General features: G+C 61.5%; 49 protein-coding genes (2 of these 49 cut by a window edge). 18 read left to right on the forward strand and 31 right to left on the reverse strand.

The features are described from left to right. The 7 genes in view from pelG to Cth01_RS02605 are tightly spaced (at most 22 nt apart) and all read right to left on the reverse strand, a layout consistent with a single transcriptional unit that may run on beyond the window. Positions 1-358, reverse strand: partial view of an exopolysaccharide Pel transporter PelG gene (pelG, locus tag Cth01_RS02575; RefSeq protein WP_034357448.1) — the 5' end (the start) only. 1,016 nt of this gene lie to the left of the window's left edge; only the first 358 of its 1,374 coding nucleotides appear in the window; the start codon lies at positions 356-358; the stop codon falls past the left edge of the window. Next, entirely contained in the window at positions 358-1,905 is a 1,548-nt protein-coding gene (gene pelF / locus Cth01_RS02580) for a GT4 family glycosyltransferase PelF (protein ID WP_045838453.1), read from the reverse strand. The genes pelG and pelF overlap by 1 nt, the downstream gene beginning before the upstream one ends. Beyond that, on the reverse strand, positions 1,902-2,921 hold the full coding sequence (locus Cth01_RS02585; RefSeq protein ID WP_045838454.1) for a tetratricopeptide repeat protein: 1,020 nt from the start codon (positions 2,919-2,921) through the stop codon (positions 1,902-1,904). The genes pelF and Cth01_RS02585 overlap by 4 nt, the downstream gene beginning before the upstream one ends. Beyond that, positions 2,914-4,281 (reverse strand): PelD GGDEF domain-containing protein, encoded by a 1,368-nt coding sequence (locus Cth01_RS02590; RefSeq protein ID WP_045838455.1) that lies wholly within the window; start codon positions 4,279-4,281, stop codon positions 2,914-2,916. The genes Cth01_RS02585 and Cth01_RS02590 overlap by 8 nt, the downstream gene beginning before the upstream one ends. Positions 4,282-4,303: 22 nt before the next feature. Then, entirely contained in the window at positions 4,304-4,855 is a 552-nt protein-coding gene (locus Cth01_RS02595; RefSeq protein ID WP_034390622.1) for a transporter, read from the reverse strand. 20 nt (positions 4,856-4,875) lie between these two features. Next, on the reverse strand, positions 4,876-8,730 hold the full coding sequence (locus Cth01_RS02600) for a tetratricopeptide repeat protein (RefSeq protein ID WP_045838456.1): 3,855 nt from the start codon (positions 8,728-8,730) through the stop codon (positions 4,876-4,878). Beyond that, positions 8,696-11,506, reverse strand: a complete 2,811-nt coding sequence (locus tag Cth01_RS02605) for a bifunctional glycoside hydrolase/polysaccharide deacetylase family protein (RefSeq protein WP_045838457.1) — start codon at positions 11,504-11,506, stop codon at positions 8,696-8,698. Before Cth01_RS02605 ends, Cth01_RS02600 begins: the two co-directional genes overlap by 35 nt. A 374-nt stretch (positions 11,507-11,880) precedes the next feature. On the opposite strand from Cth01_RS02605, the gene Cth01_RS02610 reads away from it, so the two are divergent. Beyond that, the gene (locus Cth01_RS02610) at positions 11,881-12,021 is read left to right on the forward strand and encodes a hypothetical protein (RefSeq protein WP_156160267.1); all 141 of its coding nucleotides are present in this window, start codon (positions 11,881-11,883) and stop codon (positions 12,019-12,021) included. Positions 12,022-12,032: 11 nt separating this feature from the next. Further along, on the forward strand, positions 12,033-12,464 hold the full coding sequence (locus tag Cth01_RS02615; protein ID WP_045838550.1) for a DUF3293 domain-containing protein: 432 nt from the start codon (positions 12,033-12,035) through the stop codon (positions 12,462-12,464). Between the two features lie 184 nt (positions 12,465-12,648). Here Cth01_RS02615 and Cth01_RS02620 read toward each other — a convergent pair whose 3' ends face one another. The 4 genes from Cth01_RS02620 to Cth01_RS02635 form a co-directional block, all read right to left on the reverse strand. Continuing rightward, the gene (locus Cth01_RS02620; RefSeq protein WP_012837053.1) at positions 12,649-14,124 is read right to left on the reverse strand and encodes a glutamate synthase subunit beta; all 1,476 of its coding nucleotides are present in this window, start codon (positions 14,122-14,124) and stop codon (positions 12,649-12,651) included. 73 nt (positions 14,125-14,197) lie between these two features. Beyond that, entirely contained in the window at positions 14,198-18,934 is a 4,737-nt protein-coding gene (locus Cth01_RS02625) for a glutamate synthase-related protein (protein ID WP_034409100.1), read from the reverse strand. 182 nt (positions 18,935-19,116) lie between these two features. Beyond that, a complete protein-coding gene (locus Cth01_RS02630; protein ID WP_034357436.1) occupies positions 19,117-19,824 on the reverse strand; it encodes a transposase in 708 nt (235 codons plus the stop codon). An 89-nt stretch (positions 19,825-19,913) separates the two neighbouring features. After that, entirely contained in the window at positions 19,914-20,750 is an 837-nt protein-coding gene (locus Cth01_RS02635) for an IclR family transcriptional regulator (RefSeq protein ID WP_034357435.1), read from the reverse strand. A gap of 103 nt (positions 20,751-20,853) precedes the next feature. Here Cth01_RS02635 and Cth01_RS02640 point away from each other — a divergent pair, with 103 nt between their 5' ends. The 5 genes from Cth01_RS02640 to Cth01_RS02660 all read left to right on the forward strand — a co-directional run bounded on the left by Cth01_RS02640 (position 20,854) and on the right by Cth01_RS02660 (position 25,519). Beyond that, positions 20,854-21,555: a 3-oxoacid CoA-transferase subunit A gene (locus tag Cth01_RS02640; protein WP_034357433.1), complete on the forward strand. Its 702-nt coding sequence runs from the start codon at positions 20,854-20,856 to the stop codon at positions 21,553-21,555. 31 nt (positions 21,556-21,586) lie between these two features. Beyond that, the gene (locus Cth01_RS02645) at positions 21,587-22,228 is read left to right on the forward strand and encodes a 3-oxoacid CoA-transferase subunit B (RefSeq protein ID WP_003058693.1); all 642 of its coding nucleotides are present in this window, start codon (positions 21,587-21,589) and stop codon (positions 22,226-22,228) included. Between the two features lie 60 nt (positions 22,229-22,288). Beyond that, positions 22,289-23,500 carry a 3-oxoadipyl-CoA thiolase gene (pcaF, locus tag Cth01_RS02650; RefSeq protein WP_045838458.1) on the forward strand — a complete coding sequence of 404 codons (1,212 nt, stop codon included), beginning with the start codon at positions 22,289-22,291 and terminating at the stop codon, positions 23,498-23,500. Positions 23,501-23,665: 165 nt separating this feature from the next. Continuing rightward, entirely contained in the window at positions 23,666-24,661 is a 996-nt protein-coding gene (locus Cth01_RS02655) for a Bug family tripartite tricarboxylate transporter substrate binding protein (protein ID WP_045838459.1), read from the forward strand. Positions 24,662-24,781: 120 nt separating this feature from the next. Next, entirely contained in the window at positions 24,782-25,519 is a 738-nt protein-coding gene (locus Cth01_RS02660; protein ID WP_045838460.1) for an SDR family oxidoreductase, read from the forward strand. 255 nt (positions 25,520-25,774) lie between these two features. Here Cth01_RS02660 and Cth01_RS02665 read toward each other — a convergent pair whose 3' ends face one another. Further along, positions 25,775-26,620, reverse strand: coding sequence for an SIS domain-containing protein (locus Cth01_RS02665; RefSeq protein WP_003058703.1), 846 nt, complete (start codon positions 26,618-26,620; stop codon positions 25,775-25,777). Positions 26,621-26,864: 244 nt separating this feature from the next. On the opposite strand from Cth01_RS02665, the gene tal reads away from it, so the two are divergent. Both tal and pgi read left to right on the forward strand, forming a co-directional pair. Beyond that, positions 26,865-27,830, forward strand: a complete 966-nt coding sequence (tal, locus tag Cth01_RS02670) for a transaldolase (protein WP_045838551.1) — start codon at positions 26,865-26,867, stop codon at positions 27,828-27,830. A gap of 12 nt (positions 27,831-27,842) precedes the next feature. Further along, positions 27,843-29,447 (forward strand): glucose-6-phosphate isomerase, encoded by a 1,605-nt coding sequence (pgi, locus tag Cth01_RS02675; protein WP_045838461.1) that lies wholly within the window; start codon positions 27,843-27,845, stop codon positions 29,445-29,447. Positions 29,448-29,492: 45 nt separating this feature from the next. On the opposite strand, the gene Cth01_RS02680 is transcribed toward pgi, so the two are convergent. From Cth01_RS02680 to Cth01_RS02725, 10 genes are all read right to left on the reverse strand, one after another. Further along, complete coding sequence (locus Cth01_RS02680; RefSeq protein WP_045838462.1) at positions 29,493-30,398, reverse strand: class I SAM-dependent methyltransferase; 906 nt, start codon at positions 30,396-30,398, stop codon at positions 29,493-29,495. Further along, the gene (locus tag Cth01_RS02685; RefSeq protein WP_003062011.1) at positions 30,398-31,015 is read right to left on the reverse strand and encodes a DUF1415 domain-containing protein; all 618 of its coding nucleotides are present in this window, start codon (positions 31,013-31,015) and stop codon (positions 30,398-30,400) included. The genes Cth01_RS02680 and Cth01_RS02685 overlap by 1 nt, the downstream gene beginning before the upstream one ends. Positions 31,016-31,170: 155 nt before the next feature. After that, entirely contained in the window at positions 31,171-32,349 is a 1,179-nt protein-coding gene (locus Cth01_RS02690; protein WP_034357421.1) for a deoxyguanosinetriphosphate triphosphohydrolase, read from the reverse strand. 84 nt (positions 32,350-32,433) lie between these two features. Next, positions 32,434-33,531, reverse strand: a complete 1,098-nt coding sequence (aroB, locus tag Cth01_RS02695; protein ID WP_034357420.1) for a 3-dehydroquinate synthase — start codon at positions 33,529-33,531, stop codon at positions 32,434-32,436. Positions 33,532-33,595: 64 nt separating this feature from the next. Then, on the reverse strand, positions 33,596-34,132 hold the full coding sequence (locus Cth01_RS02700) for a shikimate kinase (protein WP_034381543.1): 537 nt from the start codon (positions 34,130-34,132) through the stop codon (positions 33,596-33,598). Positions 34,133-34,246: 114 nt separating this feature from the next. After that, on the reverse strand, positions 34,247-36,361 hold the full coding sequence (locus Cth01_RS02705) for a type IV pilus secretin PilQ (RefSeq protein WP_034390605.1): 2,115 nt from the start codon (positions 36,359-36,361) through the stop codon (positions 34,247-34,249). After that, positions 36,358-36,909 carry a pilus assembly protein PilP gene (locus Cth01_RS02710; RefSeq protein ID WP_034357416.1) on the reverse strand — a complete coding sequence of 184 codons (552 nt, stop codon included), beginning with the start codon at positions 36,907-36,909 and terminating at the stop codon, positions 36,358-36,360. The genes Cth01_RS02705 and Cth01_RS02710 overlap by 4 nt, the downstream gene beginning before the upstream one ends. Beyond that, complete coding sequence (locus tag Cth01_RS02715) at positions 36,906-37,580, reverse strand: type IV pilus inner membrane component PilO (RefSeq protein ID WP_034381535.1); 675 nt, start codon at positions 37,578-37,580, stop codon at positions 36,906-36,908. The genes Cth01_RS02710 and Cth01_RS02715 overlap by 4 nt, the downstream gene beginning before the upstream one ends. Beyond that, a complete protein-coding gene (locus Cth01_RS02720) occupies positions 37,580-38,191 on the reverse strand; it encodes a PilN domain-containing protein (RefSeq protein WP_012837038.1) in 612 nt (203 codons plus the stop codon). Before Cth01_RS02720 ends, Cth01_RS02715 begins: the two co-directional genes overlap by 1 nt. Then, positions 38,188-39,270 (reverse strand): pilus assembly protein PilM, encoded by a 1,083-nt coding sequence (locus Cth01_RS02725; RefSeq protein WP_012837037.1) that lies wholly within the window; start codon positions 39,268-39,270, stop codon positions 38,188-38,190. Before Cth01_RS02725 ends, Cth01_RS02720 begins: the two co-directional genes overlap by 4 nt. A gap of 349 nt (positions 39,271-39,619) precedes the next feature. Here Cth01_RS02725 and Cth01_RS02730 point away from each other — a divergent pair, with 349 nt between their 5' ends. Next, positions 39,620-41,950, forward strand: coding sequence for a penicillin-binding protein 1A (locus Cth01_RS02730; protein ID WP_045838463.1), 2,331 nt, complete (start codon positions 39,620-39,622; stop codon positions 41,948-41,950). Positions 41,951-42,016: 66 nt separating this feature from the next. On the opposite strand, the gene cyaY is transcribed toward Cth01_RS02730, so the two are convergent. Beyond that, positions 42,017-42,358, reverse strand: a complete 342-nt coding sequence (cyaY, locus tag Cth01_RS02735) for an iron donor protein CyaY (protein ID WP_003061987.1) — start codon at positions 42,356-42,358, stop codon at positions 42,017-42,019. Between the two features lie 12 nt (positions 42,359-42,370). Here cyaY and lptM point away from each other — a divergent pair, with 12 nt between their 5' ends. Both lptM and Cth01_RS02745 read left to right on the forward strand, forming a co-directional pair. After that, positions 42,371-42,619, forward strand: coding sequence for an LPS translocon maturation chaperone LptM (gene lptM, locus Cth01_RS02740; protein ID WP_034357410.1), 249 nt, complete (start codon positions 42,371-42,373; stop codon positions 42,617-42,619). A 74-nt stretch (positions 42,620-42,693) separates the two neighbouring features. Further along, positions 42,694-43,521: an oxygen-binding di-iron domain-containing protein gene (locus tag Cth01_RS02745; RefSeq protein WP_034390603.1), complete on the forward strand. Its 828-nt coding sequence runs from the start codon at positions 42,694-42,696 to the stop codon at positions 43,519-43,521. Here the strand turns inward: Cth01_RS02745 and msrQ are convergent. The 5 genes from msrQ to Cth01_RS02770 all read right to left on the reverse strand — a co-directional run bounded on the left by msrQ (position 43,485) and on the right by Cth01_RS02770 (position 49,569). After that, positions 43,485-44,117, reverse strand: coding sequence for a protein-methionine-sulfoxide reductase heme-binding subunit MsrQ (msrQ, locus tag Cth01_RS02750; protein WP_034390601.1), 633 nt, complete (start codon positions 44,115-44,117; stop codon positions 43,485-43,487). The genes Cth01_RS02745 and msrQ overlap by 37 nt on opposite strands. Further along, a complete protein-coding gene (gene msrP / locus Cth01_RS02755; RefSeq protein WP_045838464.1) occupies positions 44,117-45,109 on the reverse strand; it encodes a protein-methionine-sulfoxide reductase catalytic subunit MsrP in 993 nt (330 codons plus the stop codon). Before msrP ends, msrQ begins: the two co-directional genes overlap by 1 nt. Before the next feature lie 194 nt (positions 45,110-45,303). After that, positions 45,304-46,638 (reverse strand): c-type cytochrome biogenesis protein CcsB, encoded by a 1,335-nt coding sequence (ccsB, locus tag Cth01_RS02760; protein WP_003058739.1) that lies wholly within the window; start codon positions 46,636-46,638, stop codon positions 45,304-45,306. Continuing rightward, the gene (locus Cth01_RS02765; RefSeq protein ID WP_045838465.1) at positions 46,635-48,815 is read right to left on the reverse strand and encodes a cytochrome c biogenesis protein ResB; all 2,181 of its coding nucleotides are present in this window, start codon (positions 48,813-48,815) and stop codon (positions 46,635-46,637) included. The genes ccsB and Cth01_RS02765 overlap by 4 nt, the downstream gene beginning before the upstream one ends. Before the next feature lie 130 nt (positions 48,816-48,945). Continuing rightward, positions 48,946-49,569, reverse strand: coding sequence for a c-type cytochrome (locus Cth01_RS02770; protein ID WP_034357400.1), 624 nt, complete (start codon positions 49,567-49,569; stop codon positions 48,946-48,948). Positions 49,570-49,646: 77 nt separating this feature from the next. Between Cth01_RS02770 and yihA the strand changes: the two genes are divergently transcribed. Together yihA and Cth01_RS02780 are read left to right on the forward strand one after the other, a co-directional pair. After that, positions 49,647-50,417, forward strand: a complete 771-nt coding sequence (gene yihA / locus Cth01_RS02775) for a ribosome biogenesis GTP-binding protein YihA/YsxC (RefSeq protein WP_045838466.1) — start codon at positions 49,647-49,649, stop codon at positions 50,415-50,417. 44 nt (positions 50,418-50,461) lie between these two features. Then, entirely contained in the window at positions 50,462-51,379 is a 918-nt protein-coding gene (locus Cth01_RS02780) for an alpha/beta fold hydrolase (protein WP_045838467.1), read from the forward strand. Between the two features lie 50 nt (positions 51,380-51,429). Here Cth01_RS02780 and Cth01_RS02785 read toward each other — a convergent pair whose 3' ends face one another. Continuing rightward, on the reverse strand, positions 51,430-52,311 hold the full coding sequence (locus tag Cth01_RS02785) for an LpxL/LpxP family acyltransferase (protein ID WP_034381516.1): 882 nt from the start codon (positions 52,309-52,311) through the stop codon (positions 51,430-51,432). Continuing rightward, positions 52,308-53,159, reverse strand: coding sequence for a lysophospholipid acyltransferase family protein (locus tag Cth01_RS02790; RefSeq protein ID WP_034381514.1), 852 nt, complete (start codon positions 53,157-53,159; stop codon positions 52,308-52,310). Before Cth01_RS02790 ends, Cth01_RS02785 begins: the two co-directional genes overlap by 4 nt. Before the next feature lie 126 nt (positions 53,160-53,285). Between Cth01_RS02790 and metK the strand changes: the two genes are divergently transcribed. Further along, positions 53,286-54,473 carry a methionine adenosyltransferase gene (metK, locus tag Cth01_RS02795; protein WP_034357390.1) on the forward strand — a complete coding sequence of 396 codons (1,188 nt, stop codon included), beginning with the start codon at positions 53,286-53,288 and terminating at the stop codon, positions 54,471-54,473. A 189-nt stretch (positions 54,474-54,662) separates the two neighbouring features. Further along, positions 54,663-54,836 (forward strand): DUF1328 domain-containing protein, encoded by a 174-nt coding sequence (locus tag Cth01_RS02800; RefSeq protein WP_003058756.1) that lies wholly within the window; start codon positions 54,663-54,665, stop codon positions 54,834-54,836. A 65-nt stretch (positions 54,837-54,901) separates the two neighbouring features. Here the strand turns inward: Cth01_RS02800 and Cth01_RS02805 are convergent, their stop codons facing one another. Continuing rightward, entirely contained in the window at positions 54,902-55,585 is a 684-nt protein-coding gene (locus Cth01_RS02805) for an NUDIX hydrolase (protein ID WP_034390590.1), read from the reverse strand. A 123-nt stretch (positions 55,586-55,708) separates the two neighbouring features. Here Cth01_RS02805 and Cth01_RS02810 point away from each other — a divergent pair, with 123 nt between their 5' ends. Both Cth01_RS02810 and pncB read left to right on the forward strand, forming a co-directional pair. Further along, entirely contained in the window at positions 55,709-56,557 is an 849-nt protein-coding gene (locus tag Cth01_RS02810; protein ID WP_045838552.1) for a cysteine hydrolase family protein, read from the forward strand. Between the two features lie 67 nt (positions 56,558-56,624). Further along, positions 56,625-57,671, forward strand: the 5' portion of a protein-coding gene (pncB, locus tag Cth01_RS02815) for a nicotinate phosphoribosyltransferase (RefSeq protein ID WP_034357386.1). It continues 159 nt past the right edge of the window; only the first 1,047 of its 1,206 coding nucleotides appear in the window; the start codon lies at positions 56,625-56,627; its stop codon lies off the right edge, out of view.

The raw sequence follows: 57,671 nt of genomic DNA on the forward strand, positions 1-57,671 counted from the left end.
TCCCCAGGCCGCTGGCGGCTGCCACGATCAGCAACAGCAAGCCGTGCAGATTGGGCAATACGGTTTCATCCTGCTTGAGAAACAGCCGATCCGAAATAAAGCGCGTGAACATCAGCTGCGCCGCACCGGTCAGTATCAAGCTGCAGGCCACCAGATAGGTCACCGAGGTCTGAAACTGGGTCACCAGCAGCGGCGGCGCCACGACGCTGAGGCTGAACACCCCTACCAGCAAAATGCCGATGATGGAGAACACCCAGGGACCCGAGCCGATCACGCCCGCATAGGCATAGGCTTGGAGCAGGCTGGTCAGCGTGTTTTTGCGCAGCAGGTGGCGCAGTTCAAAGCCAATGCCGGCCATCAGTGATATTCCTTGGAATGTTGCATGGCCCGGTCATAGACCTGCCGGTAGCGGTCGAACAGCAACTGATCGGAGTAGTAGCGCTCAACGCGTGCAATCCCGGCAGCACTGGCTTCCTGCCAGGCCTCGGGCGATTTCAGCAACTCCAGCGCCGCATCGGCCAGATCCGCAGGGTTGGCGATACCGACCACGCGACCACAAGCGCCCAATGCACGGTCCTCGGGCTCCAGCCCTTCTATGAGCTGACGGCAGGAGCCCACATCGGTGCTGACCACGGGAACGCCTGCCGCCTGCGCCTCCAGCAGCACCAGAGGCAAGGCCTCGCTGATGGACGAGAGCACCACCAGCCCGACACGCGGCAACAACTCGTCGATCTTCTGCATGCCCAGAAAGTGCACCTGCGCCTGCAGGCCCAGACTGTCCACAAGATTGCGGCATTCCTCTACATAGGCCGGGTCCTCGGACATGGGGCCGGCGATCAGAGCCTGAGCCTCGGGCAGGTGATTGACCACGCGGCGCATGGCGCGGATGAAGGTCTTGATGTCCTTGATCGGCACCACGCGGCCTATGAGGCACAGCACGGGTGGTGTCACGGCAGGCCGCAGGACACGCAGCGGCGCAAAGCGTTTCACGCTAATGCCATTGGGAATGTTGCTGGTGCGCGCTGGAACGGCGCCGTCGGCCACCTGACGCAGACGGTTGGCCTCGAACAACGCGATGATGGGATCGGCTGCCTCATAGCAAAAACGCCCCATCCACTCGAAGAACTGGATCCACATCTGACGGAAGAAGGAGACTTCCATGGGGTCGCGCTGGAAGACATTGCGGTTATCGCGTATCCACTGGCTCTGGAGCAGGTCGATCTGCCGCTCCTTGGTATAGATGCCATGTTCGGACAGAACCAGCGGCAGCCCGCGCAGATGGTGCAGCATGCCGCCCAGGAAGCCCGCATAACCTGTGGAGACCGTATGCAGCACACGTACCGGAATCAGCTCCCGGGCGATGCGCGCCAGCAGCCACAGCGGCTGCAGCATGATGCGTACCGTCCAGAAGAAGTCGACAAAGGACGGATCGGTGCAATGGCGCCGGTAGCTGTCCTGTATCAGCTCCCACATATATTCACTGTGCAGAAAATCTTCCTGCGGCAAGCTGCCGCCCGGCAGCAGCTCCATGGCAACGGCGCGCATGGCGGCCAGCACCTCCGCCCTGCCTGCAGGGCTCTCATCCCGTCGCTCGAGTGCCTGCAGCAATTGCTGCAGCTTGGACATGACCTCGGGGTCACCCCGGCGCGGTGTGGGCCGCAGTTTTCCCGACGCATGACCATAGAGGAAATGCTCCTCGAAATGCACCACATTGGGCGGCAGCTCATAGCGAAAATCGCCATAGTCCTCGCGCCGGCTGCCGATAAAGACGATGGCAAAGCTATGCTGCGGGTAGGCTTGAAGGATCTGGTGAACCCAGCTCGACACGCCGCCGCTGACATAGGGGAAAGTGCCCTCGAGCAGCAGGGCGATATCGGCCCGCGCAGCCTTGGGAAGAGAACTCATGAGGCACTCCAGTACTGGATGCAGGGGCGCAGACGGGGCATGACCTGCTGATCCTCAAGTCTGCGCATCAGCTCCTGCACCTTGGCGAACTGACGCTGCTTGAACAGCAGCTCGGCCTGATAGGGAATGACGCGGGGCGCCGGCAAACCCAGCTCCAGTGCCCTCTGATAGCAGGATTGGGCACCTTCGTCGTCGGCCACCAGATGCAGCAAGCGCCCCTTGCGCAGCTGCAGCAGGGCGGTATCCGGGTGCTGAGACAGCACCCGGTTGCAGTAATGCAACGACTGCTTGATGGCATGGTCACGTACATCACCCTGCGCCGAGCCCTGGTAAATCAGCTCCCAGTACAGATCAGAAAGCGCCCAGGCTGCTCTCAGACCGCGGGGGCCGATTGTCTCTCCTTCGACCGTACGCGCGCGCTCCAGGGCCTGCAGCTCCTGGTGTATGGACTGGCTCAACTGGCGCTCCTGGACATCCAGCATGCTGTAGGCCAGCAAACGCAGATCATCGCTGGAGTCGCTTAGCGCCATGCGCAGCATGGGCGAGGCAATACGCCCCGAGACATGACCCAGGGCAGCCAGGGAACGCATGCGCAAGGGCACGGGAACCGCCTGATTGGTCAGAAAAGACTGCAAGCCCGCCTGCCTCCGGCTGCCGCTCGCCTGCTGGTGCGGGTCGAACTCAGGCAGCGGCAGCGATGAAAATTCCCTGCGCGCCGTCAAGCCGCGCCGTCGGAGTAACGCCACAGTCGCAATCACCGAACCGACAAAGCCCACCACCGGCACGGCATAGGAGAGCAAGGCCATCAGCGCGACCAGCGGCAGACGCTGGCGCCTGGCACCTGCCGCCAGCATCAGGAACGGAGACAGGCACAGCGCCAGCAGCACGCTGGCCAGCGCATGCGCTGCCAGATAGCTGAGCAATGCCGCATCGGAGTGGTTGTGCAGCAGCCACAGGCTGCTCCAGGAGGCAATCTCCGCCAGCACAGCGGACAGTGCCAGCTTGACATTAATCATGGGCCATCCTGTCAATCTGCTCCAGCACGCTCAGGGCCGAGCAGCGATCCAGCAAGACAGTGCGGGGAAAAATGCCGGCCGCTCCCAGGGAGTCCATGCCGCGCTGACCCAGCCAGCCTTCGATACGATTCAGATAGCCCTCGGCCGTGGCACCGGTGCCAAGCGGCATGAGGATGGCCAGCCACTGCCTGTTCCGACCTTCGATCAGCCAGGAGCGATCCAGCATGCGCTCCAGGCGCATCAGCTGCTGAGCCATCTGGCTTTGCACCGCCTGCGGTGAAAGCTCTAGCGCCACGACCACGCTGCACAGGCCGGCGCTGCGGTTCACATGCTCCATGCGCTGCAGCTCGGACGCGAACGGCCGCGGGCACAGGGGATAGGCCTGCAGCAGCGGCTGTGCCAGACGATTGGCAGCCACGCTGTCCGTGTAATAGCCGAGCAGCAGATTGATGGTCTGCAGCGTCTCCTCCTGCAGAGCAAAAAAGGGCATTTCTTCCACCAGCAGCAGACCATAGATCTCCCCCCCCAGATCCAGCATCGGAGCAACGACCAGATAGCGGGTCTGTTGCGCATCCCTCAGGCCCTGGGAGACATGGGTCAGCATGCGGGCTTCCAGCGCCTGGCGCAGCAGCGGATCCTCGGGCCGGACCTCATGGGCACCGCCCAGCTGGGCAATCGGCTGGGGCTCGATCCTGTCGTCGCGCACAGCCACCAGGCAGGCCGCACTGATCTGGCAGAACTGTGCCAGCTGATTGAGCAGGCTTTGCGCATCGCCAGGAGCGCCGCTGAGCGCACTAAGCCCGCTGAGTGCATCGCGCATCGACACCGGGCGGCCGATCAGCTCCTGCTCCAGCTGGTCATGTGACAGACGCAGCAGATAGTGCTGACGTATGAGCTGCTCGGTGCGCTGATCCATATAGTGCTGCGCGGTACGCTCGCGCCGTATGCGGGCACGCCAGAGACTAGAAACCTCGCCCACGATCATCACCACCATCAAGCCACCCAGAAAGTACTGCTCGGGAAAGCGGCTCAAGTCCTCGCGGTTGAAACCCAGCCAGCCCAGCAACAGCACACCGGCCGCCGACAATCCCCCGATGGGTCCATAGCGCAAGGCCACGATCATGGGCGCAAGCCAGGACCAGGGAAACTCGGCACGCACCCAGAGCGGGTCGTTGCGGCTAAAAACATAACCTATCAGCAATGCCAGCAGTGGCAGCAGCAAGGTCTCGGCCGCCACCACTCCGGGGCGCTCGCTGGTTTGCACCAGCAACCCCAGTGGCGAGCTTCTGAATTCCGCAGCAATGCCCATGCGGCGCGCGGAATCCGGCGTGGCGGCAGGTGTCGTGGCGTGATCTTGCATGACTGGAAATCCTGCTCAATGCTTACCGGGCGCCGGCCAGGCCCGTTCCCAGCAGTTTGCGGATCAGCTTCTGCCCGACAGCCGACAAAGCCTCGCGGCTCCATCCGCTTTGACCGCCAGCACCGCTCCAGACCGTGGCACCGCTGTCCACATCGACGATCTCCAGGGCCACGCCGACGGCTGGCTCACCGTCCACGCCGACCTTGTAGCGCCACTCGTCAACCGCCCCCAGCAAGGCATAGCGCACACCCTCACTGCGTGCCCAGGCCAGCGCATCTTCGCGCCGCTTGGCATCGCGGCCATCGAACAGCGTCTCCTGCTGCGCCTCGCCTGTATAGCGCTTGACGGCACCTATGCCGCGGCTGCTCAACAAGGCCGTGGCAATGCTTTCGGCCCGGCTGCCTGCCATGGGCGTTTCCGTATGGTTCTCGAACGGCAGCACCGCCCAGTTGGCGTTCCTCTCCAGGGCCGGGGACTTGCCCTGGTCCAGCGTGGAACAAGCACTGAGCAGCCCCAGCAGGGCTGCGCCCGTGAGCATGCGGATGCGGGAGGAGAGAACAGTACGGTGAGTCATGGGAGAGCTCCTTGAAATCTTCAGTAATGGAGGCGGTAGGCGAGCTGAAGCTCGCGGGTGGTGCCCGTGGTGTTCACACCCGACTTGGAAACATTCAATCCCAGCATCAGGTGATCCGCCCCCAGCACGCTGGTGGCCAGACCGAAGCTCAGGTCGTAGCCCGTGCCGTTGATGCTGTGACGGGTCAGGGCCAGGCTGGCAAACGGCCGCAGTGCGCGCGAGTACTCCTGTGCATAAGGCATATTGGCCGAGATCCGCAGCCCCGAAAAACGGAAATTGCCGGGCAGCAGATAGTCCATGCCAGCCTCGCTTCCCGACGGCAGATAGCGCAGCACCGCCGCATCCCGGCCGCTCAGTCCCCCGGGGCTGTTGCGGCTGTAGCGATGCCAGGAGGTGAAGGCGTCGAACTGGACCAAGGGTGCCTCGCCGCGATAGCTATGGGTGTATTGCAGCGTGGTCTGGTTGCCCAGGCCCACGCGCGCACCGGTCTGCACATGGAAACGCTCATGGGCATACTCCAAGCTGAGCTGATCCAGCCGCGACAGCCTGTAAATTGCACCCACGGCCACGCGATCCTTCATGCCCCCCATGCGCATGGGCAGCGTTTCCTGCGTCGGCAGGTCGCGGCCCAGCGCAGCCTGAAGGCTCAGGCGGCTGTCCAGGATCTGGGTGTGCGAAAACTGCATGGGCACATAGCTGTTCATTCCCTGGCGCTGGCCCAGCATGAACTCGCTGCTGGAACCCTGAGTTTTGCGCGTCAGACGCAGGCCCAGGCCATGTTCGGACGAAGGCGCCTGTACAAAGCCGCGGCCGTTCACGCTGCGGCGCGTGTGATCGGCATCGATGTCCAGCGCCCAGCGCGGACTTAACGCCAGATGCCAACTCAGGCGCCGTGCCCGCTCGTCTATGCCATCCAGCCGCCGGCTATGCAACTGCAGGCCTGCATGGTCGCTGAAGGCCAGCAGTTGCTCGGTAAGAGCCAGATGCAGGCTGTCGTCGTCGGGCTGGTCGTGCTGGGTCTCGAAGGCGGCAGACTGCGCCAGCCTGCCGTCGCCCGTCAGGGTCGCCGCATTGATGCGGTCGTAGCGCGACAGGCTGGCATCGTATTGCTCCAGCAACTGGCCGACCTGGGCATGATCCTTTTCGGCCAGTGCCACGGTGATCTCGGCCCAAAGTGGCCGGTTCGCCCGCTTGCTGCGGCTGAAGGCGTACTGCTGCCACAGATAGCCCCGCTCGGTCGAATATTCTCCCTTGTCCTGCAGCCAGGCAATGGCCAGCTCCACGGCCGCCGGGGAAAGCTCCCGGCCCGTATCGCGGTCCATGCGCATGAGCTCACGCAGCAGGACCAGCTCGTCATCGCCGTGCACTTGTGAGAGCATCAACCGGTTGCGGGCCTGACTCTGCACCTTGTCCAGGTCTTCGGGGCTCAGCCAGCGACGCAGCTTGCCACCCGAGGCTCGGCCTGCTGAAGTATCGGCCAACCCGACATCCCGCGTCTGGAGTGCCTGCCTGACCCACAGCTCGCGCCGCAGCCGCCAGGCCAGATCCACCTGCTGGTTTTGCTCGAGCGCATCGGCGTAGTTCATCATCCAGAGGAAGTCGTCGCCGTTCTCCTGCAGATGGGGGCGCAGATAGCGCTGCAGGGCCACAGCCGGGCGGGACAGAGCCATATAGGCAGCCGCCAGCGCATCGTGCATCTCCGGATCCTGGGCCCAGGCCGGCTCGGCCTGCGCCAGCATCGGCGCGAGCAGCGCGGCATTCTGCGTATCTATCAGCAGCCACAGCAGTGACTGACGCATCAGGGTCGAGCCCCCATCCAGGGCCAGGCCCTTTTGCAGCAGTTCCAGGGCTTTTCTTGCCTGTCCAACATGCTGGTAGTAAAGCGCTGCGGCGTGCAGAAAAGCCGGCTGCTGAAGCAGCAAACCGGCCGTCTTGGTGTCGGCCAAGGCGCGATCGATCTGCTGACCCGCATGGCTCCACTCGTTCAGATCTTCCAGCATATAGAGCGCCTGGGACAAATGGCGCGGATCGTGGAACTGATGCCATGCGCGCAGCGACACCCGAGCCGCCTCACCGCGATCGCTGCGAATCAGCAGATTGATGACCTCGTCGAAATCGCGCGCCTTGGCATCCTGCATTTCCAGCAAACGCCTGAAAGCGCCCAGTGCCAAGGCCTCCTGCTGCTGTTTCTGCGCCACCTCGCCCAGCAGTCGCCAGTATTCGGCCTCGGCTTCAGCTCCCATATCGGCCGGCACCCGTGCCTGGGCATCATCCAGCCAACTCAGGCCAAGCGCGCGCTCACCTTGCAGAAATGCCAGCACCGCGGCCGGCATGACATGGGCCGGAACGCGCTGCGCCGGATCGCGGAGCAGGCGTTTCCAGGCATTGAGCGCCACCACGGGTTGGCCGGCACGCTCGGCCAACTGGGCCAGCAGAATCTGTGCCTGCGGCGTGTTCCCATGGGCTTGCAAATAGTCGATCGCCGGCTGCGGCTCGGCCTGGCGCTCATAGGCCTGTACCAGCGCCTGCTGCAGTGCTGCATCGCCAGGACGTCGGCCCAGTTCGTGCTTGATACCTTCCACCAGCGCGCGATCGTCGAACAAGCCCGGCGCCAGTCGCATCACAGACTGCCAGGCAACCTCACGCTGCGTGGCCTGGGCAATGGCCAGCCAGTTGTCCAGGGCCACCTGCTGGCGCCCGCTCCACTCCGCCACCTGAGCCAGACGCTCGCGCCAAACCATATTCCCCGGAGCCTGGTGCACGGCAGCTGCGGCCACACGCCAGGCATCCTCGAGATTGCGGTTCTCGAGGAATACCTGGTAGCCCAGCTCATAGGTTTTGTCGTCGAACGGAAGTCCCGGAGCCTCTTTCCTAGCCGGTGCGGCAGTGTGCCGCAGCGTCCAGCCCGGAGCCTTCCAGAGCACGGGATGCAGCGCCCAGGCACCATCGTCGGCCCCGCCGCCCCTATCAGCCACGGCCCGCATGTTCAGCCATTGCTGCTGCAGCGACAACTTGAGCAGTTGCTTGGCATAGCGCTCTGCCTCGGCCGAAGCGCCGGCCGCACGCGCCAGACCTATCAGCCGGCGCAGCGTCTCGGGATCGCTGCCCAGCAGCTCCTCCTGCTCGCGCGCCAGCACCAGTGCTTGCTGGGCACGGTTGCCGGCCTGCAGCACCTGCAAGGCCTGCCACATATACGCGCGCGACTGCTGCACCTCCGGCGCCGCCGCGCTGGCCTCGCGCCACAGCAAGGAGGACTGCTCGTACATGGACAACCCCAGCGTCTGACGTGCAGCGGCCTCGTACACGCGCGCCTTGCGCTCAGGAGACACCTGTTTACGGGCCAGCTCCTCATAGATTTCCAGGGCCTGTGACTCATCGTTCAGCACCAGCGCCGAGGATGCCAGATAAAGGCTTTGCTCCTGGCTCAGATCGTCGCGCGGCACGGCCTTGAGCGCCTGCATCACCGCGGGTGCCAGCTGCCTGACCTGACCATCTGATCCATGGCCCCGCTGCTTGGTTTCCAGATAGCGCTGGTACAGCGTCTGCCAACGATCCCAGGCCTGAGCCGCGGCGCTGGGCAGAGCCTGCCTGCGCGCCTCCTCCTGGGCCTGTCGCATGGCCTCGAACCGCTGGTGCTTGACCTTGAGCAGGCTCTGCAGACGTTCATTTCCCGGATCGCTCTTGAGCAGATTGCTCAGGTAGTTGAGCGAAAGCTCGGAATCGTCCGCCGAATCGGCAAGCCGACGCTCCAGCGCCTGCTTGGGGAACAACATCCACAAGGCTCCTCCGATCAGCACTGCCAGCAGTGCGATCAGCCAGTGAGGAACCGTGGTCGGGCGCTCAGAGCGCACGGCATTGCGCTTGGAGTTGGGCACTGTGGCTGGCACTTCTGAAGGAGCGGATGGAGGAGCGGTCCGCAGCGGGAACCGCGCTGATGGAGGAACTGGCAGCGGCAGCGCTCAGCGAGCAGCCAGGCGGCAGATACATGCGCAGCTCCAGCGGCACATGACCTTCCAGCGTGAAGCGCAGACTGCCGTCGGCCTGGGTCTGCCAGTCCTTGAGGCGAGCATTGGCATCCACCAGATAGGGGGTGGAGGCGGTCGGTGCGGCCCCTGTACGCACCACCATCCGAGCTACGCCGTCGGTCAGGTGCAGATAGCTGCCGTCCACTCCCGGCGCATAGCCGGCAACGCCCGTGCTTTCGGCCATCACAGGAGTGCCCAGGCCCGGCGGCAGGCGCAGCGTACGCAATCGCCCGGGGCCGCGCAGGCGCCAGCCTTCGCCATCCCGGCCGATCGCAAACTGGTAGAAATCCTCTACCTTGCGTATGTATTCCGAGCCGTAGACCGGGTGCAGCTTGCGGCTCAGCGCCCATTGATAGGCCTTGTGCAAGGCCTTGAGGCTGGCCTGCTTGCTGGCCGAATAGGAGTGGTAATAGATGTCCACCGCCTTGAAGCGTCGCGGCGCATCGGTCATCTCAAAGGTCTCGATAACGCGTTCGAAGCCGTAGAACGGGCCATGCCACAGATTGGTGTAGATGTTCTCGTTGGTGACCGGGGCATAGATCTGCAGATGCCCGCCCTTGTGTATGCCCCAGCTCTTGACCTCGGTGATGGACGGATTGCTGCGCATGATCGAGGTATCCCCGCCATTCATGTTCAGCAGGCCTGCGGCATCGGAGATGGCCAGCGCATCGGCGCCGGGTGCCGTATCGCCGGTCCACAGGAACACCTTGACCGGCTTGCCTGAGGGAGCCAAGCGCTGGCTGATGTAGTCGACCGAACCCACAATCTCCCGGCGCAGATCCATTTCATAGCCGGGAATGCTGAGGTTCAGGCTGGCCTCCTTGCTTTCGGCAAACAGTCCATGGCTTACGGAGCGATCCCAGAGATAGGGGTGGGAATAGGAGTGGCTGGCGATCTCCACATGCGGCATGGCAAAGATGCGTTTGGCAATGCCCTCGAGCTGATCTGCCCATTGCGGATACAGGCCCTTGGGCGAAACCTCGGCCTCGATCACGGACACCGTGTGGGGAATACGGTAGCGCTCGAGGATCTCGCGGCGCAGCATCTCTCCGGCAAAGGGTGCACCGGGCGCTTCGGCCTTGGATGGGAATCCGTCTCCATCCACATGGGCCAGCAGCAGACGGCGGCCGTTCTCGGTGGTCACATCGGGGACGGGAATGTCTTCAAGCCGCAATGCCTGCTTGAGCAGCGCGAAAGGATCGACCACCCAGCGCGACTGCTCGGTGCCCGGCACGTCCGTCAGCACATAAGGCGTCATCACAAAACCGCCCCAGGGCGTGATGGCGGCAGAGACGAAGCGTCGGCCCTTGGCATCGTCAAAGGACAGCAGTTGCCGGCTTTGCTGCAGCAGCTGCGGCGTCAGCAGCCAGCCCGTGTAGTCGTGGGCCGGCAGCCCGGGCTCGGTCTCGAACCCCATGGCAGCCGCCTGCTCGGCCTTTTTCAGCGGAAAGGCCGGAACGGTCTCCATGGCGCGCACGCCCAGCGTGCTCGCAAGCGTACGATCCAGGGGCACGCCGGGCGCCTCCATCATCAGCAGCGGCATACCCTGCTGGACCTGGCGCACCATCCAGCTGCGCACATCCTTGAAGCGCGTGTCGGGAATGGCCCCGCCGAACCAGCTCACCACACCTGCGTAGCGATCCCGTCCCACGTCAGTGGGCAGTGCCGAGCGCACATCGGCATAGTCGACCACATAGCCCATGTAGTTGATGGGCATCTCGAGGAAGCGATGGGCCGATGCGTAATCGAGCGCGGGATCGTCGGCTCCGTTGTAGAGCACCAGTATCCGACGCGCCACGGCCTCGACCCGCCCCATGCCCAGGGTCTGCAGACCGGCATCGCTCACCCAGGCAATGATGCCCAGCTGCGCAATGCGCTGTGCGGTGGCCCGTGTAGTGTCGCGGTCATGCGGCGCCACATAGTCAATGGCCAGCACCGGCAGCTTGTCGCGCTCTCGTATGGTTTGCAGCTGCTGCAGAAGCCAGTCGCGGTCCTTGGCAGAAACTTCCACATAGCGCTTGAGATTGGCATCCCAGCCGCGATACAACGACTCGGCCGCCACCATCTGAATCTTGTCGCGCACTCGCGGCACGATCTCGAAGCCGCGGTTCAGTATCAGCTTGATGCCGGGAAAGCGGCTGTGCAAGGTGTCGATGACGCGGACCAGGCCATCCTGCTGCGCCGCTTCATCGAAGTGTGCGGCCAGGCGGTAGGAGTCCAGGGTATCCAGGAAAAAACCTCTGTAGCCCTTTTCCCAGAGCGGTGCAATCACTTGCTGAGCAAAGAACTCCGGCCACTGCGCCGGGGTCTGGTCGATCACGATGGAACGCCAGGCTCCATTGCGCGCCATCTGCCATGCGGCCGGCAGCTTCTTGAAGTAGGCCCGCTCCGGCAGTACTTCGGCTACCGAGGCATAGGCATAGAGTTCGCTGCCGGGCGCCTGGTCGCGCAAACGCTGCGGGTCGTAGCCATGGTCGGGCTCTACAACGGCAATGTCGTAAAGACCGAGTTCGCTCAGCGAAGCCTTGGCTCCATAGTAGATGGCAACCGACGGCTCCGCAGCCTGGCTGCTCCAACCGTACAACAAGGCGCAGCAGAACACGCAACTTCGCAGAAAAGCATTCACGACCAGGCCCTCATGTTGTTGGTTTACACGTTAATTGATAGTTATCATAAATTAATATGCATTTTTGAATTGTTATTAACTTTTAAATATATAGACTGACTCACGAATATTCTGTGCAGGTACGCTGCCAAATACCTACTAAAAACCCCGAAAATACTCAAACCCAATGACCCCCAATGACCCAAACGAAGCGCGGAGGAAATTCGCTCGGCTTGACTGGTCAGAAAGGGATGCAAGCAAGGCTCCCCGGATCACTGCACCGCGCACCAGGGCCGTGCGCGAATCGGCGTCCCGGCTGCTGTCCAGCGGATGAAGCCAATGTGGGGGACACTGTGGCACAGCACCATCTGGGCCGAATCTCCGGACGACTGACCATGAACAACCACAGCGATGCGGCGCAATACGAGATCGATCTTTCGTCGGCCGGGCAATTGCCGGACTGGAAGGCGGAGCTTGATATGGAACGCATGTGCGCGGACACCTGGCGCCGACAAAGCTCGGCCGCCACACCCTGAATCTGACGGGCATGCAGGACACGCAGCTTCCCTCTTCATTGCAGCAGGCTTACCATCGCGCCGAATATCGCGTGCATGATCAAAGCGGGCTGGACTGGCGGCTGCAAGTCGACAGACTCCAGCCCCTGCTGCTCACGCACTACAGCGCACACCAGGTGGACTGCGCAAGCTTTCTCACGGCCTGCAATCCTCGGGGGCAGTTGCTGTCCGATGCGGACAACGCCAGGCGCATGCAGCAGCTGCGCCAGACGCTGCGCGTCGGCGCCTGGATATTTTCCGAAGGCCAGGGTCTGGATCCGCAAGGCCTGTGGCCCGGCGAAGCCAGCGTGCTGGTGTGGGGCATGGACGCCCCCACGGCCCGCGCCTGGGGCGAGCAATGGGAGCAGAACGCCGTGCTCTGGTGCGGCGCCGATGCCATCCCCCAGCTGCTATGGCTCAGATAAAGCGTTCTGATAGCAGCTTGCACACGCTCTTCCTAGTTATCAGCCACAAACATACCCGAAATCGTTATTCATAAATCGCATGCAGCTATCAATTCAGCTACTAGTCGATTGAGGCCATAAAAAAAGGCGCCCCGGTGGGCGCCTGTGAAAATCTTGAATATGCCTTGGCTCGCAAGGCCTTGGGTCAGCGAGGCAGTTCGCTGGCGCCCATCAGGAACTCGTCCACGGCACGTGCGGCCTGGCGGCCTTCACGAATCGCCCACACGACCAGCGACTGGCCACGGCGGATGTCGCCGGCAGCGAACACCTTGGGCACGCTGGTGGCATAGCCGCCAATGAAATCGGTGCTGGCCTTGGCGTTGCCGCGTGCATCCTTGTCGACGCCAAAGGCTTCGAGCACGGTGGCGACAGGGTTCACAAAGCCCATGGCCAGCAGCACCAGATCCGCAGGCCAGACCTTTTCCGTGCCGGGCACTTCGCTCAGCTTGCCGTCCTTGAACTCGACCTGGACGGTGGTCAGGCTCTTGACCTTGCCCTTTTCGCCGCCGAACTCCTTGGTGGAGATGGCGAACTCGCGGACCACGCCTTCGTCGTGGCTGGACGAGGTACGCAGCTTGATCGGCCAGTAAGGCCAGACCAGGGGCTTGTTCTCCTGCTCGGGCGGCATGGGCATGACCTCGAACTGGGTCACGCTCTTGGCGCCATGGCGGTTGGAGGTGCCCACACAGTCGGAGCCGGTGTCGCCACCGCCGATGACGATGACATGCTTGCCGTCGGCACGGATCTGACCCTTGAGCTTGTCGCCCGCGTTGACCTTGTTCTGCTGGGGCAGGAACTCCATCGCGAAGTGCACGCCTTCCAGATCGCGGCCAGGCACGGGCAGATCACGCGACTGCTCGGAGCCGCCGGTCAGCAGCACGGCGTCGAACTCGGCATTGAGCTGCTCGGGGCTGATGGTTTCCTTGGCCCAGTTGGTGACCTTGGAATCCTTGCCCAGACCGTCCTTGCCGGCAATCAGCACGCCGGTGCGAATCTTCAGGCCTTCGGCCACCATCTGCTCGACACGGCGGTCGATCAGGCCCTTGTCCAGCTTGAAGTCGGGAATGCCGTAGCGCAGCAGGCCGCCCACGCGGTCGTTCTTCTCGAACAGGGTCACGTCGTGGCCGGCGCGCACCAGTTGCTGGGCTGCCGCCATGCCGGCAGGGCCGGCACCGACCACGGCCACCTTCTTGCCGGTCTTGTGCTTGGGCAGCAGGGGCTTGACCCAGCCTTCGCTCCAGGCACGGTCGATGATGGAGTGCTCGATGGACTTGATGCCGATGGCGTCGCCATTGATATTGGCCACGCAGGCAGCTTCGCAGGGTGCGGGGCAGATGCGGCCCGTGAACTCGGGGAAGTTGTTGGTGCTGTGCAGCGTGGTGATGGCGTTCTTCCAGTCACCCTGGTACACGAGGTCGTTGAAGTCCGGAATGATGTTGTTGACCGGGCAGCCGTTGTTGCAGAACGGCGTGCCGCAGTCCATGCAGCGTGCAGCCTGCACCTTGGCCTGATCGGTGGTCAGGCCGATGACGAATTCCTTGTAGTGCTTGAGACGTTCCGCAACGGGGGCATAGCCCTCTTCGATGCGCTCGTATTCCATGAAGCCGGTGGTCTTTCCCATGATCTTTAATCCTTGAAATCTGTGTTCGCTTGCAGTGCGGTGGCCGCCTGGCCGCCACCGCTTGGAGCCGTGTTTACTTGGCGGCTACTGCTTCTTTCTGAGGAGCTGCTGGCGCTTTCGCAGCTTGCTTTTCCTTCTGTTTGCGTTCAAAGATCTCGCCGAGTGCACGCTGGTACTCGGTCGGGAACACCTTGACAAACTTGGCACGCGCTGCGGCCCAGTTGTCCAGCAGATCACGGGCACGCTTGGAACCCGTCCAGCGGCTGTGAGCCTCCACCATGTTGCGCAGCTGCTGATCGTCGCTTTGGCCGCGGTGCCAGATGCCGGGATCGACACGCGAGACAAACTCGTCGTGCGGCAGCACCTTCTCCAGCTTCACCGAAGCGGTGTTGCAGCGCTCGGCAAACTTGCCGTCCTCGTCGTAGACATAGGCCACGCCGCCGCTCATGCCGGCCGCGAAGTTGCGGCCGGTCTTGCCCAGCACGACCACGGTACCGCCGGTCATGTATTCGCAGCCGTGATCACCCACGCCTTCGACCACGGCCGTGGCGCCGGACAGACGCACGGCAAAGCGCTCACCGGCCACGCCGCTGAAGAAGGCTTCACCGCTGGTGGCGCCGAACATCACGGTGTTGCCCACGATGGTGTTGGTTGTGGTCGAGCCACGGAACTCATGGCTGGGATGCACCACCACACGGCCGCCCGACAGGCCCTTGCCGGTGTAGTCGTTGGCTTCGCCGCTGAGGTTCAGCGTGATGCCGTTGCACAGGAAGGCACCGAAGGACTGGCCGCCCGTACCTTCGAAGTGGATGCGGATGGTGTCGTCTGGCAGGCCTTCGGCGTGATGCTTGGTCACCGCGCCCGAGAGCATGGCACCGACGGAGCGGTTGACGTTGCGCGCCACTTCCATGATGCGCACCTTCTCGCCGTTTTCGATGGCGGGCTTGCAGCGCTCGATGAGCTTGACGTCCAGCGCCTTGTCCAGCAGGTGATCCTGGCTTTCCACGTGATAGCGGGCCACGTCGGCAGGCACTTCGGGCTGGGCGAACAGACGGCTGAAGTCCAGACCCTGAGCCTTCCAGTGCTCGATGCCCTTGCGGGTGTCGAGCAGATCGGAGCGGCCGATCAGGTCATCGAACCTGGCGATACCCAGCTGGGCCATGATCTGGCGCACTTCTTCGGCGATGAAGAAGAAATAGTTCACCACATGCTCGGGCTTGCCGGTGAACTTGGCACGCAGCACGGGATCTTGCGTGGCCACGCCCACGGGGCAGGTGTTGAGGTGGCACTTGCGCATCATGATGCAGCCTTCCACCACCAGCGGAGCCGTGGCAAAGCCGAACTCGTCGGCACCCAACAGGGCGCCGATGACCACGTCGCGGCCGGTCTTCATCTGGCCGTCGGCCTGCACACGCACACGGCCGCGCAGACGGTTCAGCACCAGGGTCTGCTGGGTCTCGGCCAGGCCGATTTCCCAGGGGCCGCCCGCATGCTTGATGGAGGACCAGGGCGAGGCACCGGTGCCGCCGTCGTGCCCTGCGATCACCAGGTGATCGCTCTTGCACTTGGTCACGCCTGCGGCAATCGTGCCCACACCGACTTCGGACACCAGCTTGGTGCTGATGCTGGCGTGCGGAGCCACGTTCTTCAGATCGTGGATCAGCTGTGCCAGGTCTTCGATCGAGTAGATGTCGTGGTGGGGAGGAGGCGAGATCAGGCCCACACCGGGCACCGAGTGACGCAGTGCACCGATGTAGTCGGAGACCTTGCCGCCGGGCAGCTGACCGCCTTCACCAGGCTTGGCGCCCTGAGCCATCTTGATCTGGATCTGGTCCGAAGAGGCCAGATATTCGGCAGTCACGCCGAAACGACCGGACGCGACCTGCTTGATCTTGGAGCGCAGCGAGTCGCCGGCCTGCAGTTCGATATCGGACTCGACCTTGTCCTTGCCGATGATGGAGGCCAGGGTTTCGCCCTTGCTGATGGGGATGCCCTTCAACTCGTTGCGATAGCGCTTGGGATCTTCGCCGCCTTCGCCGGTGTTGCTCTTGCCGCCGATGCGGTTCATGGCCACGGCCAGCGTGGCATGGGCTTCGGTGGAGATGGAGCCCAGCGACATCGCACCCGTGGCAAAGCGCTTGACGATTTCCTTGGCCGACTCGACCTGGTCCACGGGAATCGCCTTGGCGGGATCGAACTTGAATTCGAACAGGCCGCGCAGCGTCATGTGGCGCTTGGTCTGGTCGTTGACCAGCTGGGCGTATTCCTTGTAGGTACTGAAGTTGTTGGCACGTGTGGAGTGCTGCAGCTTGGCAATCACGTCAGGCGTCCACATATGCTCTTCGCCACGGGCGCGCCAGGCGTACTCGCCGCCGGCATCCAGCATGGTTTCGAGCACGGGGTCGTCGCTGAAGGCAGCTTCATGGTTGCGGATGGTTTCCTCGGCAATCTCGAAGACGCCGATACCTTCCACACGGCTGGCCGTGCCCGTGAAGTACTTGTCCACGGTCTCGGTGTTCAGGCCCACGGCTTCGAACAGCTGGGCACCGCAGTAGGACATATAGGTGGACACGCCCATCTTGGACATGATCTTGGACAGGCCCTTTCCGATGGCCTTCACATAGTGATAGATGGCCTTGTCGGCAGTGATGGGGGCAGCTTCGCGGCTGAAGATGTCGACCAGGGTCTCCATCGCCAGATAGGGGTGTACGGCTTCGGCGCCGTAGCCGGCCAGCACGGCGAAGTGATGCACTTCGCGGGCCGTGCCGGTTTCCACCACCAGACCGGCGGTGGTGCGCAGACCTTCACGCACCAGATGCTGGTGGATGGCGGACAGCGCCAGCAGCGCGGGGATGGCCACTTGCGTGGCGCTCATGTTGCGGTCGCTGATGATCAGGATGTTGGCACCGCCCTTGATCTCGTCCACGGCGTGAGCGCACAGCGAGGCCAGCTTGGCTTCCACGCCCTGCTTGCCCCAGGACAGCGGGTAGGTGATGTCGATCGTCGAGCTCTTGAACTTGCCGTTGGTGCGCTTTTCGATATCACGCAGCCTTGCCATGCCTTCGAAGTCGAGCACGGGCTGCTGCAGCTCCAGGCGCATGGGCGGGTTGACCTGGTTGATGTCCAGCAGGTTGGGCTTGGGGCCCACGAACGACACCAGCGACATCACGATCGCTTCGCGGATCGGGTCGATGGGGGGGTTCGTCACCTGGGCGAACATCTGACGGAAGTAGTTGTACAGCGGCTTGTTCTTGTCGGACAGCACGGCCAGCGGGCTGTCGTTGCCCATGGAGCCAATGCCTTCCTCGCCCTTTTCGGCCATGGGGGTCAGCAGGAACTTGATGTCTTCCTGCGTGAAGCCGAAGGCTTGCTGGCGGTCCAGCAGGGACAGCTCGGTCTTGGCAGCGGGAGCCTTGAAGTCGGCGGGGATTTCCACCTCGTCGAGCTTGATGCGCAGGTTCTCGATCCACTGCTTGTAGGGCTTGGTGTTGACGACGTTGGCCTTGAGCTCTTCGTCTTCGATCATGCGACCCTGCTCCAGGTCGATCAGCAGCATCTTGCCGGGCTGCAGGCGCCACTTGCGCACGATCTTGCTATCGGGCACGGGCAGCACGCCGGCTTCGGAAGCCAGGATCACCATATCGTCGTCGGTGATGCAGTAGCGCGAGGGGCGCAGGCCGTTGCGGTCCAGTGTGGCGCCGATCTGGCGGCCATCGGTGAACACGATGGAGGCGGGGCCGTCCCAGGGCTCGATCATCGCAGCGTGGTATTCATAGAAGGCGCGGCGGCGCTCGTCCATGGCTTCGTGCTGCTCCCAGGGCTCGGGAATCATCATCATCACGGCCTGGCTGATGGGGTAGCCGGCCATGGTCAGCAGTTCCAGGCAGTTGTCGAAGGTGGCGGTGTCGGACTGGCCGGCAAAGCTGATGGGATAGAGCTTTTGCAGGTCTTCGCCCAGCACGGGAGAGGCCATCACGCCTTCGCGCGCCAGCATCCAGTTGTAGTTGCCGCGCACGGTGTTGATTTCACCGTTGTGGGCCACATAGCGGTAGGGGTGAGCCAGAGGCCACTCGGGGAAGGTGTTGGTGGAGAAACGCTGGTGCACCAGGCCGATGGCCGAGACGCAGCGCTCGTCGGCCAGATCACGGTAGTACACGCCCACCTGATCGGCCAGCAGCAGGCCCTTGTAGACCACGGTGCGGCTGCTCATGCTGGGAACGTAGTATTCCTTGCTGTGCTTGAGGCCCAGGTTCTGGATGGCGGCCGAGGCCGTCTTGCGGATCACGTACAGCTTGCGCTCCAGCGCATCCTGCACGATGACGTCGGCACCACGGCCGATGAAGACCTGGCGCAGGATGGGTTCCTTTTCCTGCACGGTGGGCGACATGGGCATGTCGCGGTTCACCGGCACATCGCGCCAGCCCAGCAGCACCTGGCCTTCGGCCTTGATGGCGCGCTCCATCTCCTGCTGGCAGGCCAGGCGCGAAGCATGTTCCTTGGGCAGGAAGATCATGCCCACGCCATATTCGCCGGCAGGAGGCAGTGCCACGCCCTGCTTGGCCATTTCTTCGCGGTAGAGCTGATCGGGGATCTGGATCAGGATACCGGCGCCGTCACCCATCAGAGGGTCTGCGCCCACGGCACCGCGATGGTCGATGTTTTCGAGGATCTTCAGTGCCCCCAGCACGATGTCATGGCGCTTCTGGCCCTTGATATGGGCCACAAAGCCCAGACCGCAGGCATCGTGTTCGTTGCTCTTGGAGTACAGACCGTGGTCCTGGAGATACTTGATCTCGGCAGCAGTCGTCATGGGGAATCCTCTTATATCAATCGCGGGGAACGCAAGATTACGACAGGACATGAAGTTATGCAATAAGTTTTAATTAGGGTCAGATTCCAATTAATTACCAACTTTTCTTATTTGAATTTAATTAGGGACATATAAAAATAAAACAAAGCAATCCAATAAAAACAAGAAGTTGGAAAAGCCGCCTAGTCTTCGTGCACCGAAGCTGTGCGTACTGCAGGCCTGCCGGCCTTCTGCCGCTTCACGCGCCGCTCGGTTTTTTGTTGCAAATTTTCAATGAAATCGGGCTCACCCAGAGCCCAGCCACGCAGCGCGGCATGGCTGATCTGCGCCTGGGTATCGGCATCCAGACCGGCCTCCACGGCCCTGACATATGCTGCATCTCTGGCAAACGGCGTGTTGCCCAGGGCCCAGAAAAGTGCGTGCGGGCTGATGAGCGCATCGCTTTGCAGACCTGCGTTGTGCGCATAGCTGGACCAGGGCCAGTCCACCGCGCGCTGCACCAGCCCGTCGCGCACGGGGTTGAGATCCATGGAGACCATGGTGGCCATCAGCCATTGCTCGGCCTGCAGCACGGTGCAGCGATAGCGCCCCTCCCACAAGGTACCGGTACGCCCGTGGCGGTTGTTGAAGTAACGCACATAGCTGCGCCCCACGGCCTGCATGAATTGGGGCACGCCCTGCTCCGTCCTGGGCGTCAGCAGCAGATGGAAGTGATTGGGCATGAGCACATAGGCATGCACATCGACCTCGAAGCGCCGCGCCATCTCGCGCATCAGATCCAGCATGACCAGGCGATCCTGCGCGTCCACAAAGATCTCGCCGCTGTTGTTGCCACGCTGGATGATGTGGTGCGGCATGTTTGCCAGCGTGAGACGGGGAAGACGGGCCATGGAGCGGACTTGGACAGGGGCGACAAGGAAGGCGTTTCGGTCATTATGAAGCGTCGCGCCAGGGCCGACGCGTCCTCAGGCGCCAGACATCACAGATGCATGCGGCCCGAAGCACTCAGCAACTGGCTGATGTGGCGAGTAGCGGCCAGCAACTGCGGCAGCAACCGCTCGCGCATCATCTGCTCGCTGGTGCGGTTGGCCTGTCCGCTGATGTTGAGCGCCGCCACCGTCTGGCCGCGCGCGTTGCGTATGGGGGCGGCAATCGAGATCAGGCCCTCCTCCAGCTCCTGATTGAGCAAGGCCCAGCCCTGCTCGCGCACGCGGGCGATCTCGGCATACAGCTCGTCGTCGCCGGTCAGCGTGTGTCGCGTGAAGGCGCGCTGCTCGCGCCGGGCCATCAGCGCCCGCAGCTCATCGGGGGGCAGCGCCGCCAGCAGCACCCGGCCCATGGATGTCCAGAAGGCAGGCAGTCGCGAGCCCACGCCCAGATTGGTACTCATGATCTTGTGCGTGTGCACGCGCAGAACATAGACCACGTCCAGGCCTTCGAGCACCGCGGCCGAGCATGACTCCTTGACCTCGTCCACCAGCGCCTCCATGGCCGGCTCGGCCAGATTCCACAGCGGCGTGGAGCTCAGATAGGCAAAGCCCAGATCCAGGATGCGCGGCGTGAGTGCGTAGTACTTGCCGTCGCTGCGCACATAGCCCAGCGTCTGCAGCGTCAGCAGGATGCGCCTTGCACCGGCACGCGTCAGACCCGTGGCGGCAGCCACCTCGCTGAGCGTCTGCTCAGGCGCCCTGGCGCTGAACGAACGTATGACTTCCAGCCCCCTGGCAAAGGACTGCACATAGCTGTCACCGGGCTTGAGCGAGACCGCTTCGCCCTCGACCGGGGTTTTCCCTGATGTGGTTTTTACAGTCTCCATTTTCATCATCCTTTTCTACAATTCTTTTAGCGAACAAATGTTCTATATACGAACATTTTAGCGTCAATGGCGCAGATCTTTGTGTAGAAAATTGGAGACACCCATGATCAACAAGATCGCCGACTCGGTCGCTCAGGCCCTGTCCGGCATTCAAGACGGCTCCACCGTGCTCATCGGCGGCTTCGGCACCTCGGGCATCCCCGGCGAGCTGATCGACGGCCTGATCGCCCAGGGTGCACGCGAGCTCACCGTGGTCAACAACAACGCCGGCAATGGCGACACCGGCCTGGCCGCCCTGCTCAAGACCGGCCAGGTGCGCAAGATCATCTGCAGCTTCCCGCGCCAGGTGGACAGCTGGGTCTTCGACGAGCTGTACCGCAGCGGCAAGATCGAGCTCGAGCTGGTGGCCCAGGGCAATCTGGCCGAGCGCATGCGCGCTGCCGCCGCAGGCATAGGCGCTTTCTTCTGCCCCACGGCCTACGGCACCGAACTCGCCAAAGGCAAGGAAACGCGCGAGATCAACGGCAAGCACTATGTGCTGGAGCACCCCATCCATGGCGATGTGGCCCTGATCAAGGCCGAAAAAGGCGACCGTTGGGGCAATCTGACCTACCGCATGTCGGCGCGCAACTTCGGCCCCGTGATGGCTTCGGCCGCCAGGTTCACCGTGGCCACCGTGCATGAGATCGTGGAACTCGGCCAGCTTGACCCCGAATCCGTGGTCACCCCGGGCATCTATGTGAGCCAGGTGGTGAAGATCGAGCGCGTGGCCACCCAGGCCGGCGGCTTCAAGAAGGCGGCCTGAGCCAGCCAAGGTCCAGCAAGGAGATACAAGCGTGAGCTATCAAAAACGAAGCAAGGACGAACTGGCCCTGCGCGTGGCCCAGGACATTCATGACGGTGCCTATGTGAATCTGGGCATAGGCCAGCCCACCCTGGTGGCCAACCACATTCCCGCAGGACGCGAGATCGTGCTGCAAAGCGAGAACGGCATTCTGGGCATGGGCCCGGCACCGGCGGCCGGCTCCGAAGACTACGACCTGACCAATGCCGGCAAGCAGCCCGTGACCCTGCTGCCCGGCGGCAGCTATTTCCACCACGCCGACAGCTTCGCCATGATGCGCGGAGGCCACCTGGACATCTGCGTGCTCGGAGCCTTCCAGGTTTCGGCCACGGGCGACCTGGCTAACTGGAGCACCGGCGAGCCCGGCGCCATCCCCGCCGTGGGCGGAGCCATGGACCTGGCGATTGGCGCCAAGCAGACCTGGGTGATGATGGATCTGCTCACCAAAAAAGGCGAGAGCAAGGTCGTGGCCCAGTGCAGCTACCCGCTGACCGGCCTGGGCTGCGTCAAGCGCATCTACACCGATCTGTGCACCCTGGCATGCACACCCGAGGGGCTGCGCCTGATCGACAAGGTCGAAGGCCTGGAGCACGCCGAACTCGAACGCATCGTGGGCCTGCCCATCGCGGCCTGAACGGCCCTCAGGCCAATCCGGCCTAGACCCCAAGCTCGATTTTTATAACGGAGACATGTCATGAGCAACCAGAACCAAGCCTTTATCTGCGACGCCATCCGCACCCCCTTCGGTCGCTACGGCGGCGCGCTGTCCAGCGTGCGCACCGATGATCTGGGCGCCCTGCCCATCAAGGCGCTGATGCAGCGCAACCCCAATGTGGACTGGACCGCCGTGGCCGATGTGCTCTATGGCTGTGCCAACCAGGCCGGCGAGGACAACCGCAACGTGGCGCGCATGTCGGCGCTGCTGGCCGGCCTGCCCATCGATGTGCCCGGAGCCACCATCAACCGCCTGTGCGGCTCGGGTCTGGACGCTGTCGGCACGGCCGCGCGTGCCATCAAGTCCAGCGAAGCCCGCCTGATGATTGCCGGCGGCGTGGAAAGCATGAGCCGCGCCCCCTTCGTGATGCCCAAGGCCGAGTCCGCCTTCAGCCGCAACAATGCCGTCTACGACACCACCATCGGCTGGCGCTTCGTCAACAAGCTGATGAAAGCCCAGTTCGGCGTGGACTCCATGCCCGAGACCGCCGAAAACGTGGCCGACGATTTCGGAATCGAACGCGAAGCCCAGGACCGCATGGCCCTGGCCAGTCAGGAAAAGGCAGCAGCAGCCATTGCGGCCGGCCATCTGGCACGCGAGATCGTGCCCGTGTCCATCGCCCAGAAGAAGGGCGACCCCATTGTCGTGAGCCAGGACGAGCACCCCCGCGCCACCACCATCGAGGCACTGGCCAAGCTCAAGGGCGTGGTACGGCCTGACGGCACGGTCACAGCCGGCAACGCCAGCGGCGTCAACGACGGCGCCTGCGCACTGCTGCTGGCCAACGAGGAAGCGGCCAGCCAGTATGGTCTGGTGCCACGCGCCCGTGTGGTCGGCATGGCCGTGGCCGGCGTCGCGCCGCGCATCATGGGCTTCGGCCCCGCTCCCGCCGTGCGCAAGGTGCTGGCCCAGACAGGACTGACTCTTGAGCAGATGGATGTCATCGAGCTCAACGAAGCCTTTGCCGCACAAGGCCTGGCCGTGCTGCGCGACCTTGGCATTGCCGACGACGACCGCCGTGTCAACCAGTGGGGCGGCGCCATCGCCCTGGGTCACCCCCTGGGCGCATCGGGCGCCCGCCTGGCCACCACGGCCGTGAACCAGCTGCATGCCTTGGGCGGCCGCTATGCGCTGTGCACCATGTGCATCGGCGTGGGCCAGGGCATCGCCGTGGTGCTCGAACGCGTCTGATCCCGACTGCGGCAGCGACCGGCCAAGTCCGGCCTGCTGCCGCCCCCTGCCTCTTACACCAAAACAACGACCGCTGGAGTGCAGCTCTTTTCGGAGCTACGCCACCGCGGCAGCCCGCGCCCCGGCCACTGGCCGGCGGTGTCTTGCCTTTTTCCGGAGACCTAGATGTCCAATTCCCTTTCCCTGTCTCGCCGCCGCAGCCTGCAAACCCTGGCAGCAAGCGCCCTGTTTGCTCTGGGCGCTGCTCCCTCCATGGCCCAGACGCCCTATCCCAGCAAGCCCATCACCATGATCGTGCCCTTCTCGGCCGGCGGCACGACCGACATCCTGGCGCGCGTGGTGGGCCAGGCCCTGAGCACCGAACTGGGCCAGAGCATCATCATTGACAACCGCCCCGGCGCGGGCGGCAATATCGGCGGCCAGGCCGCAGCCCGTGCAGCTGGCGACGGCTACACCCTGTTCATGGGGACGGTGGGCACGCACGCCATCAACGAAGCCCTGTACAAGAAGATGCCCTTCGACCCGGTCAAGGACTTTGCTCCGCTGACCCGCGTCGCCAATGTGCCCAATCTGCTGGTGGCCCACCCCAGCCAGCCCTTCAAGACGGTCAAGGAAATGATGGCCTACGCCAAGGCCAATCCCGGCAAGCTGAATTTCGGCTCCTCGGGCTCGGGCAGCTCCATCCATCTGTCGGGCGAGCTGTTCAAGTCCATGACCCACCTGGACATGGTGCATGTGCCCTACAAGGGCAGCGCGCCGGCCATCACCGATCTGCTGGGCAACCAGATCGCCATCATGTTCGACAACATGCCCTCGGCCATCCAGCATGTGCGCTCGGGCAAGCTGCGCCCCATCGCCGTGACCACGGCCAAGCGCTCGCCCGAGCTGCCCGATGTGCCCACGGTCGCCGAAGCCGGCGTGCCCGGCTATGAAGCCACCTCCTGGTTCGGCCTCTTCGCGCCTGTCAAGACACCTGCCGACATCCAGCAAAAGCTGCATGCCGCCATTGCCAAGGTGCTCAAGGATCCCGCCGTGATCAAGAAGATCAACGACCAGGGCGGCGAAGTCGTGATCGACACCCAGGAAGGCTTTGCCAAGTTCATCGACGCCGAAGCCAAGAAGTGGGGCAAGGTCGTCAAGGACTCCGGCGCCAGCGTCTGATCCCCCCAGGCGCCGGCCTGTCCCGGCCCCAGCACTGCCGGCGCATGCCGGCGGTTGCTGTTGCCCTCCCGGGCCCGCGCCTGTCGCAACCGCCCCGTTTTCCGTCTGAAAGTTATTGCCATGTCTTCCCAGAGCGCCTCCCTTACTGACCGCCCTCGCGTGTTGATCACCGGTGGCGGAGCCGGCATCGGCGCCGCCGCTGCCGAGCGCTGCCGCGCCGACGGCTACGAGCCCATCATCATCGACCGCGTGGTCGATCACGTTCCCGGCGGCATACAGGCCGACCTCAGCAACGCCGAGGACACGGCCCGCGCCCTGCGCCAGGCTCTGGAAACCGGCCCCATCACGCGCCTGATCAACAACGTGGGCGTGGTCGTACCCAACGACGCCGCCTCGCAGACCCTGGCCGAGTTCGACCTGGCCGTCTCGCTGAACTTGCGCTGCGCCTTCCAGTGCATGCAGGCCCTGCTGCCCGGCATGAAGCAAGCGGGATTCGGGCGCATCGTCAACATGTCCTCGCGCGCCGCGCTGGGCAAGGACTTGCGCACAGCCTACGCGGCCACCAAGGCCGGTCTGATCGGCATGACCCGCGTCTGGGCGCTGGAGCTGGGCCAATGGGGCATCACGGCCAACGCCATAGGCCCCGGCCCGATACGCACCGAGCTGTTCGACAAGGCCAATCCGCCCGACGCCCCGCGCACGCAGAAGATCATTGCTTCCGTACCCGTCAAGCGGGTGGGCACTCCCGAGGATGTGGCCCATGCCGTGTCTTACATGCTCGACGAGCGCAGCGGCTTTGTGACCGGACAGGTGCTCTATGTCTGCGGCGGCATGACCGTGGGCGTCGCCTCCGTGTAAGCGGCTCTATACGAGCTGCTGCCCGGGCAAGCCAAGTCCCCAAGCCGCAGATGCATCGCCCTCGTCCGGCGCGCACCCTGCAAGCTTGCGGGATCTGGATGCTTTCTTAATTTTGATAGCTTAAAGCGCCTTCCCCAGAATGATTTCAATGTGTTTCATGCTTGAAACCATTTATGGAAAGGCGACAGAAGCTCTCAATAAGAGAGCACTCTTGCTTGCTATCTCGACGCGCACAGGCCGCGCCTTTGCTGGCCCTCAGGTATAGCGCTTGGCGCGCAGATTGTTCTTCATCTGCTCCAGCGCCGGCTGCAGTGCCGGCCCGATGCGCAAAGCCACACAGGTCGCCAGCACGTCGATGATGAGCAGGTGCAGCAGCCGCGAGACCATGGGACTGTAGCGGTCGTAGCCTTCGGGATGATCGGCAGCCAGATGCACCTGGCAAGCGGAGGCAAGAGGCGAGCCGCTGGCCGTGATGGCGATGGTGGTGGCTCCGTTCTTGCGGGCGATATCTGCGGCATCCATCAGATCTCGCGTGCGGCCGGAGTTCGAGATGATGACCACGCAGTCCCCCGGCCCCAGCAAGGTGGCGCTCATGACCTGCATATGGCCATCGCTGGTGGCCAGACTGGTCACACCGAGGCGGAAAAACTTGTGCTGGGCATCCAGCGCCACGATGCCCGAGTTCCCGGCGCCGTAAAACTCGATGCGCTTGCCGGTCTGCCAGGTCGCTGCAATCGCCTGCGCAGCCTGCTCTATGGCCGCCGTGCTGGCCGCATTGCGGTACTGCAGAAAAGCGGCAACCGCGTTGTCCACCACCTTGACCATGACATCGCTGGTCTTGTCATCGCTGTCCACACTGCGATGGATGAAGGGCACGCCTTCGCTGACGCTGCCCGCGAGCTTGAGCTTGAAGTCCGCCAGGCCGTCATAACCCATGCTGCGGCAAAAGCGCACCACCGTGGGTTTGCTGACATGTGCCCGCACTGCCAGCTCTCGCACCGGCAGATGCGCGAAGGCCCGCGGATCGGCCAGTACCAAGCGTGCAACACGCTGCTCTGCAGGCGCCAGGGACGGAAGGGAGGCAGTAATCCGATCAAGCATATTGGCGCAAATGAGGTGGAGGCAATGAATGAGTGCAGCAAAAGGCGAGCATAAGACCGAAGCGCCTCACGCCTCGCAAAATGGCAGCAAAACTTGAATATTTCCGCAAATAAATAGGCGAGCGCGCATATTCAGCAGGGTTTGCCTTGATGCATCATCAAACGGAGTATCTGCAAGCTCATTCTCAATCAGGGATTCACGCTCTACACTTGCTGGTTAGTTTGAAACACAGCAAAGGATGGACATGAATCAGTTGGAGGCGCTCAAGCAATTCACGACCGTGGTCGCGGACACCGGTGATTTTCATCAATTGGCGCAGTTTCAACCGCAAGATGCCACCACCAATCCATCCCTGATTCTCAAAGCGGTTCAAAAGACCGAATATGCGCCGCTGATGCGCGCCACCGTGGCGCAATTCAAAGACCGGGAGCTGGACGAAATCATGGACCGAACGCTGGTGCGCTTCGGCTGCGAGATTCTGAACACCATACCCGGTCGTGTCTCTACCGAGGTCGATGCCCGCCTGTCTTTCGACACCGTGGCCACGGTCACGCGCGCCGAGCGACTGATCGAGCTGTATCAGGCCGCAGGCATCCACACCGAGCGCGTGCTCATCAAGATCGCCGCCACCTGGGAAGGGATTGAAGCGGCCCGCATTCTCGAGCAGCGCGGCATTCACACCAATCTGACGCTGCTGTTCTCCTTCTGCCAGGCCGTTGCCTGCGGCCAGGCCAAGGTCCAACTGATCTCGCCCTTTGTGGGCCGCATCTACGACTGGTACAAAAAGCAGGCCGGCGCGCAATGGGATGAAGCCGCCATGGCCGGCGCCAATGATCCGGGCGTGCGCTCCGTACAGAAAATCTACGACTATTACAAGCACTTCGATGTTTCCACCGAGGTCATGGGTGCAAGCTTTCGTAATACCGGCCAGATTCTGGCTCTGGCGGGCTGCGATCTGCTTACCATTGCACCTGAGCTGCTGGCCCAGCTCCGCGCACAGCAGGACGACGCCATGCCTTTGACCCGCGCCCTGGACCCGGACAAGGCCAGAGCCCAGCCGCAGGAACGCGTTCTGTATGACCAGGCCTCGTTTCGCTTTGCGCTGAACGAAGATGCCATGGCCACCGAAAAGCTGGCCGAAGGCATTCGCGCCTTTACCGCGGACACCCTGAAGCTGGAAGCATTGATGCAGCAAGCGGCTGCAGATTGACGGAAATTTCCTTTGACGACTCTTTGTCACGAGCTGCCTGCCTGGCAGGCTTTGCAAACCCATTACCGGGCGCAGATCCAGCATCTGGATTTGCGCCAGGCTTTTGCACAAGACCCGCAACGTCTTGACGCCCTGAGCATGCAGGCGCCACATGTCTTCGCTGATCTGTCGAAGAACCTATGGACTGGCGAGACCGAGGCCTTGCTGAGGCAGCTTGCCGTCGAGAGCCAGCTCTCGAGCAAGCGCGACGCCATGCTGGCCGGCGCAGCCATCAATACCAGCGAGCAACGCAGCGCGATGCACTGGCTGCTGCGCACTCCTGCAAACGGCGGGCAGCTCGCCCAGTCCCCCGTGCTTCGGTCCTGGCCCCAGGAGATGCATTCGGCGCTGCGTGAAGTTCACGATACGCTGGATAACATGCTCGCCCTGGCCGATCAGATCAGGGGCAGCCAGCAGATCACCGATATCGTCAATATCGGCATCGGCGGCTCCCACCTTGGTCCGGAAGTCGTGGTCAATGCCCTTGAGGACTGGATAGACCAGGACAAGAACTTTCACTTTGTATCCAACGTGGACGGCCATGAACTGGGACATGTGCTGCGCCGGGTCAAACCGGAAAGCACGCTGTTTCTGATTGCCTCGAAATCCTTCACCACGGCCGAGACCATGCTGAATGCTCGCTCGGCTAGGCAGTGGTTTCTCGATCATGGCGGCAGCGAAGATCCGCAGGCCCCATGCTCGATCGACCGACACTTCGTGGCCCTCACCACCAATACACAGGCGGCTGCAGAGTTCGGCATACAGCGCACGCTGGGTTTCTGGGATTGGGTAGGCGGACGCTTTTCGCTGTGGTCCGCCATCGGCTTGCCTATCGCCATCGCCATAGGCTCGGCGCAATTCAGGGCGCTACTGGGCGGCGCGCACGCGATGGACGCCCACTTTTTCACGGCTCCCATGGAGAGCAATCTCCCGGTGCGCCTGGGACTGCTGGACATCTGGTATCGCAATTTCTGCCAGTTTTCCAGCCGCTGCATCGCGCCATACAGCCATGGACTGCGCCGCCTGACGGCCTATCTGCAGCAACTGGAGATGGAGAGCAATGGCAAAAGCATCAACAAGAATGGCGTTCGGCTCACAGCTCCCACGGCACCGGTGATCTGGGGCGAGCCCGGCACCAATGGGCAGCATGCTTTTTTCCAGATGCTGCATCAGGGGCCGGATGTCATACCAGTCGAATTCATTGCCCTGCGCGACGGGGGCAAATATCTGGGCGAGCACCATCAAAGCCTGGTGGTCAACGCGATTGCCCAGGCCCAGGCGCTGATGGTGGGGCGCTGCGGAGAGGGTCTGGAAAAAGACTGCCCCGGCAATCGCCCCAGCAGTTTCCTGATGCTTGAAAGCCTGGACCCCGCCTCTCTGGGCGCCTTGATTGCGCTGTATGAACATCGCATTTTTGTCTCTGGCGCCATCTGGGACATCAACAGCTTCGACCAGTGGGGTGTGGAACTGGGCAAGAAGCTGGCAAAGCAGCTGCATGCCCGCCAGAACCACAATGACTGGGAAGGAGTGGACGCGTCAACGCAGGAGCTGATGAAACGCCTGATGGAAAGTCACTGAGCATCACAAGCAGCGGGCCCGACAGAGCTCATGCTTCAAGCCTGCTCAGACCGTGCTGGTTTGCTGCAAATGGGGATAGCGCACGCCAGCCAGACCTTCCAGTCCAAACTCGGCGAGGAGCTGACGCAAGCGTTGCGCCGCACTGCGCTTTTTCTGTCCCGTATAACGGGCCACAATCAATTCGTTTTTCATGCTGTGCTCCCAGCCCACCAGCTCGGTGACCGTGACCTGGTAGCCGCAAGCCTCCAGATACAGACAGCGCAGCACATTGGTAATCTGACTGCCCATCTCGCGAGTGTGGATCGGGTGACGCCACAACTCGGCCAGCGGAGTGCGCGCCAGGCTCATAGCCTTGGTCTGGCGCAGGCATGCAGCCACTTCGGCCTGGCAGCAAGGCACCAGCACCATGGCCTTGGCCTGCTTTTCCAGCCCGAAGGCTATCGCATCATCGGTCGCCGTATCGCAGGCGTGCAAGGCCGTGACCACGTCAAACTGCGAAGGCATGAAGTCTGCTCGCGTGGACTCGGCCACCGACATATTGAGAAACTCCATGCGCTCGAAGCCAAGTTCAGCCGCAAGCTTCTGAGATGCCTCGACCAGCGGCGCCCGCGTCTCGATACCGAAAATCCGGCCCTGAGCCAAGGCCTTGAAATACAGGTCGTAAAGAATGAACCCCAGATAGGACTTGCCCGCACCATGATCAGCCAATGTCACGGCATGCCCATCCTTGGACAGCTCGGCAAGCAAAGGCTCGATGAACTGATAGAGGTGATAGACCTGCTTGAGCTTGCGGCGCGAATCCTGATTGAGCTTTCCCTCGCGCGTCAGAATATGCAGAGCCTTAAGCAGCTCAAGGCTCTGGCCGGGCTTGAGCCCCAGTTGCTCGGCGATATCAAGTGCCCCTGCTTTGGCGGGCTTTTGCAGGCTCTGCTTTTGATCGGTCTTGCCCATCACTTCTCTGCCTTCGTCTGACCATGGCCGGTCACGGGGCAGCGGGCCCCGACATCCAGGTCCAGCCAGCCTTCGATGCCGATCTTTTCCAGCGTTTCCATATTGCGCTCGTATATCGTTTCGGCTTCCGGAAACACCTCCACAGCCTTGTCGATGCTGTCTTCGCGCAGCAAGTGCAATATGGGATAGGGAGCACGATTGGTGCAGTTGGTAACGTCGTCCACATCCGTGCCCTCAAACTGAAATTGAGGATGAAACGAGGCGACCTGCAAAATACCACCCAGATCCAGCTCCTCGATCATGGCATCCGCCACTTCAAGAAAGTCATTGAAGTCCAGAAAATCCTGCAGGGCATGGGGCAGTATCAGCAGTGTGGTGTCGCGTTTTTCTGCGTTGGCTTCGGCCAGGGCTTCAAGCTCGCGATGCAGGGCCTCGGCAACCGCCTCTGCATCGGTCGCATCGCTGACGGCATAGTGGATCTGAGCCTTGACATGCACGCCTTTGGCGAAAGGGCATAGGTTGAGACCTATCACGGCCTTTTCCAGCCAGCGCACGGTATCCGCAATCACAAGCTCCGGCGGGAAAGCCTGATCGGCGATGGTTGAAGTTTCGGTCATGACAGGGCCCTCCAAAATGCAAACGGGGGCCATCGCCCCCAAAGAATGCGCACTGGGCGGGAAATATTCCGGCTCTAGATACACAGAACCGCTATTTTAGCGATCCGGCCTGTGCCATGCTCGCCACTGGCAGCAAGACCGTTGGCGAGCTTCCTTCAGGCCTCGCCCAGCAGCCTAAGCCCGGTGATGCGCTCATGCTCGCGCGCCGCATAACGATCCGTCATACCCGCAATAAAGTCTGCCACCACTCGCGCACGTTCATGCAGGGTAGTGACGATATGGGCACGCTGAACAAAGCGCGGCTTCATGCGTTCAGGCTCCACCATATAAGCGGCAAACAGCTCTTTCACAACTTGCTGGGCACTGTTCATGGTCTGCATGACTTGAGGGTGCCGATAGAGCTGCCTGAACAAGAACTGCTTTAGCACCAGGGACTGCGCTTTCATCTCTTCGCTGAAACCGATCAGCGTCCGATCATGCTGACGAACCTCCTGCACCGAGCGCACAGCCGCCTGCTCAATACCGGCCTGTGAGTGATGGATGACGTCATAGACCTGGTCACTGAGCATGCGGCGAATGCTCTCATAGAGCAGCTTGCGCTGAGCATCCGGCAGAGCCAGATCGGGCCAATCCGCCAATGTCGAGGCGTAATAGCGGGCAAACAAAGGCACGGCTTCACGCAGCTGGGCCATGGTGATCAGACCCGATCGAACGCCGTCGTCCACATCGTGGGCGTTATAGGCAATCGCATCCGCCAGATTGCATAGCTGTGCCTCCAGAGAAGGCTGAGTGCCATCCAGAAAACGCTGAGCCACGCCGCCGGGCTCACGTGCATTCAGCAATTGCGCATTGCTGAGCGAGCAATGCTTGAGAATTCCCTCGCGCGTTTCAAAAGTCAGGTTCAGACCGTCAAAGGCAGGATAACGTTCCTCCAACCTGTCCACTACACGCAGACTTTGCAGATTGTGCTCAAAACCGCCATGAGGCTTCATGCACTCATTAAGCGCGTCTTGCCCCGCATGTCCAAAAGGTGTGTGCCCCAGATCATGCGCCAGACAGATGGCTTCAACCAGGTCTTCATCCAGCCGCAAAGAACGCGCGATGGAGCGCCCCAGCTGCGCCACTTCCAGAGAATGCGTGAGCCGGGTTCGGAACAGATCGCCCTCATGATTCACAAAGACCTGGGTCTTGTAAACCAGTCGCCTGAAGGCCGAGGAGTGAACAATGCGATCCCGATCGCGCTGAAAGTCGCTGCGCGTGGGAGCCGGGGGCTCAGCAAAGCGACGCCCGCGGCTTTGCTGGGGATGGCAGGCGTAGGAAGCCAGAGCGGTCATGCAAATCGCCTCAACAACTCGATGCAATGACTCTAACAGCTATGGGCTCGCTTCCCCCAGGGTCTGCTCACATAGCGCCATCCATCAAGCGCAGCAACTATCGATCACTTCACGCACCAGCGCGTCGGGTGCCGACCTCATCACCGCCTTGCCGGGACCATCGATCAGCACAAAGCGGATTTCACCGGCTTCGGATTTCTTGTCGACCCGCATCAGTTCCAGATAGCGACCAGCATTGTCCTGGGCATCGATGACCGCTGCGCGCACCGGCAAGCCCGCTCGCTCAATCAGCTTGCGCAGACGCGAGACAAAACTCGCCTCCACCAGGCCAAGACGTTGGGACAGCTCCGCCGCCATCACCATGCCTGCCGCCACACCTTCACCGTGCAGCCAGTTGCCGTAGCCCATGCCGGCCTCGATCGCATGACCGAAGGTATGACCAAAATTGAGAATCGCGCGCAGACCCGCTTCCTTCTCGTCCTGCCCCACGACCCAGGCCTTGATCTCCACACTTCGCTTGACGGCATGGGCGAGCATGTCGCGATCGCGGCGCAGCAGGCCATCCATGTTCTGCTCAAGCCAGTCGAAGAACTGCATATCGGCGATAGGGCCGTATTTGATGATTTCCCCCAGACCTGCGCTCAACTCGCGCTCGGGCAGGGTATCCAGCGTAGCAAGATCGCAGAGCACCAGCTGCGGCTGGTAGAAGGCCCCAATCATGTTCTTGCCCAGCGGGTGGTTGATGGCAGTCTTGCCGCCCACCGAAGAATCGACCTGGGACAGCAGCGTGGTCGGCACCTGCACAAAAGGCACGCCACGCATATAGCTGGCGGCAGCAAAGCCCGTCATATCCCCCACAACACCGCCACCCAGTGCAAACAGCACCGTCTTGCGGTCACAACCATGCTGCAGCAGGGCATCAAAAATCAGGTTCAGAGTCTGCCAGTCTTTATGCGCTTCGCCATCGGGCAACACCACCTCATGAACCTGGGCGTATTGGCCGCTCAAGGCCTGCTTGAGCGCAGACAGATAAAGCGGGGCCACGACATCATTCGTCACGACCAGAGCCGCCGCCGCCTTGGGCAATGCCTGCCAAGTGGAGCTCTGGGCCAGCAAGCCCTCTGCAATCACGATGGGATAGCTGCGCTCTCCCAAATCAATATGCACCGTTTCCACGTTCAACCTCTCTCAAAATACATAGCAGGAACCACACGCAGTGTATTGACCAACAAGCTTTTCAGCGCAATCAGGAATGCTGACCGAGTTCAATCTGCATGGCCACTCGCTGGGCCACCTGCGTGGCGGACAGGCCGCTGCCCGCCACCACAAAATCCGCAACCTCCTTGTAGAGCGGATCTCTGATGGCATGCAAATCCAGCAAGCGCTGCAAAGGATTGTCCACTTGCAGCAAGGGACGCTGAGTATCCCGCTGCAGGCGCTTGGCAATTTCATGCGGTGATGCACTCAGATAGACCACCTGTGCATGCTCGGCCAGCTCTTGCCGGTTTTCAGCCTTCAGCACGGCACCGCCACCTGTGGCAACCACTGTTTTCTCAGGTCGCGCCAGCAGCGCTGCCAGCACCTCCTGCTCTACATCCCTGAATCTGGACTCGCCTTCCTTGGCAAAAAAATCGCGAATCGTGCAGCCGATATGCTCTTCGATGGCCACGTCCACATCCACAAAAGGCATAGACCAACGCTTGGCCAAATAGCGTCCGATGGTGGACTTGCCGGAGCCTGGCAAACCCACAAGGGCAATATGAAATTTCTTTAGAACAGTCATCGCGTTACCGTCATCCGCCAATCTGGCCAGCCCATGATTCTCGCAGCCCGCAGATATTACAAATGAAAAGGCCCGCATCAACTCGTGCGGGCCCTATGTAAAAACTGATAACAGTTATTTGCTGGTGCTGCGCGCCTGGCTCAGCATCTTGGGAGTGATGAAAACCAGCATTTCACGCTTGCTCGAAGCCTTGGTGTTGCTACGGAACAAATGCCCCAACACAGGCAGATCTCCGAACAGCGGTACCTTGTTGAGCTGGTTGGTTTCCTCCAATTCAAAGATACCGCCAATCACGACCGTGCCGCCATTCTCGACCAGCACCTGGGTCTTGACATGCTTGGTATCAATGGCAACGCCCTGAGTCGTGGTCTCACCACGGCTGTCCTTGTTCACATCCAGATCCAGAATGATGTCGCCTTCAGGGGTAATTTGCGGAGTCACTTCCAGCTTCAGCACGGCCTTCTTGAACGAGATGGTCGTGGCGCCATTCGGCGCAGTCACGGAGTACGGGTATTCCGTGCCTTGCTCGATCAATGCCTTGTTCTGGTCTGCTGTCACCAGACGGGGGTTGGAGATGATCTTGCCATCACCCTCTGCTTCCAAAGCGGAAAGCTCCAGGGACAGGAAACGCGTCATCGAGCTATTGAAGACAGAGAATGCGACCTGCCCCACCGTGTTGATTCCTGAAATACTGGCTGGCAAATTGACAAAATTGCCACTGGGGAACTTGGTGCTTGATCCCGAACTGCTGTCTGGCAGGAACTGAGACGAAGTCATGGATGCATTGCTGCCAACAGCCCCTCCGCCAAACTTCACACCCAGCGAACGGCCAAAGGTATCGCGTGCCTCCACAATGCGGGCCTCGATCATGACCTGGCGCACCGGCACATCCAGCGTTGCCAGCAAAGCCTTCATTTCTTCCAGCTTGGTCGGCGTATCCGTCACAAACAGCTGATTGGTGCGAGGCTCGGAAATAGCGGAGCCGCGCGACGACAGAAAGCGCGTGCTGGACCCTGTACCGCCGGCACCACCGCCGCCTGTCGAAGTCGTGATCTGCTGCAGGATATCCGCCGCCTTCGCATAGTTGAGCTGGAAGCCTTGCGTGCGCAAAGGCTCCAGCTTCTGGATTTCCATGGCCGCTTCGTAGTCACGCTTGGTACGCGCGTCAATCTCGTCCTTGGGAGCGATCCAGAGCACGGAGCCGGACTTGCGCATGCCCAGCCCCTTGGCATCCATGATGATCTGAAGAGCCTGGTCCCAAGGCACATCCTTCAGACGCAGAGTCAAGGCACCTGTCACCGTATCCGAGGTGACGATATTGAAGTTGGTGAAGTCCGCGATGACCTGCAGCAAAGAGCGCACTTCAATATTCTGGAAATTGAGCGACAGCTTTTCGCCGCTGTAGCCCGGGCCTTGCGTCAACTTGCTGGTGTCGACCTTTTTCTGGCGCACTTCCACCACGAACTGATTGTCGCTCTGGTATGCGCTGTGCTCCCAGTCACCCACAGGGTCAATGCGCATCCGAACACGATCGCCTTGCTGAGTGGTCGATATCGTTTGCACAGGCGTACCGAAATCCCCCACATCGAGCTTCTTGCGCAAATTTTCAGGCAGAGCTGTACGCAGGAAGTCCACCGTCAGGCCCTTGCCCTCCTGCCGCAGATCCACCCCCACCTGGCTGCTGCCAAGGCTGACTACAACCCGGCCGGAGCCATCGCTACCACGGCGAAAGTCGATACCGCGAATCGGAGCTGCATCAGAGGCTGCCGTCTTGTTCTCGAACACCGGAGCCATGACAGGAGCCGCAGCTGCAGCGGTTGTCGCGGCACCTGCGGGATCAAGCAAGATCAGCAAAGATTTGCCCTGGCGCTGCAAGCGATAGGTCGTAGCCGTCTTCAGATTCAATACCAGGCGTGAGCGACCCGATGCTTCCACCAGATTTGCCGAACGCAGATTGCCCTGATTGAATTCAAGCAACGACTTGCCCGAGCCATTGCTCACACCCGGAAAATCCAGAGCGATACGCGCCGGAGACTGAACCACGAATCCGGTCGGGTCTGCAGCCAGCGGTTCGGACAGCTCGACACGGACGACCTCGGAGCCAGACTGCAAAGCGCCTGTAACAGCCTCAATGCGGGCTTGCGCCCAAGCTGCCGAAGAAAGCAAAAGGCCGCTCAGGGTCAGACCCCAACGGGCCTTCGCCATAGTGCTGCGATTAATACCCATCATTTGCCGACCTCCTGCAACTCCAAAGTGCTTGTTCTTTCAATCCAGTCACCACCGCCATCCTGGACAATTTCTCTTAGCTGGATGGAGTTTTCCGTAATCTTGGTGATCTTTCCGTAGTTCTGCCCCAGATAGTTGCCGACACGTACCTGATAGAGCAGGCCGCCGACTTTGACCAAGGCCGTGGGCACGTTCTTTTTGTCGAGACTGCCCACCATGGTCATGGTGTCCAGCGGCTCGGCCTCCAGCGGCTCCTTGCGGCGACTCAGCTCTGGCGTGAGCAACGCCGTGCTGATGTTGGATTGCGCAGACTCCTTGCGCAGCACCTGGATCAGCTTGAGCGGATTGAAGGGATCCATGCCATCAGCCCCTGTATAGGCCTGGGGCTTGAAAGGCTTGGGCTCCTCCAGAGGAGTCACGCGAGGCTTGGCATTGGCACGCTCCTGGGCCATCCACTCACGCAGTTGCTCCTCCTCGGAGGAGGTGCAACCCGCCAGCAAAGCACTGCTCATCAGGACCAGCCAGACAGGGCTCAAGAATGCTCTGCTCATTTCTTCCCCTTGGCCGCGTCACGCTGCGCCTTGACTTCGTCCGCATCCAGATATCGGAACGTCCGTGCCGTGGCATCCATGGACAGCACATCCGTGTCCTTGCCGCCCGGGGCGATGGACAGATTGTTCAAGGTCACGATACGGGACAGGAAAGCGATATCCGAGGCAAAAGCACCGATGTCGTGATAGCGCCCCGTCACCTTCAGGGTGATTGGCAGCTCGGCGTAGTACTCCTTGGTCACCATGGCGCCAGGGCGGAATACTTCAAACTGCAGGCTACGTCCCAAGCCGGCCTGGTTGATATCGGAAAGCAGAGCAGCCATCTCCGCCTTGCTGGGCAGTTGCTTTTCCAGCTGCGTCACATACTGCTGCACCTGCTCGCGCTGCTTCTTCAAGCCCTCCAGGCTCACTGCCTTGACCATTTTCCTGGAATAGTCTTCGCGCAGAGTCACCTCGGTCGCACGCTCGGCGTCGAGCTCTGCTTCGTAATCCTTCAGAACGACGAACCACAGCAAGGCTGCGACAGCGACTGCCACGGCAACATACAGCAGTGCCTTGGGCAAGGCTGGCCAGACCGAAGGGTCATTGGGATCCAGATTCCGGAATTGGCGCTGAATTCTCTCTTGCAGCGCAGCGAAATCGATGTCCAGAGATTTCTTCTTTTTTGCCATCACTGCGCTTTCACAGAAGAGCTTGCAGCAAGCAGATTTTTCTCCGCATCGCTGGCCCTGGTCAGATTGAAGCGCAATGTGAATGCAGCTGCACGGCGCTTATCCTTGGCAGTCACATCAACAGTCTTGGCCACAATTTCCATCAGCTCCGGCTTGGAGAACCAGGGCGAGCCATCCGTAAGATTACGCAGCATCTCGGAAATACGTTCATTCGACTGTGCAGTTCCCTGCATGGTCACCGACAGGCCTTCTTGCTTGATGCTGCTGATGTAGACACCGTCCGGCAGTTGCTTGACCAGCTCATTGAGCATGTACACCGGCAGGTTGCGGTCGGACTGCAGATCCTCCACCGCCTTCTGCCGTGCACGCAGAGCGGTGATTTCGGCCTCGAGCCCCTCGATTTCCTTGATCTGTGTTTCCAGGACCTTGATTTCGGAGCGCAGCAGATTGTTCTTGTTCTGCTGGCCCTCGATCATCATCTGGAAATACCAGTAAATCAGTGCTGCGATCAGCAGTCCACCCAGTGCGCCCAGCACCATATTGACCTGAAACGCTTCTTTACGGCGCTTCTTGGCCGCCTCGCGGTGCGGCAAAAGGTTAATCAGTATCACTCTTGAAACCTCCGCATGGCCAAACCGCAAGAGGTCAGATAGGACGGCGCTTCACGCGCCATCTTCTTCAGACGCACGCCGCTGCCAATTTCCATGCCTTCGAAGGGATTGGCAAGACTGCAGGCACATCCAGTCTGCTGGCTGACGGCATCCACCAGCCCCGGCAAGGACGACGATCCACCTGCCAGCAACACATGATCGACGCGGTTGTAGGGAGTACTCGTGAAGAAGAACTGCAACGCTCGCGCCACTTCCTGGGTCAGGCTTTGCACGAAGGGCTTGAGCACACCAGCCGCGTAGTCGTCCGGCAATTCGCCGCTGCGCTTCTTGGCCTCCGCCTCTTCCGGAGAAAAACCGTACTGGCGTGCAATCAACTGGGTAAGCTGTGCACCGCCAAAGGCCTGATCACGCTCATACAGCACCTCGTCATTGCGAAGCACCTGCATGCTGGTAGTCATCGCGCCCACCTCGAATAGCGCCACGACAGCATCACGCCCGGCATTGGGCAAACGCGACACCAGACGCGTTGCCGCCATTCGGGCGGCGTAGGGCTCGATATCGATCACCATGGGCTTGAGACCGGCAGCCTCGGCCAGGCCCTGGCGGTCCTGCACTTTTTCCTTGCGCGATGCAGCAATCAGCACATCCACATCGCCAGGCGACACCAGCGACGGGCCTATGACACAGAAATCCAGGCTCACCTCATCGAGCGAGAACGGAATGTATTGATTGGCTTCGGACTCGACCTGAACTTCCATTTCCAGCTCGGTCAAGCCGGCTGGCAAGGTGATCTTCTTGGTAATCACAGCAGCAGCTGGCAACGCCATGGCCACTTGCTTTGTACGCGTTCCGCTTTTCTTGACCAGCCGGCGCACGGCCTCCGCCACCTCATCAAATTTCTCAATATTGCCGTCGGTGATCCAGCCTTTTTCAAGAGGCTCAATCGCACAACGCTCCAGTTGCCACTCGCCGGATTTGCTTTTGGCCAGCTCGACCAGCTTCACGCTGGAGGAGCTGACATCAATGCCAAGCAAAGGTGCAGGCTGACGGCTGAATAAAGAACTCAGAGCAATCAACATGCCCCCCCAAGTTTGTAAGAATGGAAACAAAAGCCAGCAATACCCCGGAATCCTAGCAGCAAGCTATAGCAGCACATGCTTTGCTGCAGCGCTTTTCACCGTATTTCGTGGTCAAAAAAAGACAAACTTGTGTAACGTCAAACCGCAAGAACCTCAGCCCTTGCGCATACTGGTGCTTACCCTGTGATTTAGGATTCAATCAAAGCGCGGCCCCACCCCGGCCGCCACGATGCTTTTCCGGGCGGCATTTCTATAATGTCCTACCCCTTGCCAATACTGCGAAATGCCGCCATCAGAACATTCTGCTCACCAGGCACCTGCGCCTGGATCTCAAACTCCCAAAAAACGCATGCACTGGCTGCCGCGCTCCATTTTCTGGCTGATCGGAATTGCCGTCGCCGCTGCCCTGGCCGTTTTGCTGGCCGTGGCCGTGGCGCTGGCCATGGCTTACCCTAATCTTCCAGACGTCTCCGAACTTGCAGACTACCGCCCCAAGCTACCGCTGCGGGTCTACTCCAGCGAAGGCGCTCTGCTGGGAGAGTTTGGGGAGGAACGTCGCACCCTGACGCCCATCAACGAGATCCCCAAGGTCATGACGGATGCCGTGCTGGCCATCGAAGACACCCGCTTCTTCGAGCATGGCGGCGTGGACTACAAGGGCATGCTGCGTGCTGCGCTGGCCAACCTGGGCAAGGTCAAGAGCCAGGGCGCCTCCACAATCACCATGCAGGTTGCACGCAATGTCTACCTCTCTTCCGAGAAGACCTATACCCGCAAGATCTACGAAATCCTGCTGACCTTCAAGCTTGAGCACTTGCTCACCAAGGAGCAGATCCTCGAGATCTACATGAACCAGATTTTCCTTGGCAACCGTGCCTATGGCTTTGCAGCAGCCTGTGAAGCCTATTTCGGCCATCCGCTCAAGGACATCACGGTGGCCGAAGCCGCCATGCTGGCCGGCCTGCCCAAGGCTCCATCGGCCTACAACCCGATCAGCAACCCCAAGCGCGCCCGCATCCGCCAGCTCTACATCATCGAGCGCATGGAGGAAAACGGTTTCATCACCGCAGAGCAGGCCAGGCAGGCCCGCGAAGAGCCGCTCAAGCTGCGTACTGCCGCCAATTCGACCCGTGTACATGCAGAGTACGTGGCTGAAATGGCCCGTCAACTGATCTTTGCCCAATACGGCAGCGACGCCTATACCCGCGGCCTGAACGTCTACACCACTCTCAATGCCGGTGAACAGGAGGCTGCCTACAAGGCTTTGCGCGAAGGCATCATGAACTACGAACGCCGCCAGAAGTACCGCGGCCCCGAGAAGTTCATCACTCTGCCAGTCAACGCTCAGGAGCTGGAAGACGCCATCGACGATGCCCTGGCCAACCATCCCGACAACGGCGATGTGGTTGCAGCCGTGGTGCTGGAAGCCTCGCCGCGCAAAATTGTCGCGGCCCGTGCGGACGGTACCCATTTCGAGATCACGGGCGACAACCTCAAGCCCGCCGAATCTGGTCTCAGCCCCAAGGCACCGCCCAATATCAAGATCCGCCCCGGTGCCGTGATCCGCGCCATCAAGAACGCCAAGGGTGCCTGGGAAATCACCCAGCTGCCCGAAGTCGAAGGCGCTTTTGTGGCCATGTCCACGCAAACCGGCGCCATCCGCGCGCTGATCGGTGGCTTCGACTTCGAAAAGAACAAGTTCAACCACGTGACCCAGGCCTGGCGCCAGCCCGGCTCCAGCTTCAAGCCATTCATCTACTCGGCGGCGCTCGAGCACGGCTTCTCGCCCTCCACCATGATCAATGACGCACCGATCTTCTTCAGTGCGGCAACCACCGGTGGTCAGCCCTGGGAGCCCAAGAACTACGACGGCCGCTACGACGGTCCCATGACCATGCGCACGGGCTTGAACAAGTCCAAGAACATGATCTCCATCCGGTTGCTGCAGGCCATCGGCCCCAAGACCGGGCAGGAATGGGCGACGCGCTTCGGCTTTGAAGCCGCCAAGCAGCCCGCCTACCTGACCATGGCTTTGGGCGCCGGTTCCGTCACTCCGCTGCAGATGGCGGGAGCCTATTCGGTGTTTGCCAACGGCGGCCATCGCATCAACCCCTGGCTGATTGCCCGAGTGACAGACCACAAGGGTCGCATCCTCTCCGAGTTCACCCCACCAGCGGTGAAGGAGCTGCCCCAGGCCATCCCCGAGCGCAATGCCTTCCTCACCGGCACCCTGCTCAATGATGTGGCACGCGTGGGCACGGCTGCACGTGCCCAGGCCACACTCAAGCGCCCCGACCTGTATGGCAAGACCGGCACCACCAATGACTCGGTGGACGCCTGGTTTGCCGGCTACCAGCCCAGCATTGCCGCTGTCTCCTGGATTGGCTACGACACCCCGCGCAACCTGGGTTCGCGCGAAACAGGTGGCGGCCTGAGCCTGCCCATCTGGATCAATTTCATGCAGCACGCACTCAAGGGAGTGCCGGTGGCCGAAGTGCAAACCCCGCCCGGCGTGGTCAATATGGGCGGCGACTGGTATTACGAAGAAAACGCCCGCAACGGCGGCGTCTCCAGCCTCGGCATGGAAGGCGCCTCCGATCCTGGCAACGCAGGCCCGGGTGCCACCCAACCGCCTGCCGCAGAAGAGCGCAGCCGCATTCTGGACCTGTTCAGAAACTAAGCCCTCCAACAACAAAAAGCCTGCCTCTCATCGAGGCAGGCTTTTTTATTCCAGCACCCTGAATGTTCAGGCCAGGGCCTTGAACTCCAGAGCCATGCCCGACTGCTCGCTTGCATATTGCGTCAGATTGGCAAAGAACTCGCCAGCACCCTTGGTGTCCAGCCAGACTTTCTTGTCTTCGTCAAAGCGATAGTGAAAGCCGCCTGCCTTGGCCGCCAGCCAGATTTCATGCAGGGGTTTTTGCTGGTTGATGACAATCTGGCTGCGATTGGCAAACACCAAAGTCACCATGCCGCCCACACGCTGGGCATCAAGGTCGGCATCGGTTTCGTCATTGATGCGATCACAGCATTGCTCCACAGCCAGCAGAAGTTGGTCGGCGCGATCCAGATATTCAAGGTCAGTCATTACAATTTGCCCATGTTGAAAGCCAACCAAATTTTAGTCAGGAGCATTGCCCTTGCGGCTTGTGCGGCGTCCCTGGCAGCACTTTCCGCCTGCGGGCAAAAAGGCCCGCTCTATCTGCCTACAGATCCTGCGGCGCAGGGTCGCGCCACGCTGCCCGAAACGCTGGGCATTTCCACCAAGCCTTCCAGCGCAGCAACACCTGCAACGAAAGCCACGCCGATAGAGGCCAACGAGATTCCCCAGACCGATGCCAAGCCCTGAGGCTTGATGCACATCAACATGGCGCCCGGACTTACTCTCTAGAGTGATGGCATCTTGTCCTTTGACAAACTGCCATGTCCATTGAGCTCTATCGCGACAAAAACCACGTCTGTCTGATGTTCACCGACCTCATCGAGGAGGACGGTCAGGCGATTCAGGCCAACCAGTTCCTGATCGTGGACAACGGCACGGGGGCCATCATTGATCCCGGTGGCAACCTGGCTTTCAACGAGCTGTTCATGGGCATGTCGCGGCATTTCCCGCCGCAAAAGCTCGCCTATCTGATTGCCTCGCATGCCGACCCGGACATCATCGCCTCGCTGGATCGCTGGATGAGCAGCACGCGCGCACAACTGGTCATCTCGCGCATCTGGGAGCGCTTTGCACCGCACTTCACCAAGGTGGGCAAAACGGAAAACCGCGTCATTGGCGTACCTGACTCGGGCGGACGCCTGCCTCTGGGCCACAGCGAGCTGGTGTTGCTGCCCGCGCATTTTCTCCATGCCGAGGGCAACTTCCACTTCTACGACCCGATCAGCAAGATTCTGTTCACGGGCGACCTGGGCGTCTCTCTGACCACCGGCGCAGAAGCGCAGAAGCCCGTCACCGACCTCGCCCCGCATATTGCACGCATGGAAGGCTTTCACCGCCGCTACATGGTCTCCAACAAGATTTTGAGACTATGGGTGCAGATGGCACGGCAGTTGCCCATAGACATGATTGTTCCCCAGCATGGCGCTCCCATCATGGGCAAACAGGCGATTGGCGACCTGTTCAACTGGCTCGAAAGCCTGCAATGCGGCATCGACCTGTTCGACCAGCGCGCTTACCAGTTGCCTTCGGCAGAGATCGACCCGATCTCGCGTCAGGTACGTCCGCCGCTGCGCGCCGTGGCAGGTTGATTGCTTCTGAGTGCACGCAGCACTCGCCAGCCGAGCAAGCTACCGAGAATGGCTGCATAGACGGCCACCTCGCCAAAATTGTTCTTGCCGGCGCGCATCCAGAAAAAATGCAGCAAGGCCAGCGGCACCGCCACATAGACTGCTCGGTGCAGCCACTGCCAGCGCTTGCCGCCCAGAGCCCTGAGCATGAACTTTGGCGAGGTGACGGCCAGCACCAGCAGCAGCAGCCAGGTGCTGAAACCCACCAAGATGAACGGGCGCTTGGGAATATCGGCCACGATATCGCCCCAGTCCAGCCCCATGTCGAACCAGGCATAGCAAAGCAGGTGCAGACAGGCGTAGAAGAACACATACAGGCCCAGCATGCGCCGGTAACGCACCAGCAGATTCCAGCCGCTGATCTGGCGCAGCGGCGTCACCGCCAGCACTATGCAGAGAAAGCGCAGGGTCCAGTCGCCCGTGCTGCGCAGCAGGGCTTCGGCCGGATTGGCCCCCAGCCCGTCAGTGAACGCCGCATATAACAGCCATGCGCAAGGCAGCAGGCACAGCATGAAGACCAGTGGCTTGGCCCAGGGCTTGAGCAACCAGGCCTGCATCAGTAGAACTTCTTCAGGTCCATGCCCGCATACAGCGACGCCACCTGATCGCCATAGCCGTTGAACAGCAGAGTCTTGCGGCGCTTGGCGAACAGCCCGCCCTCACCGATGCGCCGCTCGGTGGCCTGGCTCCAGCGCGGATGATCGACCTCGGGATTCACATTCGAATAAAAGCCGTACTCGTTGCGTGCCGCCTTGTTCCAGGCGGTGCCTGGCTCCTTGTCGGTCAGGCGGATCGCCACCAGCGACTTGGCGCTCTTGAAACCATACTTCCAGGGCACGACCAGGCGCAGCGGCGCACCATTCTGGTTGGGCAGGACCTCGCCATACATGCCGAAGGCCAGCAGCGTCAGCGGGTGCATGGCCTCATCCAGCCGCAAGCCTTCGGTATAGGGCCAGTCCAGCACGCCGCTTCTGAGTCCTGGCATCTGGGCCTTGTCGGCCAGGGTGACGAACTCCACATACCTGGCGCCGGAGAGCGGCTGCACTTTCTTGAGCAGTTCGGACAACGAGTAGCCCACCCAGGGGATGACCATGGACCAGCCCTCCACGCAGCGCAGGCGGTAGATGCGCTCTTCCATGGGCGCGAGCTTGAGCAGGCTGTCGATGTCCAGGGTCTGCGGCTTCTGCACCAGGCCTTCGATGCGCACCGTCCAGGGCCGGGTCTTGAGCGTGTGTGCATTGCGTGCGGGCTCGTCCTTGTCGAGCCCGAACTCGTAGAAATTGTTGTAGCCCGTGGCGTCCTTGTAGGCCGTGGCGGCCTCTACCGTCATGGCCCCGGCAAGCTTGCTGGGCTGGCCCTTGAGAGGCGGCAGGCTGCTTCGCTCGGTCGCCGCCCATGCATTGCGGCCGGCCCAGCCGGCCAAGGTGGCGCCCGCCGCCCCCATGGCCAGGGTCTGCAGAAAGTCCCGGCGCTGCAGGTATTGGATCCGAGGCGTGATCTCGCTGCCTAGTGGATGCTCGAAGCCTTGGTTGCTGTGACGAATCAGCATAGGAATGCTCCCAAACGACAATCAAGAGTAGTGCGATTTGGAAGCCCTCAGCGTCAGCAAAGTTCCCCCGAAGTGCTTAATAAAAAAGGAGCTTCTTGCGCTTGATGATCAATGGTTTCAGATTGCTTTCAACCTGAAATCCTTATTCAATCAGCGCAAGCAGCTCCTGTTTTCTGGAGTGCTTGTTACGCGGCCTACAGCTCGCCGTAGCTGTGCAGGCCCGACAGAAACATGTTCACGCCCAGGAAGGCAAAGGTGGTGACGGCCAGACCCGCCAGTGCCCACCAGGCAGACACCGTGCCGCGCAGGCCCTTCATCAGGCGCATATGCAGCCAGGCTGCATAGTTGAGCCAGACGATCAGCGCCCAGGTTTCCTTGGGGTCCCAGCTCCAGTAGCCGCCCCAGGCCTCGGCCGCCCACAGAGCGCCGAGCACGGTGGCGATGGTGAAGAAGGCAAAGCCCACGGCGATGGCCTTGTACATCACGTCGTCCAGAATCTCGAACGAGGGCAGACGGGCCGCAATGCGCTTGCGCGAGAGCAGGATGCCGGCCACGATCAGGGCCGAGATGCCGAAGTACACCATCCAGTAGCTGCCGCCGTTCTCGGTCGCACCCTTGCGAAAGACGATGGGCTCGAAGCACAGCACCACGCCCAGCAGCCACAGCGGCGCAAGCTTGTACCACTTGGTCTCGGTGGCCTGCTGCTTGATCAGATAGGCAAACGCCACCATGGCAGACAGCGCAAACGTGCCGTAGCCGATGAAGTTGGCGGGCACATGCAGCTTCATCCACCAGCTCTTGAGAGCCGGCACCAGTGGCTGAATCTCATGGGCCTGGCGCACCAGCGTGTACCAGAGCAGAAAGCCCACGGCCGCGCTGACCACCAGCATCACAAAGCCGCCCAGGGCACGCGTGTCGTAATGCTGCTCGTAGTACAGATAGAAGATGGCCGTCATCCAGCAAAACATGACGAACACTTCGTAGAGATTGCTGACGGGGATATGGCCGATGTCCGGGCCCAGCAGATAGCTCTCGTACCAGCGCACCATGGTGCCGATCAGCGCCATGGCGACGGCCAGCCAGGCCAGGCGCGAGCCCAGCAGCGACATGACCGAGCGCTCGCCCTTGGCAAACACGCCTATCCAGTAGAACGCCGTGCTGATGAAGAACACCATGCTCATCCACAGGATGGCGGACTGGCTGGAGAGGAAGTACTTCAGGCCGAAGACGGTCTCCGACCGTGCCAGTTCGCCGCCATCTCCTCCCTGGTACAGACCGATGGCCATCAGCGAGAAGCCGGCCACGGTCAGCATCAGCACCGCCAGCGGGCGCCAGAACCAGCCCATCCAGATCATGGCCGGGATGGTCGCCAGCAAAATGCCCTTCTCATACACATCCATATAGGCGGCGTAGCGCTGCAGCGCATAGCCCAGGCCCACGGCCACCACGACCGCGAACAACCAGTCAAACCAGTTGCGGCGGGCGAAATAGCCTTCGTTCAGAGTCAATGTCGTGGTTGCGGTGTTCATACAGAACCTCCGGGAGTCTTCTTTTGTAAGGGCTTGGCCCCGATCAGCTTGTCGGCCAGCATGACGAACTCGCGGTCGCCATCCATGGTCTTGCGGTTGGTGGACAAGGCCATGTTCGCATGGCTGCCATCATTCGCAGGGGTCAGCCAGATCCAGATGCGGCGGTCACGCACGTACAGCATGGCAAAAACGCCGATGATCAGGAAGAGGCAACCCAGGTAAACAATGTTTTTACCAGGGGCACGCGCCACCTGAAACACGCTGGCCTGGACCTGCTTGAAGTCCTGCAGCATGAAGACAACGGGTGCCGGATAGAACTGCGCGTCGCTGAGCGAGAACACCGATTGCGTCATGAAGGCCTGGGTCTTCTCGTCGTTCTCGAAAGGCTTGAGCCCCGCCTGCTGGCGCACCTGCTGAGCCAGCTCGAACAGCACGCCGTTGAGAATCCGCACCAGCACCTCGCCGGCGCGCTCGCGCTCGGCCTCGGGCACATTGCTGTCCATGAAGTCCGATATCGCCTGCAAACCACCCAGCTGGCGGCCGTCAGGGCCCTTGAACTTGGCGTCCTGGCCGGCAAACAGCTCCAGCGCCTTGAGCGCGGACTGCGTCAGCGGCTCGGCCAGCTCGGGTTTGGAGACATCGACCGCCCGCTGCACATAGGCGCGCGCCGCCTTCTCGGCCTGGGCCTTGTTCTGCATGGCCTGACGCAGCTGCATGAAGGTGTTCATCGTGCCCTCAGGATCGGCAGGCACGCGCAGATAGCGCATCTGGTCGGCCTGATTCTCACGCACGCCAAGCAGGAAGACGGGCTGGCCCTCGCCCGTGTCAACGGGCAGCATATAGTTCTGGAACTCGCGCGCCTGACCCGAGGCATCGCGCAGCTTGTAGCCCACGCTGGGGCCGATATTGCGCAAATCCTTTTTGTCCGTGGTCTTGTGGGCAGCGCCCAGACGCTCGTCGATGGCCTGCCTCAGATCGACCTTGCGCACATCGGTGCCGGCACCGCCCTTGTCCTGGCCGCCGAAGTTCTCCACATTGATGGTGCGCAGCGCCGTGTACTCCAGCGTCACCTTGTCCTGCTGGCCATCGGCCAGCTTGCGCACGAACTCGGTGGAGTTGCCGATCACGCCCTCCACGTCGAAAGGCTGGGAGACGCCGTCCATGGGCACGGCATGCAGCTTGACGCTGGAGCCGCCGTCATCGAAGCTGCTCTGGTAGATCTCTATGCCCTTGTAGCTGGCCGGATGGTTCACTTCCACGCGCTTTTCCAGCTTCTCGCCAGTGGCGCGGTCATGAATCACTATATCGCTGGCAAACAGCTTGGGCATGCCGGTGGAGTAGTACTCCACGATGAATTTCTTGAGTTCCACCGAAAATGGCAGATCTTGCAGCAAGATGCCATCCGATTGATTCAGGATCGCAGTACCGGACTGCGTGCCTTCGGACACCATGAGGTTGCCGCGGAAGGTCGGGTTCTTGATCGACAGACGATGCTCGGGCGCCACGTCCGAGATCATGCCGCCGCCGGTATAAGGCGTTTTGCCGCCCAGCAGCATCTGGGCCCGCACGATGAGATCGCCGTCAAACAGCCCGCCAATGCAGATCAGCACGATGGCGCAATGAGCGGCGATATAGCCCAGCTTGTTGGCCGCACCTGCCTTGGCTGCCAGCATCCAGCCGGTACCGGGCCCGGCCGCCGTGTCGCGCTGCTGCATCTTGACCTTCCAGCCGCCAGACACCAGTTGCTGGCCGATGCGCTTGGCCGCCTCTTCGGTGCTGCCAGCCACATCCGCCTCGGCGCGATGATGGAAGGCCTTGAGGCTTTGCTCGCGGAGGTTCTCCTTGTAGTTGCGGATGTCGGCCAGATATTTGGGAGCATGGCGGCTCACGCACAGCGAGGTGCTGATGACCAGGAAGGCCAGAATCAGCAGAAACCACCAGGCGCTGTAGACCGCATTGAGCTTCAGCGCCAGAAACAGCTGCGCCCAGAAGGGACCGAACTGGTTGACATAGTTGACCAGCGGTTCATGTTGCTTGAGCACCGTGCCGATGACCGATGCGATGCAGATCACTGTGAGCAGTGAAATCGCAAAGCGCATGGAGGCCAGCAACTCCAGAGTCGCGCGCACTGCCTGTGAGCGAGAGGAGTCACGATCGCGAAGTGGAAGGTCTGACATGAGGATGAGATAGAGCCGAACGCAAAAAGGCGGGCCATCTGCTGAACTAGCCGATGGGCCCGCCTGACTTGGGGGGTGCCAGATGCCTGAAAGTTCCCGGAGTCACCCGCGCATCTGATGAAAAGGATTTTTAACGCAAGCCAGCTATATAGTCTGCCACGGCCTTGATTTCGCGATCATTAAGCTTGGCAGCAACCTGGGCCATGGGAATGCTATTGCTGCGCTTGCCGTCGCGGAAGTCCGTCAACGACTTCACGGTGTATTCCGCATGCTGACCCGACAGACGCGGGTACTGGGCCGGAATGCCGGAGCCGTTGGGGCTGTGGCAGCTCGCACAGGCGGCAATCTGGCGCTCCTGAATGCCACCGCGGTAAATGCGTTCACCCAGGGCGATGGAGTCCTTGTCCTTGGAGAAGCCGTTCTTGGGTGCCTGGGTATGCAGCCAGGCCGCAATGTTCTGCATATCACCATCGCTGAGCGTGGCAGCGAAGCCCTTCATCACCGGGTCGTTGCGCTTGCCATCCTTGAACTCGCGCAGCTGCTTGACCAGATACTCGGGGTGCTGGCCGGCCAGCTTGGGCTGCAGGGGAATGGTGGAATTGCCGTCTGCGGCGTGACAGGCGGCGCAAACCGCCCCATAACTGGCTTGCCCTTTGGCAGCATCCGCCTTCACAGGTGTTTCTCCCGCCGAAAATGCGGGGAAGGCAGGTGCTGCGAAAATGGCAGCAGTCAGCAAAGAGGCAAGCAACTTCATATCAAGGGGCTGGGTCTATTGTTGAGAGCGCGAATCCGTCAAATTCTACAATGGGCCTCCCTGAAATAGTTACCGTCATGACCCATGCTTCCCCGGATACCACTGCCGGAAAAACACTTTCTTTGATCGACAGCAAGCTTGCGATGGGCTGGATGCACACCGCGCGCTTTTTCACGACCGCGGCCCAGCTCAACCAGCTGCCCAAGGTCGACGTTCCCGAGATTGCCTTCGTTGGCCGCTCCAACGCCGGCAAGTCCACCGCCATCAATACGCTGACCCAGCAAAAGCAGCTGGCTTTCGCTTCCAAGAAGCCCGGTCGTACCCAGCACATCAACCTGTTTGCGCTGGGCAAGCAGGGCGTGACCGACGCCGTGCTTGCCGACCTGCCCGGCTATGGCTACGCTGCCGTCTCCCGCACCGACAAGGAGCGCTGGCAGCGCGTCATGCTCAACTATCTGATGAGCCGCGAAAGCCTCTCCGCCGTGGTGCTGCTGTGCGACCCGCGCCTGGGCCTGACCGAACTCGACGAAGCCCTGCTGGATGCCATCCGCCCACGCGTGGAGCAAGGCCTGAAGTTCCTCATCGTGCTGACCAAGGCCGACAAGCTGACCCGCGCCGAGCAGGCCAAGATCCTGTCCATCACCAAGCTCAATGCGGGCGGTGGCGAGGTGCGTCTGTTCTCTGCCCTCAAAAAGCAGGGCGTGGACGATGTGGCCCAGTTGCTGTGGCACTGGTGCCACCCCGAGGGGTTGCCCCAGGCGGGGACGCCCCAGGCGGGAATGCCCCAGGCTGCGCCCGTCACCCAAGCGACGCCCGCAGACGAGGCACCTGAGCAAAATCAGCCATAGGCGCTTATCTTGCAAGCGCCAGGAGCTACAAAAAGGAGAGCTTCATGGTCATGACTTGCATGCATACCCTGTCCACAGGGGTTGAACTGGAATGCCGCACCAGCGGCGAGCCGGGTCAGCCCCTGTTGCTGTTTCTGCACGGTTTCCCCGAAGGCGCTTTCATTTGGGATGGGCTGCTTGAGCAATTCGGCAGCCGCTACCGCTGCGTGGCGCCCAATCTGCGCGGCTATGGCCGCTCCAGCCAGCCCACGGCCATCAGCGACTACCGTGCCAAATACCTGGTGGAGGATCTGGCCGCCCTGATTGCGCTGGAGAGTCGTGACAAGCGCGCTGCCTGCGTGATTGCCCATGATTGGGGCGGTGCCGTGGCCTGGGGCCTGGCCAACCGCTATCCCCAGCAGCTTGAACGGCTGCTCATACTCAACTCCCCGCATCCCGGCAGCTTCTTGCGCGAACTTCAGTCCAACCCTGTGCAGCAGTCCGCCAGCCAGTACATGCATTTTCTGCGCCGGCCCGACGCCCCCGAGCTGCTGGCCGAAAACGGCTGGCAGCGCATGCTGGGATTCTTTCAGAACCCCGACGGCAGCATGCCCGCATGGCTGACGCCCGAGCGTCAGCAGCAATACCGCGAGCATTGGGATCTGGGCGTGCACGGCGCCTGCATGTTCTACGCGGCCAGCCCGCTGGTGCCGCCCCGACCCGGCGGCAGCGCCGATGAGCTGCAGGACATTCGCGAGCTCAGCCTGCCCGATGAAATGCTGCACATCCCTGTGCCGGTGCGCATTCTCTGGGGCGATAGCGACCTGGCACTGCAGCCCGCCCTGCTGCATGGGCTGGAGCGATGGGTGCCTCAGCTGGAGATAGAGCATCTCCGGGGCTGCAGCCACTGGGTGGTCCACGAGAGGCCGGAGGCCGTGCAGCGCGCTCTGGCGGAGTTTCTTTCAGCGCCAGCTCGCTCCTGAAAAGGAAGCCTCTGGCGCCCATGCCATCAGGCATGGAAACGATTTAACGTCTATTTCCCGGAGTACAGCGATGGCTCGCCATCGGGGCGCGTCTTGAAGCGCTTGTGCACCCAGTAATACTGCGGAACCATGGTCATGATGGCGGCCTGCAGCTCGCGGTTCATGCGGGCGGTGTCGGCCACATGGTCGTCGGTCGGGAAGTTCTCCCAGGCCGGCGTCAGCTCGGCCACATAGCCTTCAGGCGTCATGCGGTTGTAGAGCGCCACCACCTTGGCCTTGCCCAGACGCGCAAAGCGCGAAAGCGAGGGAATCGTGGCCGTGTTTTCCACCGCAAAAAAGGGCACGAACACCGAATCGTTCTTGCCATAGTCCATATCGGGCAGCAGATACAGCAGCCCGCCCTTGCGCAGGCACTGGATGATGGGCTTGACGCCATCGGCACGATTAAGCATCTTCACATTGCCGAAGCGCTGACGGCCATTCATGAACCAGGCATCCAGGTCCGGATCGGGATTGGTGGCGAAAATGGAAGTGAACTCGCGCTCGGTATTGAGCGGCAGGGCCAGGCCACCGGCATCCATGCTGTAGAAATGCGGTGCGAAGACGATGGTGGGCGTATCGCCCTCCAGTTCATGCGTGGCCCCGACCAGCTTGACACGGCTGCGCACCAGCTCCTCGGAGCCGAACCACAACCAGCTTCTGTCGAGAAAAGTCTGGCAAAAGACCTCAAAAGACTCTTTCGCCCAGGCTTTGCGCTGCGCCTCAGGCACATCGGGAAAGCACAGCTCGAAATTGCGCAGCGCGATGCGCCGGCGCTGGCCCGCCACCACAAACAGCACACGCCCCACAAACTTGCCCAGGCCACGTAGCAGGGGTAGAGGCAGCTTGGCCAGCACATGCATGAAGCCGATGGCGATCTTGCTGGCGCTCATGCCTTCTCCCCCGAGAGTTGCTTGTCTTCACGCGGCTGCTTGTAGCGGCCATAGCCCCACAGGTATTGCTGCGGAGACTGGCGAATGGTGGTTTCCATGGCGTGATTGATCAGCGCCACGGTGGCTTCCAGCGATTGAGATTCGGGCACAGGCAATTCCTCTAGATACAGCGTGTAGCCCCGCCCCCAGGACTTGCGCTCGCACCGCGCCACGATGACCGTGGCCCCGGTTTGCAGCACCAGACGTGCCGCCAATGTCATCGTATACGCATCACGGCCGAAAAAAGGCGACCAGATGCCCAGACCGTTGGGCGGCACCTGATCAGGCAGCAGCCCCACAGCCGCCCCCTGGCGCAGCGCCTTGATCATCTGACGCACACCCGCTAGGGTGGTGGGAACGGCCTGAACGCCAGGACGATTGCGCGCGGTTTCCAGAATTTCGGCCAGCCAGCCCTGGCGTGCGGGGCGGTAAAGCACGGTGATTGCGCCATGCCGATCCGACCAGCGCCGCGCCGCGGCCTGCACGGACATCTCGAAGCAACCCAGATGTGGCGTAAGAAACACAATGCCCTTGCCACGCGCATAGGCCTTCTCGGCCACGGCTCCATTGACGATATCGCAATCCGGCAACTGGCCCAGCCAGATACGCGGCATCTCGAACACCATGCGACCCGCATGTCCCACCGCAGCCCTGACCTGGGCAAATGCATAGCCAGCCTGGGCGGCGTTGGCCGCAAATCGGCGCCGATAGGTGGGAGATAGCGCCCAGGTCACCCACCCCATGGCAGCGCCAAGGCCATGCAATAGCCATAAAGGCAGTGCAGCAAACAGTCGAAACAGGGAAGGCATTAGAATAGCGGGGTCGCTGAGTTAAAGAGCAACTTGCAGGGCGACGTAAAAACAAAACTGCTAAAGCGTTCGCCAGACTTCGAAGCTCGGGCAACGCAATTGCCCAAGCTACAAGGAGTTATATCAATGGCGAACAGCGATTTTCTGTTTACCTCGGAATCGGTTTCTGAAGGCCACCCCGACAAGGTTGCCGACCAGATCTCTGACGCGATTCTGGACGCTATTTTCACCCAAGACCCGCACAGCCGCGTGGCTGCCGAGACACTGACCAACACCGGTCTGGTGGTATTGGCCGGTGAAATCACCACCGGTGCGAATGTGGACTACATCCAGGTCGCACGCGACACCATCAAGCGCATCGGCTACGACAACACCGAATACGGCATCGACTACAAGGGTTGCTCGGTACTCGTCGCCTACGACAAGCAAAGCCAGGACATCGCCCAGGGCGTGGACAAGGCCAGCGATGACGAGCTGAATACCGGCGCTGGCGACCAGGGCCTGATGTTCGGCTACGCCTGCGACGAAACACCCGAGCTGATGCCAGCGCCCATCTATTACGCGCACCGCCTGATGGAACGCCAGGCCCAGCTGCGCAAGGATGGCCGTCTGCCTTTCCTGCGCCCCGACGCCAAGAGCCAGGTGACCCTGCGCTATGTGGACGGCAAGCCCCACAGCATCGACACCGTGGTGCTGTCCACCCAGCACAGCCCCGATCAGTCGGAAACGGCAACCAAGATGAAGGCATCTTTCACCGAAGCCATCATTGAGGAAATCATCAAGCCCGTGCTGCCTTCGGCCTGGCTGCAAGAGACCAAGTACCTGATCAACCCCACGGGCCGCTTCGTCGTGGGTGGCCCTCAGGGCGACTGCGGCCTGACCGGCCGCAAGATCATCGTGGACACCTACGGCGGTGCCTGCCCCCATGGCGGCGGTGCCTTCTCCGGCAAGGATCCAACCAAGGTGGACCGCTCGGCCGCCTACGCCGCCCGCTATGTGGCCAAGAACGTGGTGGCCGCCGGTCTGGCGCGCCAGTGCCAGGTCCAGGTCGCTTACGCCATCGGCGTGGCCCGCCCCATGAACATCACCGTGTACACCGAAGGCACGGGCGTGATTCCCGATGCGGAAATCGCCAAGCTGGTGGCTGCGCATTTCGACCTGCGCCCCAAGGGCATCATCCAGATGCTGGATCTGCTGCGCCCCATTTACAGCAAGACTGCAGCTTACGGTCACTTCGGCCGCGAAGAGCCCGAGTTCACCTGGGAACGCACCGACAAGGCAGCCCTGCTGCGCGCCGCGGCAGGTCTGAAGTAATTCGGACACCCACTGGGCCTGAGAATCCAAGGGCTTGAGCCTTCAAGCCTCATCAAGAAGCCATCGCGAACCATTGCGGTGGCTTTTTTGTTGTCGGATCAAACCGACAAGGATTTCCCCCGAATGAGCACCGCAAGCCTGCGCCCGGCGACTTAGGCTTGAAACATCGCTTCAGACAAAGGAGTTCCGATGCTCAAGTGGGCCATTATTTTTGCCATCATCTCCCTGGTGGCCGGTGTTTTCGGCTTTACCGGCGTAGCCGCGGGCGCAGCCGGCATAGCCAAGATCCTGTTCTTTATTTTCATTGCCGTTGCCGTGATCTTCGTGGTTCTGGCCCTACTGGGCATTGGCGCAGTCAGCTAACCGCCCTCCGCTGCACACCCGCCCAAATGCCTGCCTTGTGCAGGCATTTTTCATGCAGACCGACCTCAAAGCCCTCGGGCAGTCAGCGCCAGCGTCTGGCTGAAGCCGGGCTTGGCCCGGTAAAGCTGGGCAGGCCGGTGCGCCCCACCACCCAGCATAGCCCCAGGCACAGCTTCCAGCCAGTCCATCTCGTCCATCTTGCGCCTGAAGCTGACCTTGTTCAGCGGCTCGCCCAGAATGTTTTCATAGACCTGCTGCAGCTGCGGCAGCGTGAAGGTTTCGCCGCACAGATGCACGGGCAAGGAGGAATACAGGCTTTTGCTGCGCACGCGCTCCAGGGCGGCGTCCAGGATGGCACGGTGATCGAACGGCAGTTGCGGCAGAGCCGAGAGCGGCACCACGCTGATATCGGAGCGATCGGGGGGCAGGTTCTGCACGGGCAGCAGAGCGCAATAGGCGATTGCCACCGACCAGCCGCGCGGATCACGCGCCGGGCCGCTGAAAGTGGCCAGCTGCTCCAGATACGCACCTTCTATGCCCACCTTGGTTCTGAGCACGCGCGCCGCACTGGCCTTGGCGTCCGCATCCTCATCGGTATGAATAAAGCCGCCGGGCAAGGCCCACACCCCGGCAAAAGGCGCAGCCTGACGACGCAGCAGCACGGCATGCAGCTGCTGCTCCACCAGAGTCAGCAGCACCACATCCACACTGACCTGCACCGCTTCCCTGCGCTCATCGCTTTGATTCATTTTTTTACCAACTTCGTTTTTTCTTGGCTGATTATTTCATACGAGCTCAAAAATACTTAGTTGCAAAAATATTTTAAGTGTTTTAGACTGCAGACATTGCATCTCGCAGGAAAGCTGAACACCATGAGTCATCCACAAACCCAGCTGCTCATCATTGACCCGCAAAACGACTTCTGCGATCTGCCTGCCGACTGGTGCCCCCGCTCACCAGACACTCATCAGCTGATAGCACCCAGCCTTCCGGTGACGGGCGCTCATGCCGATATGCAGCGCCTGAGTAGCTGGATGACAGCCCAGGGAGACAAGCTGGGCCAGATCACCATCACTCTGGACTCGCATCAGGCTTATGACATTGCCCACCCCGCCTTCTGGCAGCAGCGCGATGGCCATGCCGTCCTGCCATTCACCTCGATCACGGCAGCGCAGGTCCGTGCCGGCGACTATGCACCGCGCAACGCTGCCGAACGCGAACGCACTCTGCAATACCTGGATCAGTTGGACGCCCAGGGCAGCTACACCCTGATGGTCTGGCCGCTGCACTGCGAGATCGGCAGCTGGGGCCATGGCATGCATGCCAGCGTGCTCGCGGCCTGCCGCCAGTGGCAGCAGTTGCAGCACCGAGCCACCCGCCATGTCTTCAAGGGCATGAACCCCTGGACCGAGCATTACAGCGCCATTCGCGCCGAGGTTCCCGATCCGCAGGATGGCGAAACCGGACTCAACACTGCCCTGCTGGCCCAGTTGCGCCAGAGCAGCACCCTGGTGATCGCGGGCGAAGCCAGCAGCCACTGCGTGCGCGCCACCACCGAGCACATCGTGGAGCACTGGGAAAGCAACGACTACTCGCGCATCGTGCTGCTGACGGACTGCATGAGCCCGGTCGCCGGATTCGAGGGCGCACACCTCGACTTCCTGCAACGCATGCGTGCAACCGGTGTACGCTGCAAAACCAGCGCCAGCTTTGGCTTATGAGACAAATCAGCCTCTAGCGCCCATGGATAAAGCGCTAGCAGCTCATATTTTTGAAAAGAAGAACGGCATGAAGCCCATCATCACCAGCCTGCTGGACACCGACCTCTACAAATTCACGATGTGGCAGGCCATGCTGCACCGCCACCCCCAGACCGAGGCCGAGTACGAATTTGTCTGCCGCACGCCCACGGCCTTCCCGCTGGCCGAGCTGCTGCCCGAGGTGGAGCGCGAGCTGGACGCCCTGTGCAGCCTGCGTTTCGACAAGGGCGAGCTGGACTACCTGGCCGGCCTGCGCTTCATGAAGAGCGACTTCATCGACTTTCTGCGCATCTTCCAGTTCCAGCGTGCCTTCATCCGCGCCTGGGCCGAAGGCGACCGGCTCCATATCGTTGCCAAGGGCCCACAAGTCCATGTGATGGGCTTCGAGATCTATGTGCTGGCCATCGTCAACGAGCTGTACTTCCGCCGCTTCGATGCCGATGCCGCCCTTGTCGAAGGCCGCAAGCGCCTGCAGGTCAAGCTGGCCCAGCTCAAGCATCTGGCTGTCGAGGCCAGGCTGCACAACCCCTTCGAGCTGTTCGACTTCGGCGTGCGCCGCCGCTTTTCGGGAGCCTGGCAACGCGAGGTGGTACAGGCTTTTGCCCAGGAGACCGCGCAGTGGTTCAAGGGCACGTCCAACGTGCTGCTGGCTCGCGACCTGAACCTGGTGCCCATTGGCACCATGGCCCATGAGTATCTGCAGACCTATCAGGCCCTGGGCGTGCGCCTGCGCGACTTCCAGGTGGCCGCCCTCGAGGACTGGGTGCAGGAATACCGCGGCGACCTGGGTATCGCCCTGACCGATACCGTGGGCATGGACGCCTTTCTGGCCGACTTCGACATGTACTTTGCCAAGCTCTTCGACGGCCTGCGCCACGACTCCGGCGATCCCTTCGAGTGGGGCGAGAAGGCCATTGCCCACTATGAAAAGCTGCGCATTGCGCCGCAGAGCAAGCGCCTGGTGTTCTCGGACGGACTGGACCTGGACACGGCCCTGGCGCTCTACCACCGCTTTGCAGATCGCATCCAGTGCGGCTTCGGCATAGGCACGCGATTGACCAATGACATGGGACTG

The sequence above is a fragment of the Comamonas thiooxydans genome, assembly GCF_000964545.1.
Classification (GTDB): Bacteria; Pseudomonadota; Gammaproteobacteria; order Burkholderiales; family Burkholderiaceae_C; genus Comamonas; species Comamonas thiooxydans.

Bases quoted from the DNA above. Each gene is read 5' to 3' on its own strand.
- Cth01_RS02700 (WP_034381543.1), bottom strand. From the start codon at position 34,132: ATGACTGTTCTAAAGAAATTTCATATTGCCCTTGTGGGTTTGCCAGGC.
- Cth01_RS02660 (WP_045838460.1), top strand. From the start codon at position 24,782: ATGTCTTCCCAGAGCGCCTCCCTTACTGACCGCCCTCGCGTGTTGATC.
- pelF (WP_045838453.1), bottom strand. From the start codon at position 1,905: ATGAGTTCTCTTCCCAAGGCTGCGCGGGCCGATATCGCCCTGCTGCTC.
- Cth01_RS02765 (WP_045838465.1), bottom strand. From the start codon at position 48,815: ATGTCAGACCTTCCACTTCGCGATCGTGACTCCTCTCGCTCACAGGCA.
- msrP (WP_045838464.1), bottom strand. From the start codon at position 45,109: ATGCTGATTCGTCACAGCAACCAAGGCTTCGAGCATCCACTAGGCAGC.
- cyaY (WP_003061987.1), bottom strand. From the start codon at position 42,358: ATGACTGACCTTGAATATCTGGATCGCGCCGACCAACTTCTGCTGGCT.
- Cth01_RS02725 (WP_012837037.1), bottom strand. From the start codon at position 39,270: ATGTTGATTGCTCTGAGTTCTTTATTCAGCCGTCAGCCTGCACCTTTG.
- Cth01_RS02640 (WP_034357433.1), top strand. From the start codon at position 20,854: ATGATCAACAAGATCGCCGACTCGGTCGCTCAGGCCCTGTCCGGCATT.
- Cth01_RS02625 (WP_034409100.1), bottom strand. From the start codon at position 18,934: ATGACGACTGCTGCCGAGATCAAGTATCTCCAGGACCACGGTCTGTAC.
- Cth01_RS02730 (WP_045838463.1), top strand. From the start codon at position 39,620: ATGCACTGGCTGCCGCGCTCCATTTTCTGGCTGATCGGAATTGCCGTC.
- Cth01_RS02800 (WP_003058756.1), top strand. From the start codon at position 54,663: ATGCTCAAGTGGGCCATTATTTTTGCCATCATCTCCCTGGTGGCCGGT.
- Cth01_RS02705 (WP_034390605.1), bottom strand. From the start codon at position 36,361: ATGATGGGTATTAATCGCAGCACTATGGCGAAGGCCCGTTGGGGTCTG.
- Cth01_RS02615 (WP_045838550.1), top strand. From the start codon at position 12,033: ATGCAGGACACGCAGCTTCCCTCTTCATTGCAGCAGGCTTACCATCGC.
- Cth01_RS02715 (WP_034381535.1), bottom strand. From the start codon at position 37,580: ATGGCAAAAAAGAAGAAATCTCTGGACATCGATTTCGCTGCGCTGCAA.
- yihA (WP_045838466.1), top strand. From the start codon at position 49,647: ATGACCCATGCTTCCCCGGATACCACTGCCGGAAAAACACTTTCTTTG.
- metK (WP_034357390.1), top strand. From the start codon at position 53,286: ATGGCGAACAGCGATTTTCTGTTTACCTCGGAATCGGTTTCTGAAGGC.
- Cth01_RS02610 (WP_156160267.1), top strand. From the start codon at position 11,881: ATGAACAACCACAGCGATGCGGCGCAATACGAGATCGATCTTTCGTCG.
- msrQ (WP_034390601.1), bottom strand. From the start codon at position 44,117: ATGCAGGCCTGGTTGCTCAAGCCCTGGGCCAAGCCACTGGTCTTCATG.
- Cth01_RS02790 (WP_034381514.1), bottom strand. From the start codon at position 53,159: ATGCCTTCCCTGTTTCGACTGTTTGCTGCACTGCCTTTATGGCTATTG.
- Cth01_RS02585 (WP_045838454.1), bottom strand. From the start codon at position 2,921: ATGATTAATGTCAAGCTGGCACTGTCCGCTGTGCTGGCGGAGATTGCC.
- Cth01_RS02665 (WP_003058703.1), bottom strand. From the start codon at position 26,620: ATGCTTGATCGGATTACTGCCTCCCTTCCGTCCCTGGCGCCTGCAGAG.
- Cth01_RS02770 (WP_034357400.1), bottom strand. From the start codon at position 49,569: ATGAAGTTGCTTGCCTCTTTGCTGACTGCTGCCATTTTCGCAGCACCT.
- Cth01_RS02630 (WP_034357436.1), bottom strand. From the start codon at position 19,824: ATGGCCCGTCTTCCCCGTCTCACGCTGGCAAACATGCCGCACCACATC.
- lptM (WP_034357410.1), top strand. From the start codon at position 42,371: ATGTTGAAAGCCAACCAAATTTTAGTCAGGAGCATTGCCCTTGCGGCT.
- Cth01_RS02690 (WP_034357421.1), bottom strand. From the start codon at position 32,349: ATGACCGCTCTGGCTTCCTACGCCTGCCATCCCCAGCAAAGCCGCGGG.
- Cth01_RS02620 (WP_012837053.1), bottom strand. From the start codon at position 14,124: ATGGGAAAGACCACCGGCTTCATGGAATACGAGCGCATCGAAGAGGGC.
- pcaF (WP_045838458.1), top strand. From the start codon at position 22,289: ATGAGCAACCAGAACCAAGCCTTTATCTGCGACGCCATCCGCACCCCC.
- Cth01_RS02680 (WP_045838462.1), bottom strand. From the start codon at position 30,398: ATGGGCAAGACCGATCAAAAGCAGAGCCTGCAAAAGCCCGCCAAAGCA.
- tal (WP_045838551.1), top strand. From the start codon at position 26,865: ATGAATCAGTTGGAGGCGCTCAAGCAATTCACGACCGTGGTCGCGGAC.
- Cth01_RS02785 (WP_034381516.1), bottom strand. From the start codon at position 52,311: ATGAGCGCCAGCAAGATCGCCATCGGCTTCATGCATGTGCTGGCCAAG.
- Cth01_RS02805 (WP_034390590.1), bottom strand. From the start codon at position 55,585: ATGAATCAAAGCGATGAGCGCAGGGAAGCGGTGCAGGTCAGTGTGGAT.
- Cth01_RS02685 (WP_003062011.1), bottom strand. From the start codon at position 31,015: ATGACCGAAACTTCAACCATCGCCGATCAGGCTTTCCCGCCGGAGCTT.
- Cth01_RS02635 (WP_034357435.1), bottom strand. From the start codon at position 20,750: ATGGAGACTGTAAAAACCACATCAGGGAAAACCCCGGTCGAGGGCGAA.
- Cth01_RS02655 (WP_045838459.1), top strand. From the start codon at position 23,666: ATGTCCAATTCCCTTTCCCTGTCTCGCCGCCGCAGCCTGCAAACCCTG.
- Cth01_RS02595 (WP_034390622.1), bottom strand. From the start codon at position 4,855: ATGACTCACCGTACTGTTCTCTCCTCCCGCATCCGCATGCTCACGGGC.
- Cth01_RS02590 (WP_045838455.1), bottom strand. From the start codon at position 4,281: ATGCAAGATCACGCCACGACACCTGCCGCCACGCCGGATTCCGCGCGC.
- Cth01_RS02745 (WP_034390603.1), top strand. From the start codon at position 42,694: ATGTCCATTGAGCTCTATCGCGACAAAAACCACGTCTGTCTGATGTTC.
- ccsB (WP_003058739.1), bottom strand. From the start codon at position 46,638: ATGAACACCGCAACCACGACATTGACTCTGAACGAAGGCTATTTCGCC.
- Cth01_RS02780 (WP_045838467.1), top strand. From the start codon at position 50,462: ATGGTCATGACTTGCATGCATACCCTGTCCACAGGGGTTGAACTGGAA.
- Cth01_RS02810 (WP_045838552.1), top strand. From the start codon at position 55,709: ATGAGTCATCCACAAACCCAGCTGCTCATCATTGACCCGCAAAACGAC.
- Cth01_RS02710 (WP_034357416.1), bottom strand. From the start codon at position 36,909: ATGAGCAGAGCATTCTTGAGCCCTGTCTGGCTGGTCCTGATGAGCAGT.